This is a genomic window from Hymenobacter sp. BT559 (assembly GCF_017571525.1).
GTDB lineage: Bacteria > Bacteroidota > Bacteroidia > Cytophagales > Hymenobacteraceae > Hymenobacter > Hymenobacter ginsengisoli.
In genome coordinates this window covers 115344-172471 of sequence record NZ_JAGETY010000010.1, presented here as the reverse complement: position 1 = coordinate 172471, position 57128 = coordinate 115344, and the positions used below count along the sequence as shown (strand labels likewise).

The 57128-nt window shown below is 61.5% G+C and carries 46 protein-coding genes and 1 other RNA gene (2 of these 47 cut by a window edge); 26 read left to right on the top strand and 21 right to left on the bottom strand.

Annotation, left to right across the window (positions count from 1 at the left end; translation table 11 throughout):
- The 4 genes from J4D99_RS14890 to J4D99_RS14875 all read left to right on the top strand — a co-directional run.
- A protein-coding gene (locus J4D99_RS14890; protein WP_208132523.1) for a DUF4197 domain-containing protein crosses the window boundary here: on the top strand, positions 1-492 show its 3' portion. Its footprint begins 273 nt before the window's first position; only the last 492 of its 765 coding nucleotides appear in the window; its start codon lies beyond the left edge, outside the window; it ends in the stop codon at positions 490-492.
- A 128-nt stretch (positions 493-620) separates the two neighbouring features.
- The gene (locus J4D99_RS14885) at positions 621-1418 is read left to right on the top strand and encodes a class I SAM-dependent methyltransferase (protein WP_208132522.1); all 798 of its coding nucleotides are present in this window, start codon (positions 621-623) and stop codon (positions 1416-1418) included.
- Positions 1419-1436: 18 nt separating this feature from the next.
- Positions 1437-2324, top strand: coding sequence for a UbiA family prenyltransferase (locus J4D99_RS14880; RefSeq protein ID WP_208132521.1), 888 nt, complete (start codon positions 1437-1439; stop codon positions 2322-2324).
- A 96-nt stretch (positions 2325-2420) separates the two neighbouring features.
- Entirely contained in the window at positions 2421-3329 is a 909-nt protein-coding gene (locus J4D99_RS14875) for a DUF3667 domain-containing protein (RefSeq protein ID WP_208132520.1), read from the top strand.
- A gap of 30 nt (positions 3330-3359) precedes the next feature.
- Here J4D99_RS14875 and J4D99_RS14870 read toward each other — a convergent pair whose 3' ends face one another.
- Together J4D99_RS14870 and rho are read right to left on the bottom strand one after the other, a co-directional pair.
- Positions 3360-4079 (bottom strand): GAF domain-containing protein, encoded by a 720-nt coding sequence (locus tag J4D99_RS14870; RefSeq protein WP_208132519.1) that lies wholly within the window; start codon positions 4077-4079, stop codon positions 3360-3362.
- A gap of 89 nt (positions 4080-4168) precedes the next feature.
- Positions 4169-6433: a transcription termination factor Rho gene (rho, locus tag J4D99_RS14865; RefSeq protein ID WP_208132518.1), complete on the bottom strand. Its 2265-nt coding sequence runs from the start codon at positions 6431-6433 to the stop codon at positions 4169-4171.
- Positions 6434-6875: 442 nt separating this feature from the next.
- On the opposite strand from rho, the gene serS reads away from it, so the two are divergent.
- Positions 6876-8150 carry a serine--tRNA ligase gene (gene serS / locus J4D99_RS14860; protein ID WP_208132517.1) on the top strand — a complete coding sequence of 425 codons (1275 nt, stop codon included), beginning with the start codon at positions 6876-6878 and terminating at the stop codon, positions 8148-8150.
- Between the two features lie 100 nt (positions 8151-8250).
- Positions 8251-9141: a DUF2911 domain-containing protein gene (locus J4D99_RS14855; protein WP_208132516.1), complete on the top strand. Its 891-nt coding sequence runs from the start codon at positions 8251-8253 to the stop codon at positions 9139-9141.
- Positions 9142-9265: 124 nt separating this feature from the next.
- Here J4D99_RS14855 and J4D99_RS14850 read toward each other — a convergent pair whose 3' ends face one another.
- From J4D99_RS14850 to J4D99_RS14835, 4 genes are all read right to left on the bottom strand, one after another.
- Complete coding sequence (locus J4D99_RS14850; protein WP_208132515.1) at positions 9266-11242, bottom strand: CocE/NonD family hydrolase; 1977 nt, start codon at positions 11240-11242, stop codon at positions 9266-9268.
- Between the two features lie 117 nt (positions 11243-11359).
- Positions 11360-12736, bottom strand: a complete 1377-nt coding sequence (locus J4D99_RS14845; protein ID WP_208132514.1) for an aspartate kinase — start codon at positions 12734-12736, stop codon at positions 11360-11362.
- A gap of 285 nt (positions 12737-13021) precedes the next feature.
- Complete coding sequence (locus J4D99_RS14840) at positions 13022-15682, bottom strand: PIG-L family deacetylase (RefSeq protein WP_208132513.1); 2661 nt, start codon at positions 15680-15682, stop codon at positions 13022-13024.
- A 136-nt stretch (positions 15683-15818) separates the two neighbouring features.
- Entirely contained in the window at positions 15819-16013 is a 195-nt protein-coding gene (locus J4D99_RS14835) for a hypothetical protein (protein ID WP_208132512.1), read from the bottom strand.
- Between the two features lie 228 nt (positions 16014-16241).
- Here J4D99_RS14835 and J4D99_RS14830 point away from each other — a divergent pair, with 228 nt between their 5' ends.
- Together J4D99_RS14830 and J4D99_RS14825 are read left to right on the top strand one after the other, a co-directional pair.
- A complete protein-coding gene (locus J4D99_RS14830; RefSeq protein ID WP_208132511.1) occupies positions 16242-19238 on the top strand; it encodes a PD-(D/E)XK nuclease family protein in 2997 nt (998 codons plus the stop codon).
- 94 nt (positions 19239-19332) lie between these two features.
- Positions 19333-21123 carry a chloride channel protein gene (locus tag J4D99_RS14825; protein WP_208132510.1) on the top strand — a complete coding sequence of 597 codons (1791 nt, stop codon included), beginning with the start codon at positions 19333-19335 and terminating at the stop codon, positions 21121-21123.
- 125 nt (positions 21124-21248) lie between these two features.
- Here the strand turns inward: J4D99_RS14825 and J4D99_RS14820 are convergent, their stop codons facing one another.
- Complete coding sequence (locus J4D99_RS14820) at positions 21249-22451, bottom strand: cation:proton antiporter (protein WP_208132509.1); 1203 nt, start codon at positions 22449-22451, stop codon at positions 21249-21251.
- Between the two features lie 62 nt (positions 22452-22513).
- Between J4D99_RS14820 and J4D99_RS14815 the strand changes: the two genes are divergently transcribed.
- Both J4D99_RS14815 and J4D99_RS14810 read left to right on the top strand, forming a co-directional pair.
- The gene (locus tag J4D99_RS14815) at positions 22514-23743 is read left to right on the top strand and encodes a TIGR03862 family flavoprotein (RefSeq protein ID WP_208132508.1); all 1230 of its coding nucleotides are present in this window, start codon (positions 22514-22516) and stop codon (positions 23741-23743) included.
- A gap of 97 nt (positions 23744-23840) precedes the next feature.
- Entirely contained in the window at positions 23841-24197 is a 357-nt protein-coding gene (locus J4D99_RS14810) for a DUF3140 domain-containing protein (RefSeq protein WP_208132507.1), read from the top strand.
- 54 nt (positions 24198-24251) lie between these two features.
- On the opposite strand, the gene J4D99_RS14805 is transcribed toward J4D99_RS14810, so the two are convergent.
- Positions 24252-24509: an ATP synthase subunit B family protein gene (locus J4D99_RS14805; protein WP_208132506.1), complete on the bottom strand. Its 258-nt coding sequence runs from the start codon at positions 24507-24509 to the stop codon at positions 24252-24254.
- A gap of 208 nt (positions 24510-24717) precedes the next feature.
- On the opposite strand from J4D99_RS14805, the gene J4D99_RS14800 reads away from it, so the two are divergent.
- Entirely contained in the window at positions 24718-26220 is a 1503-nt protein-coding gene (locus tag J4D99_RS14800; protein ID WP_208132505.1) for a DNA integrity scanning protein DisA nucleotide-binding domain protein, read from the top strand.
- A 162-nt stretch (positions 26221-26382) separates the two neighbouring features.
- Positions 26383-27234 carry an N-acetylglucosamine kinase gene (locus J4D99_RS14795; RefSeq protein WP_208132504.1) on the top strand — a complete coding sequence of 284 codons (852 nt, stop codon included), beginning with the start codon at positions 26383-26385 and terminating at the stop codon, positions 27232-27234.
- A 78-nt stretch (positions 27235-27312) separates the two neighbouring features.
- Here the strand turns inward: J4D99_RS14795 and J4D99_RS14790 are convergent, their stop codons facing one another.
- Positions 27313-30195, bottom strand: a complete 2883-nt coding sequence (locus J4D99_RS14790; RefSeq protein ID WP_208132503.1) for an alpha-amylase family glycosyl hydrolase — start codon at positions 30193-30195, stop codon at positions 27313-27315.
- 261 nt (positions 30196-30456) lie between these two features.
- On the opposite strand from J4D99_RS14790, the gene J4D99_RS14785 reads away from it, so the two are divergent.
- Positions 30457-31662, top strand: a complete 1206-nt coding sequence (locus J4D99_RS14785; RefSeq protein ID WP_236018677.1) for a Smr/MutS family protein — start codon at positions 30457-30459, stop codon at positions 31660-31662.
- On the opposite strand, the gene J4D99_RS14780 is transcribed toward J4D99_RS14785, so the two are convergent.
- A complete protein-coding gene (locus tag J4D99_RS14780) occupies positions 31663-32637 on the bottom strand; it encodes a glycoside hydrolase family 43 protein (protein WP_208132502.1) in 975 nt (324 codons plus the stop codon). It abuts the gene before it with no gap.
- 194 nt (positions 32638-32831) lie between these two features.
- Between J4D99_RS14780 and J4D99_RS14775 the strand changes: the two genes are divergently transcribed.
- The 4 genes from J4D99_RS14775 to J4D99_RS14760 all read left to right on the top strand — a co-directional run bounded on the left by J4D99_RS14775 (position 32832) and on the right by J4D99_RS14760 (position 35968).
- Positions 32832-33755, top strand: a complete 924-nt coding sequence (locus tag J4D99_RS14775; RefSeq protein WP_208132501.1) for a metallophosphoesterase — start codon at positions 32832-32834, stop codon at positions 33753-33755.
- A gap of 14 nt (positions 33756-33769) precedes the next feature.
- Complete coding sequence (locus J4D99_RS14770) at positions 33770-34120, top strand: cupin domain-containing protein (protein ID WP_208132500.1); 351 nt, start codon at positions 33770-33772, stop codon at positions 34118-34120.
- An 18-nt stretch (positions 34121-34138) separates the two neighbouring features.
- An RNA gene (gene rnpB / locus J4D99_RS14765) (RNase P RNA component class A) lies at positions 34139-34633 on the top strand.
- 165 nt (positions 34634-34798) lie between these two features.
- Positions 34799-35968: a sigma-54-dependent transcriptional regulator gene (locus J4D99_RS14760; RefSeq protein ID WP_208132499.1), complete on the top strand. Its 1170-nt coding sequence runs from the start codon at positions 34799-34801 to the stop codon at positions 35966-35968.
- A gap of 73 nt (positions 35969-36041) precedes the next feature.
- Here J4D99_RS14760 and J4D99_RS14755 read toward each other — a convergent pair whose 3' ends face one another.
- Together J4D99_RS14755 and J4D99_RS14750 are read right to left on the bottom strand one after the other, a co-directional pair.
- A complete protein-coding gene (locus tag J4D99_RS14755) occupies positions 36042-36491 on the bottom strand; it encodes a hypothetical protein (protein WP_208132498.1) in 450 nt (149 codons plus the stop codon).
- Between the two features lie 42 nt (positions 36492-36533).
- A complete protein-coding gene (locus J4D99_RS14750) occupies positions 36534-37547 on the bottom strand; it encodes an acyl-CoA synthetase family protein (protein ID WP_208132497.1) in 1014 nt (337 codons plus the stop codon).
- 143 nt (positions 37548-37690) lie between these two features.
- On the opposite strand from J4D99_RS14750, the gene J4D99_RS14745 reads away from it, so the two are divergent.
- Complete coding sequence (locus tag J4D99_RS14745) at positions 37691-38269, top strand: hypothetical protein (RefSeq protein ID WP_208132496.1); 579 nt, start codon at positions 37691-37693, stop codon at positions 38267-38269.
- Between the two features lie 68 nt (positions 38270-38337).
- On the opposite strand, the gene J4D99_RS14740 is transcribed toward J4D99_RS14745, so the two are convergent.
- Positions 38338-40764 carry an alpha-ketoacid dehydrogenase subunit alpha/beta gene (locus J4D99_RS14740; RefSeq protein ID WP_208132495.1) on the bottom strand — a complete coding sequence of 809 codons (2427 nt, stop codon included), beginning with the start codon at positions 40762-40764 and terminating at the stop codon, positions 38338-38340.
- A gap of 165 nt (positions 40765-40929) precedes the next feature.
- Between J4D99_RS14740 and J4D99_RS14735 the strand changes: the two genes are divergently transcribed.
- The 5 genes from J4D99_RS14735 (at position 40930) to J4D99_RS14715 (ending at position 45085) form a co-directional block, all read left to right on the top strand.
- On the top strand, positions 40930-41700 hold the full coding sequence (locus tag J4D99_RS14735) for a DUF1573 domain-containing protein (RefSeq protein WP_208132494.1): 771 nt from the start codon (positions 40930-40932) through the stop codon (positions 41698-41700).
- 115 nt (positions 41701-41815) lie between these two features.
- The gene (locus J4D99_RS14730; protein ID WP_208132493.1) at positions 41816-42331 is read left to right on the top strand and encodes a VOC family protein; all 516 of its coding nucleotides are present in this window, start codon (positions 41816-41818) and stop codon (positions 42329-42331) included.
- Between the two features lie 76 nt (positions 42332-42407).
- Positions 42408-43535, top strand: coding sequence for an alanine dehydrogenase (ald, locus tag J4D99_RS14725; protein ID WP_208132492.1), 1128 nt, complete (start codon positions 42408-42410; stop codon positions 43533-43535).
- A gap of 200 nt (positions 43536-43735) precedes the next feature.
- Positions 43736-44110, top strand: coding sequence for an L-rhamnose mutarotase (locus J4D99_RS14720; protein ID WP_208132491.1), 375 nt, complete (start codon positions 43736-43738; stop codon positions 44108-44110).
- A 408-nt stretch (positions 44111-44518) separates the two neighbouring features.
- Positions 44519-45085 carry a DUF4833 domain-containing protein gene (locus tag J4D99_RS14715; protein WP_208132490.1) on the top strand — a complete coding sequence of 189 codons (567 nt, stop codon included), beginning with the start codon at positions 44519-44521 and terminating at the stop codon, positions 45083-45085.
- An 8-nt stretch (positions 45086-45093) separates the two neighbouring features.
- On the opposite strand, the gene J4D99_RS14710 is transcribed toward J4D99_RS14715, so the two are convergent.
- Complete coding sequence (locus J4D99_RS14710) at positions 45094-45564, bottom strand: type I restriction enzyme HsdR N-terminal domain-containing protein (protein ID WP_208132489.1); 471 nt, start codon at positions 45562-45564, stop codon at positions 45094-45096.
- 153 nt (positions 45565-45717) lie between these two features.
- On the opposite strand from J4D99_RS14710, the gene J4D99_RS14705 reads away from it, so the two are divergent.
- Positions 45718-46488 (top strand): AMP nucleosidase, encoded by a 771-nt coding sequence (locus J4D99_RS14705; RefSeq protein WP_208132488.1) that lies wholly within the window; start codon positions 45718-45720, stop codon positions 46486-46488.
- A 279-nt stretch (positions 46489-46767) separates the two neighbouring features.
- Positions 46768-48336, top strand: coding sequence for an amidohydrolase (locus J4D99_RS14700; protein WP_309509588.1), 1569 nt, complete (start codon positions 46768-46770; stop codon positions 48334-48336).
- A gap of 130 nt (positions 48337-48466) precedes the next feature.
- On the opposite strand, the gene J4D99_RS14695 is transcribed toward J4D99_RS14700, so the two are convergent.
- Together J4D99_RS14695 and J4D99_RS14690 are read right to left on the bottom strand one after the other, a co-directional pair.
- Positions 48467-48985: a DinB family protein gene (locus tag J4D99_RS14695; protein WP_208132486.1), complete on the bottom strand. Its 519-nt coding sequence runs from the start codon at positions 48983-48985 to the stop codon at positions 48467-48469.
- Between the two features lie 51 nt (positions 48986-49036).
- Positions 49037-50470 carry an MFS transporter gene (locus tag J4D99_RS14690; protein ID WP_236018676.1) on the bottom strand — a complete coding sequence of 478 codons (1434 nt, stop codon included), beginning with the start codon at positions 50468-50470 and terminating at the stop codon, positions 49037-49039.
- 182 nt (positions 50471-50652) lie between these two features.
- On the opposite strand from J4D99_RS14690, the gene J4D99_RS14685 reads away from it, so the two are divergent.
- Positions 50653-51546 (top strand): NAD(P)/FAD-dependent oxidoreductase, encoded by an 894-nt coding sequence (locus J4D99_RS14685; RefSeq protein WP_208132485.1) that lies wholly within the window; start codon positions 50653-50655, stop codon positions 51544-51546.
- An 83-nt stretch (positions 51547-51629) separates the two neighbouring features.
- On the opposite strand, the gene J4D99_RS14680 is transcribed toward J4D99_RS14685, so the two are convergent.
- The 5 genes from J4D99_RS14680 to J4D99_RS14660 all read right to left on the bottom strand — a co-directional run.
- Entirely contained in the window at positions 51630-52232 is a 603-nt protein-coding gene (locus J4D99_RS14680) for a nucleotidyltransferase family protein (RefSeq protein WP_208132484.1), read from the bottom strand.
- Between the two features lie 161 nt (positions 52233-52393).
- Positions 52394-54724 carry a xanthine dehydrogenase family protein molybdopterin-binding subunit gene (locus J4D99_RS14675; protein WP_208132483.1) on the bottom strand — a complete coding sequence of 777 codons (2331 nt, stop codon included), beginning with the start codon at positions 54722-54724 and terminating at the stop codon, positions 52394-52396.
- A 9-nt stretch (positions 54725-54733) separates the two neighbouring features.
- Positions 54734-55714, bottom strand: a complete 981-nt coding sequence (locus J4D99_RS14670; RefSeq protein WP_208132482.1) for an FAD binding domain-containing protein — start codon at positions 55712-55714, stop codon at positions 54734-54736.
- 143 nt (positions 55715-55857) lie between these two features.
- Positions 55858-56496, bottom strand: a complete 639-nt coding sequence (locus J4D99_RS14665; RefSeq protein WP_208132481.1) for a (2Fe-2S)-binding protein — start codon at positions 56494-56496, stop codon at positions 55858-55860.
- Positions 56497-56726: 230 nt separating this feature from the next.
- Positions 56727-57128, bottom strand: the 3' portion of a protein-coding gene (locus J4D99_RS14660; RefSeq protein WP_236018675.1) for a DUF983 domain-containing protein. The gene runs 9 nt beyond the window's last position; only the last 402 of its 411 coding nucleotides appear in the window; its start codon lies beyond the right edge, outside the window — the gene reads right to left on this strand; it ends in the stop codon at positions 56727-56729.

Sequence of the window (57128 nt, the reverse complement as noted above, 5' to 3'; positions counted from 1 at the left end):
TTCCCGCCCGATATGCAGCGGGCGGCTACTACGTTGCGCAGCATCGGGCTGGGCAGCCAGGTCGATAAGTTTGAGCTGTCGTTGAACCGCGGCGCCGAAGACGCCGCCAAGAGTGCCAAGCCGATTTTCATTAATGCTATCAAGCAGCTGACGTTCACGGATGTGTGGAATATTCTCACCGGCCAGAAGGATGCTGCCACGCAGTACCTCAAGCGCACCACTACCTCGCAGCTCACCACGGCCTTCATGCCCATCATGCAACAGAGCCTCGACAAAGTAGAGGCCACGCGCTACTACACCAGCCTGACCTCGGCTTATAACAAGCTGCCGCTCGTGACGCCGGTGCAAACCGACCTCAACCAGTACGCCACCGGCAAGGCCGTCGACGGGCTGTTCACGCTCATTGCGCAGGAGGAAGCCGACATTCGAGAAAACCCGGTGGCCCGCACCACCTCGCTGCTGAAGAAGGTGTTCGGCATCGGCGGGAAATAAAAAGTAGCGCGAAGCAGAAGCTTCGCGCTACTGCATTTAGTCACTTGCCTGACTGCACATGCAGTCAGGCAATCGTTTTTTAGGGGCTAGCCTCTACCCGCACGCCGTTTCTGCCGTACTTGCCAGCCGTGAAGCTGCGCCTACAAGTATTCGAGTTTGAGGACCTGCCGTGGTTTCCGGCCGTCATCCGGGCCGGAATGATGGACTATCTGCGCTTCATGATTTCGTGGCTGGGCACCTACCGGCCGGTGGCGCCGCTGCTAGCCCAGGCCCTGCGCCACACCCACCAAACGCACCTGCTGGAGCTGGGCGCCGGCGCCGGAGGCGGCACCGAAACCGTGCTGGCCGCCCTGCGCGCGCAGGGTGTGCCCGACGCTACCATCACCCTCACCGACCTCTACCCCCAGCCCGCCGCCTGGGCCGATGTGGCGCGGCGCACGGCCGGCGCTATTCAGGGCCACGCGCCGCCCGTCGATGCGCTGGCCGTGCCGGCGGGGCTAGCGGGCTTTCGGGTTATTTTTTCGGCCTTCCATCATTTTGCGCCGCCGCAGGCCGAGGCCTTGCTGCGCGATGCCGTGGCTGGCGGGCAGGGCGTAGGCGTATTTGAGGGCGCGGCTAAAAGCTGGCTCGAAATCGGGCTGGCGCTCACGGTGCTACCAGTGGCGCAGCTGCTGCTCACGCCGTTTTTTCGGCCGCTTCGGCTTAGCCGATTGGTTTTCACGTATTTGCTACCCATCATTCCGCTGGCTACTATGTGGGATGGCTCGGTATCCATTCTGCGCATGTACCCACCCGAGGCGCTGCTAGCCCTGGCCCAGCGCGCCGACCCAGCGGGAAGCTACCACTGGCAGGCCGGGCAGCTGCGCCACTGGTGGGGGCCACGCGTGACGTACCTGGTAGGCTGGCCCACTGTGCCTGCTAGCTAGCCTGCCTACCTTCGCGCCATGCTGCCGCCCGCCTACCGCCGAGCATTCGCGCTGCTCCGCCTGCCGTTCTCCTTATTTCTGATGCCCGTGTTCTGGTTCGGGCTCAGCGCGTTGCGCGAGCCCTTTAGCTGGGGCCGGGCGGCGGCCGTGTTTGCCATTCTGCATTTGCTGGTGTACCCGGCCTCCAATGGCTACAACTCGTATTACGACCGCGACGAGGGCAGTATCGGCGGGCTGAAGGTGCCACCGCCCGTCACGCCCGAGCTGCTGCACCTGGTGTGGCTGTTTGAGACGCTGGCGCTGGTGGCCTCGCTGCTGCTAAATTGGGTTTTTGCGGCAATGGTGGTGGTGTATATCCTCGTGTCGCGGGCGTACAGCTACGAGGGCATCCGGCTCAAAAAGTACCCGCTGCTGAGCACGGCGGTAGTGGTGGTGTTTCAGGGCGCCTTCACTTTTTTGATGGCGCAGGTGGGCGTGGGGGCTAGTCAGGTGCAGCTTTTCGAGCCCACCAATTTGCAGCTAGCCCTCGTGAGCACGCTCTTTTTGTGCGGCTCCTACCCACTCACCCAAATCTATCAGCACCAGGAAGATGCGCGGCGCGGTGACCGCACCCTGAGCCTGCGGCTGGGCATCCGGGGCACGTTTGTGTTTGCAGCGGGCGGGCTGCTGGCCGGCGCGCTGCTCATGGGCCTCACCTACTGGCAGCGGGGTGAGCTACGGTCCTTGCTCATTTTTTTGGTGGCTACGGGGCCGGTGGTAGCGCTGTTTTCGCGCTGGGCCTGGCTGGCCTGGCACGACCCGGCGCTGGCCAACTTTGAGTGGACTATGCGCATGAACAAGGTATCGTCGGTGTGCCTGAGCGCGGCGTTTATTGCCATGCTGGTACTTGGCAACCTCTTTGGTTGAGTTAGGCAACTTCGAGTCATCTACAGCACCAGCAGCCGGGTTCTGAGAACTGAATTGGGTTTCCTAACTTGCCAACCCTACCTACTTGGCACTGCGATGGCTGCAACCTCTACCCCCGACCTGGCTACTATACCAGGCTTTGCTGAAATGGATTTGGCCGCGGCGGCACCCAGCTGCGCCAGCTGCTATACCCAGCTAGCCGGAGCTTATTGCCATGCCTGCGGCGAAAAAACGCTGCACCGCCACGATTATGCCCTCAAGCATTTTCTCGAACATACGGTCGATACCCTTACCCACTTCGACCTGCGGGTGCTACGCGACTTGTGGTGGCAGGTGCGGCGGCCGGGCTTCCTGGCAGCCGAGTGGCTACAGGGCCGCCGGGTGCGCCACGCGCAACCAGTACAGTTATTTCTTATCACCAACCTGCTATTTTATCTGCTCGCCAGCGTGTCGCATTTCAGTCCGTTCGAAACGGGGTTGGGAAGTCACACGCATTCGCTGAATGGCTATAGCACCCTAGCCAACCGCTTGGTGCAGCACCACCTTCAGCATACGGGCACCCTAGCGGCTACTTACACCGAGCATTTCAACCAGCTAGCCCACACTTACTCTAAAAGCCTGGTTTTCTTATTTATCCCCCTGATGGTCGGGCCCCTATGGCTGTTGTTTTGGCAGCAGCGGCGCTATTTTGTCGAGTGGATAATGCTGAGCACCTACTTGTTTGCGGGCCTGTTGCTGCTCTATGCCCTAGCGGCGCTGCTTTCCCTGTCGGGGCGTTTGTGGAGCCCGCTGCTAGCTGTGCTTAACAATGATGGCATTGTGGGCCCTACCATGCTGCTACTCACCATCGCTTACGTAGCAGCTTTTTTCGGGGGAGCTTTTCCGCGCCAACCGGCGGTGCTGCGCTGGGGCAAGGCCCTACTGTATGGCTTCAGCTTTTTTATCGCGCTTGTGGTTCCCTATCGATTCGTGCTCTTTATGGTTTGCTACTGGGCAGCATCTTAACTGGTAACCTAGCTAGGCGGCGCTCCGATGTTACTGTTGCAACCGCGCAAAGGCGTTCGATACCTCATACTCAATATCCTGCACAATGAGCATGCGCTCTTCGTGAATAGACGCCTGATAAGCCTGCGCCGTAGCTGTTTCGGGCGATACTTCCCAGCGCGCTAGGGCCGTCAGGGTTTCGATGCGCTGCAGCGAAAGCTGAATGCGGGCATTGATGGCATCCCAGAGGGCGGGGGCTTGCTCGGGGGCAGCTACCAGCTCCAGGTCGAGCAAATGCATGGCAATGCCGGCCAGGCGCTGCAAAATGAGCTGCTCATTGGCGGTGAATTCGCGCGGCTTTTTGTCGAGTACGCAAAGCGAGCCTATGGGCTGGCCCCCGGCCGTTTGGAGGGGATGGCTGGCATAAAAGGCAAAATCTTTTTGGGCTTCTTCACTTATCCAGATGCATGGATTTGCCCGCAAGTTTGAAAAAACGGTCGTTGCCCCCGGCTTGTACACTGCCACAGCACAAATACTATCCTGCCGGGCTAGCCGGCTGGCTAGCTTCGGGTCGCCCACGTTGCCGGGGTAGGTTACTTCCTCGGCATCGACGAGCGAAACCTGAGCTATTGGTGCGGCAAAAAGTCTGGCAGTCAGATAGGCTATATCTTCAAATACCTCATTGTGCAGGTGCTCAAGTGCTTTGTACGGCTTTAAGGCCTGGAGGCGCTCAGCCTCTTGCTCGGCGGATATTGGAAGTGCAGCAGCCATCAGAAAATGTATAAAACAAAGAACGGGCCAAACCCCACCCGCTTGCTAAGGTAGTGTTCAGCCCGTTACTGATGAGGATTATGCCTTCGCTAGCCGTTCATAGCCAGTAGGAATTCTTCGTTATCGCGGGTGCCCTTCATGCGGTCTTTGAGGAACTCCATAGCCTCGGTAGCGCTCATATCGGTCATGAATTTGCGCAGTACCCACACGCGGCTCAACTCGTCGCGGCTCATCAGTAGGTCTTCGCGGCGGGTGCCGCTGGCCGGAATGTCGATGGCCGGGAACACGCGCTTATTAGCCAGCTTGCGGTCAAGCTGCAATTCCATGTTGCCGGTGCCTTTGAACTCTTCGAAGATTACCTCGTCCATCTTCGAGCCGGTTTCGATAAGCGCCGTGGCGATAATTGTGAGCGAGCCAGGGCCTTCGATGTTGCGGGCCGCGCCGAAGAAGCGCTTGGGTTTTTGCAGGGCTCCGGCGTCGATACCACCCGAGAGAATGCGCGAGCTGCTGGGCTGCACCGTGTTGTAGGCCCGCGCCAGGCGCGTGATAGAGTCGAGCAGAATCACGACGTCGTGGCCGCACTCGACAAGGCGACGGGCCTTGTCGAGGGCTAGCTCCGCGATTTTCACGTGGCGGTCGGCCGTCTCGTCGAAGGTCGAGCTCAGCACCTCGGCTTTCACCGAGCGGGCCATGTCCGTTACTTCCTCGGGGCGCTCATCTATTAGCAGGATAATGAGATAGACCTCGGGGTGGTTCTCCGAAATCGAATTGGCGATTTCCTGCAGCAGTACCGTTTTACCGGTTTTGGGCTGCGCCACGATAAGGCCACGCTGGCCCTTGCCGATGGGCGCAAACAGGTCGAGCACCCGGGTGCTCACCTGCGTGGGCTTGGTCGAGAGCTTGAGCTTCTCATCGGCAAACAGCGGCGTTAAGTGGCTGAACGGCACGCGGTCACGAACTTCTTCCACCGTGCGGCCATTAATGCTATCCACGTTTACCAGAGCGAAATACTTCTCGTTTTCGCGGGGCGGGCGCATGGTGCAGTTCACTGTGTCGCCGGCCTTGAGGCCAAACTGGCGCACCTGCTGCGGCGACACGTAAATGTCGTCGGGCGAGGTCAGGTAATTGTAGTAGGGCGAGCGTAGGAAGCCGTATCCGCCGTCGGGCATCAGTTCCATGGTGCCCGAGCCGGGCACTACCAGGTCGAGCTCGGGGGCGCGGGGTGGGCGCTGCTGTTGCTGCGGTTGCGGCTGGCGCTGGCCTTCGGTCGGCTGGCTAGCCCCGTTATTTTGCTGATTTTGCTGAGGGGCAGCGCCTTGCTCGCCGGCCGGCTGGCCATCGAGGCCCTGGCGCTGGCGCTCTTCGCGGCGTTGCTGGCGCTGGGCTTCGCGCTGCGCATAGCGCTCTTCGCGGCTCAGGCGGGGCTGGTCGGTGGCGCCGTTGCCATTAATCGGGCGCGGCTCGCGGGGCTGGTCGTTGTTATAGCGATTCTGATTCTGGTTGTTGCCGCCTTCACGGGGCTCTCGGTTTTCGCGAAACTCGCTGCGCGGCAGGTCGTTGCGGCCCAGGCGTTGGTTGTTATCGCGGTTTTCGCGCGGCTCGCGGCCGTCGCGGTTCTCGCGCTCGAAGCGCGGCTCGCGGCGGTCGGCGGTTGTATCGGCCGGCGTTTCGGTCGTAACGGAGGGCGTTTCGGCAGTGGCAACGCCCGGGGTCTCGGTGCTTACGCCGTCGAGGTCGGGGCTAGCCGCGTTGGCTTGGCCGGGCTCGCGGCGGGGCAGCGGGCGGCCGGCCCGGTCCACGCGCTCGCGGCGCTCGCGGCGCACCGGGGAGCTTTCGCCGGCCGAGTGCGTTTCCTGGGTAGGGTTGGTTTCGGCGGGCGGCGTGGTGGCTTCTTCAGCAGCTACCGATACGTTGGCTACGGCCTGCTCATCGGCCTCTACCCGCTCGAGGCGGGTGGGCTGCGTAATTTCTTCTTCCACAACGCTTTCAGCTGCCGGCGCAGGAGTAGCTTCGGGCGCCGCCACGTCGGTAAAGGGTTGCTCGGCCACAGCCGAAGCGGCCGGCCGGCGGCGGCCAGTACCACCGCGCGCCCCGCGGGCAGGAGCAGCCGGCGCTTCAGCTACGGCCGCTGCTGGCTCGGCAGCGGGGGCAGCGGCTTCGGGAGTTGCGGCCGGGGCCGAGGTAGCGGGCTTTTTGCCGGGTAGCTGGTCGGCGGGCATAATGGCCTGCTGGTCGAGGATTTTGTAAATCAAATCCTGTTTGCTGAGGCGTTTGAAATTGCCAACATTCAGTTGCTCAGCAATTTCCTTGAGGTCGGACAGCAGCCGGTCCTTCAGCTCATTGAGGGTATACATACTATAGGGAGGGAGGGGAAATCAGAACGGGGCTAGCGCAGTGCACGTAGGGAAAGGACCAGTTAGCTAGCCATAGGAGGCCAAACCAGCCCCGAAGGCCGGAAACCAACAACACGAAGCGCCAAAGCGCCACACATCCAACAAAGCGGCAGGCAACAAGCAGGAAATGAGTGAGGTGTGAGAAGGGCAGCCGGCAGCTCCACCAAAAGCAACCTGATTGAGCCAGCTACGCAGCGGGCTAGCCTAGTAGGCTGGCCCGGCCGGCCTCATAGGCCGGCTTGCTGCTGCAATATTAAGCCATTACGGGCAAATGGCCAATGGGTTTGGGCTAGCGACGAATGATTAATGCGGAATGACTGCTGCTGCTCAACTAAGCTCGAACGACATTAGTCGCTCCGCATTAGTCATTCGTCATTATCCAAAAACTACCTTTGCCTGCATTATGCTGCAAATTTCTGTTCTTAAAGAGCAAACCGCCCGGGTGCTGGCCGGCCTTGCCAAACGTAATTTTAAAACGGCCGAAGCCGATGTGCAGGCCGTGCTCGACCTCGACCAGCGCCGCCGCGCCCTGCAAACGCAGCACGACGCCGCCCAGGCCGAAGCCAACGAGCTAGCCCGCCAGATTGGCGGCCTGATGAAAAGCGGCGACAAAGCCGGCGCCGAGGCACTGAAAATCCGCACCGCCGAGCTCAAAACGCAGATTAAGGCCCACGCCGACGAGCTGGCCGATACCGAAAGGCAGCAGACTCAGCTGCTGTATAAAATTCCGAACGTGCCGCACGAGAGCGTGCCCGCTGGCCGCTCGGCCGAGGATAACGAGGTAGTGCGCGAGGGCGGCACCAAGCCGACGTTAGCTGCCGGCGCCCTCCCCCACTGGGAGCTGATTAAGAAGTACGATATTATTGATTTTGAGCTCGGTATCAAAATTACAGGCGCGGGCTTCCCGGTGTATAAGGGCCAGGGTGCCCGCTTGCAGCGAGCGCTGGTCAATTTCTTCCTGGACCAGGCGCGCGACGCGGGCTATACCGAAGTGCAGCCGCCCATTCTGGTGAACGAGGCTAGCGGCTACGGCACCGGCCAACTTCCTGATAAAGAAGGCCAGATGTACCACGACGCGCAGGACAACCTGTACCTGATTCCGACTTCGGAGGTGCCCATTACCAACCTCTACCGCGACGAAATTATTCCCGTGGACAAGCTGCCCGTGCGCAACACCGGCTACACGCCCTGCTTCCGGCGCGAGGCTGGCTCGTGGGGCGCCGATGTGCGCGGCCTCAACCGCCTGCATCAGTTCGATAAGGTAGAGATTGTGCAGATTACGCAGCCCGAGCACTCCTACGCCGCCCACGAAACGATGGTGGCGCATGTGGAGAAGCTGCTGCAGCTGCTGGAGCTGCCCTACCGCGTGCTGCGCCTGTGCGGTGGCGATATGGGCTTTACCTCGGCCCTCACCTACGACCTGGAAGTATGGAGCGCCGCCCAGGGCCGCTGGCTGGAAGTATCGTCGGTGAGCAATTTCGAGGCTTTCCAGGCCAACCGCCTCAAGTGCCGCTACAAGGCCGAGGGCGGTAAGACGCAGTTACTGCACACCCTCAACGGCTCGGCGCTGGCCCTGCCGCGCATCGTGGCCGCGCTGCTCGAAAACAACCAGACGCCCGAGGGCGTCCGGCTGCCCGAGGTGCTGCACAGCTACTGCGGGTTTGATATTATTGGGTAGCCGCGGCTCTACCCCCTCCCCTAGCGCAGCCCGCCGCACCCGGCGGGCTGCGCTATTTTTGGGCCGGCAAGTACATGCCGCTTTTTCCCGTTTATTTGATATGAAAAACTTTGCTGCCCACTTCGGCACCGCTGTGGTATTGACCACAACCCTGCTAGCCGCCCCCGCCGCCCAGGCGCAGATTTCGACACCGCAGGCTAGCCCCAAAAGCACTGTAACCCAGCGCGTGGGCCTTACTGATGTAACCATCACCTACTACCGGCCTAGCGCCAAGGGCCGCACCGTTTTTGGCGGCGACAAAGCAGTGTTAGCCGATGGCAAGCGCTGGCGCACCGGTGCCAATGCCACCACCAGCATCAAGTTTTCGGATGATGTGCTAGTAGAAGGTAAAAAGGTACCGGCCGGCGAATACGGCATTTATACCATCCCCACAGCCAATGAGTGGACGGTAGTGCTCAATAAAAGCCTGAAGCAAGGTGCTGATGTAGATGGCTTCAAGGACGACCAGGATGTGGCCCGCTTCACCGTTAAGCCCTACAAGCTGGCAAATAAAGTGGAGACATTCACCATCAACTTTGCCGACCTCACGCCTGCCACCGCCAACGTGGACCTGGAGTGGGAAAACACCGGCGCCAAGTTTAAAATCACCAGCGACGTAGACGCGAAGGTGATGGCCCAGATTGACGAGAAGGTTGTCAAAAACGCCAGCCCGACGGCCAATGACCTGGCCGGCGCCGCCGTGTATTACTACGACAACAACAAGGACCTAAAGCAGGCCCTAGCCTGGATTCAGAAGGCCAACGCCACCGACCCTAAGTTCTGGAACGTGAACACGGAGGCCAAAATCCGCCTGAAAATGAAGGATTACAAAGGTGCCATCGCTGCCGCCGAGCGGTCTAAAAAGCTGGCCCTAGCTGCGACGCCGCCCAACACCGACTACGTTAAACTGAACGACGAGCTGGTGGCTGAGGCGAAGAAAGGCGGCAAATAAAAACTTCTGTCATTGCGAGCGCAGCGAAGTGAAGCGCGGCAATCTTTCCTTAATCGTTGGGACAGCACCCTAGCGACAAGGAAAGATTGCCGCGCTTCACTTCGTTGCGCGCAAGGACAAATGGCTATTGAGGGGGCAGCACCTTTACGACCAGTTGAGAGGCGTGGCCAGGGTTGTGGTAGAGCTTGTGCGTCTGCGCTTTAAAGTCCGTTTCGCTCGCCTCGTAGATGTTGGGCACGTAGGTCTGTGGGTTGAGGTCGACGAGCGGAAACCAGGTGCTTTGCACCTGTACCATGAGGCGGTGGCCCTTGCGGAAGGTGTGCAGCACGTCTTGCACGGTGAAGGGCACGGCCGTTACCTCATTGGCTACAAAGGCCTTGGGCTGGCTGAAACTGTCGCGGAAGCGGCCCCGCATCACCTCCGAGCGCACCATTTGCTGGTAGCCGCCGAGGTGCACGCCGGGCGCGGTGCGCGGATTGTCGGGCGTGTCGTCGGGGTACACGTCGATGATTTTCACGACCCAGTCGGCATCGGTGCCGGTAGTGGCCACTTGCAGCAGCGCCTGAATGGGGCCGGCTAGGGTCATATCTTCCTCCAGGGGCGCGGTCTGGTAGGTGAGCACATCGGGGCGGCGGCTGGCAAAGCGCTGGTCGTCGGTCATGTACTCGCGGGTCATACTCGGGGCCGTGGCCTCGGTGTAGGGCACGGGATGGGCCGGGTCGCTCACGAACTGGTCGAACTCGAAGTTGACGTCGGCCCGGCGACGCTCGTTGGCGCCAGTGGTGGGCGGGCTGAAGCTGAGGCCGCCGGCTTGCCGGAAATACAGCGTTTTGGCCTGCGCCTGCTTGGGTGGCCAGGCGTCGAAGGTGCGCCAGCGGTTGGTACCGCCCTCAAAGACAGTAGCTTCGGGCAGGCTGGCAATGGCCGCGCCGGGCTGGACGTCTTTCAGATATGATTTGAAGAATGGCGCTTCAATATTTTGCTGATACCAGAGCGAGGGCGAGGGGCCGTAGGCCACGTTGCCCACCATTTCGCCGGGGCTGCCGCTCCAGCCGCCGTGCACCCACGGCCCCATCACGAAGCGGTTGCTAAGGCCGGGGTTTTGCTTTTCGATGGTCTGGTAGGTATTGAGGGTGCCAAACAGGTCCTCCGCATCATTAAACCCACCCACTACCAACACCGCGGCTTTGAGGCCGTGCAGGTGCGGGCGCGGGTTGCGAGCCTGCCAAAAGGCGTCGTAGTTGGGGTGCGCCACGATGTCGTTCCAGTGCTTGTACTGGCCGTGGAAATACTGCTCGTTGATATTTTTGAGCGGGCCGAGCTGCTGGTAGAAAGCGTAGCCGTCGGGCGTTTTCATCTGCGGGCCATCGGGGTAATGGGCCGTCGGCTGCGGGCGGGGCTGGCCGAAATTGTTCCAGAAGCCCATTGCGCCGGTCAGGAAATATGCGCCGTTGTGGTGGTCATCGTCCCAAAACCAGTCTGTGACCGGGGCCTGCGGGCTGCTGGCCTTCAGCGCCGGGTGGCGGCTGAGCAGGCCCACGGTGGTATAAAAGCCCGGGTACGAAATGCCTAGCTGGCCCACGCGGCCGTTGTTTTTTGGGCCTTTTTTGAGCAGGTACTCGATGGTGTCGAAGGTGTCGGTGCTTTCGTCGATGGCCGTTTTGCCGGCCTTACCGGCCAGCTGCGGGCGCACGTCCTCAAACGTGCCTTCGGAAAGGTAGCGCCCCCGCACGTCCTGGATGGCGAAGATGTAGCCCTCGCGCAGCAAAAACCCGTTAGGATTCACGCGCAGGCGGTAGTGGTCCGGCCCGTACGGCCCCGCCGAGTAGGGCGTGCGGTTCAACAGAATGGGGTAGCTCCCGCGGCCGGCATCGCGGGGCGCGTACACCACGGTGTGCAGCTTGGCCCCGTCGCGCATCGGAATGTCGTACTCCGTCTTCACGTAGTGCGCGCGGGTGTACGCGGTATCAGCCACGAACCGGGCCCGAAACTGCTCCACGCTCACGCGCTGCGTGTCGGGCGGCAACACCAGCGACTGGGCGCGGGCACCTGGGGCTAGGCCGAGCGTGAGCAGGACGGCGGCGGGAAGCATTTTTTTCATAGGATAAGCTGAATAGCCGATGGGCACCTCACAAAAGAACGTCGTACTTCACTGCCTTCCGCATGACGCTCCGAATTTTAGGGCCAGTACCGGGCGGGGCGGGCCAACGTTACGCCCCTACCCCAGCGCCTTGTTCAGGGCAATAATGGCCCCTTTGTAGTCCTCGCGCGCCAGGATAAACTGAATGTTGACCTTGCGCAGCGCAAAGCCCGCGCTGCGAATATTAATGCCCGCCTCGGCCAGTGCACGGGCAGCGTGGGCCAGCAGGCCGGGCTGGTCGATGTTGGAACCGATGAGGCAGACCAGCGAGACGTTTTCGATGGTCACTTTTTCGTACTTCTTTTCGAGCGCGGCCACCAGCTCGGGCTTCAGGTCTTTCTGCCAGATGACGAGCGAGATACTATTGGCGCTCGTGGCCTTGAAAATGTAGCTGACGCCGAAATCGAAAAACGCCTGCATGAGGTGCAAATCGAAGCCGGCGGCGCCCACCATCAGGGGGTCGTAGATGTCGATTATTACCACTTTATCGGTGCCGGTAATGACTTCGATGTGCTTCTCGGGCGACACGTAGTCGCGGGTGATGAGCGTGCCGGGGTGCTCGGGCTCGAAGGTGTTCTTGATGCGCAGGTCGATGGCGTTGATTTCCAACGGCTTCGAGGCTTTGGGGTGAATGGCCTCCATGCCTACGTCGGCGAGCTGGTCGGCCACGTCGTAGTTGGTGAAGCCGACGGGGCGGCAGTTGTCCAGGCCTACCAGGTTGGGGTCGGCCGAGCAGAGGTGGTATTCCTTGTGAATAATAGCCTCCTGCGGCCGCACGGCCACGGCTATCTTACTGAACGTCACCTCCGAATAGCCGCGGTCAAACTCGCGCATAATGCCCTCGGTGCCCTTGGTATAGCCGGTGGCCACGCAGATGGTATTGGCAAAATCGATGCCCGCAAATGCCTGCTGAATGCGCTCGTCGATGGTGAGCGGCTGCGCGTCGTCGAAGCCGCTGAGGTCGATGAGGGTGGCGTTCAAACCCTTGTTTTGCAAGATGTTGACCGAGTTGAAGGCCGAGTGCGCCTCGCCGATGCTGGCCAGGATTTCGCGGGCGGCCTGCAAGATGTTGGCGCTGTTGACATAGCCCGAGGCCAGCACATTCACGAGGCTTTCCAGGTAAGCCTGGGCCTGGTCGATGCGCTGCTGAATGAAGGCATCGGCCACGGCCAGGTCGAGGCCTAGCGGGGCGTAGTGCGTGTTTAGCTCCTTGAGCTTGGCGGCTACTTCTTGCAGCGCGGCCCGAAACTCCTGGTGCTCGGTGATGCGGTGATACACGCCGGGCGCGCCGGTTTTCTTATTCTCCAGCAGCCAGTTGGTCACGTTGGCATAGGCCGACACCACAAAAATGCGGTTGTACAATTCCTGGCCCTGGCGGCCGTGAAAGATGATGTTCTGGAGAACATCGGCGAAGGCGGTCATGGAGGTGCCGCCTATTTTTTCTACTGTAAGCATGTCTGGTGTCGCCCTCCCGGCGGGACCTCACCCCCGGCCCCTCTCCTTGGGGAGAGGGGAGCCACGGCGGCGCGGACTTTACAGAGAAGGTCTTTCTAGATATAAAAAGCGAGCCGTTCGCCCTTTGGGCAAACGGCTCGCAAGTTAGAAGGCTAGCCTAAGAAAACGAATGAATAAACGTGCCGCCGTGGCTACCTTCTCCTCAAGGTCTCGCGCATCAAGCGAACCGGGGCCGGGGGTGAGGTCCCGCCGGGAGAGTCCTCACTCGTGGTCTAAAAGTCCGCGCTACTTGCCGCCCGACTCGACCAAGTTGGCCAGAATGCGGAAGGCGCCCGGCACGCCGGCCGGCAGCTCCCGAAACAGCGACAAGCCGGTGTAGATGTAGCGCCCCTTGCCGTAGGGCGCCACCAGGATGGCGCTCTGCTTATCGGTTTCACCGGGGTCGTGGCTAGCGATAACCGGCTGATAATGAGTATCCCAAGCCGAAGGATAATACAGACCCTGCTCCTGCACCCAGCCGGTGGCAAAGTCGGCCGGCGTGAGCTTGTTGGGCGCATTCAGCACCGGCGCGCCAGGGGTCAAAAACGTGACGGGTGTGTTCTCGACCGTCACGCGGTCGGCGCTGAGGGTGAGGGGGTACGGGCCGATTTCGGGCAGCACGGTGCCGCGGTTCACCACGTACTGCACGAGCATAGTGCCGCCGTTTTCGACGTATTTGAGCAACTGGGGCTGCTGGGTTTTGAGGCGGTCGAGCACGTTGTAGGCGCGCACGCCGAGCACCACGGCGTCGTAGCGGGCTAGCCGCTCGGCGGTGAGGTCGGTGGCGGGGTCGAGCAGGCTCACGGTGTAGCCGAGTTGGCGCAGGGCCTCGGGCACCTCGTCGCCGGCACCCATGAGGTAGCCTATGTTTTTGGTGTGGCCGCGCGCCACGTTCAGCTTCACGAGCGGCGCGGTGGCCTCGGGGAACAGCGTCTGGGTCGGAATGTGCGGGTACACTATCTGCTGGATGCCGCGGCTGTATTTCTCATTGCCCACGGTGGCCACGGCGCGCAGCTCGGCCTTGCCCTCGGCCGCGCCGGCTAGCGGGCGCAGGGTGAAGTTGACGGTTTGCTCGTCGTCCTTGTTTTTGAGGGTGAAGGCGACGGTGGCGGGCTCGGCCTGCCAGCCGCTAGGCACCTGCAAGGCCAGCGACCCGGCTACCCCGGGCTGGCCGGCGCGCAGCGTTACGGGCACTTGCTTGGGCTGCTGGTCGGCAAAGACGTAGGCGCGGGCGGCGGGGATATTCACCATCACCGGCGGCACGATGGCTAGGGGTTGGTACAGCTCGCCGAGCACGGGGTCGGTGTGCTTGTATTGGACAGGAGTTTCAAATTCAAGTTCCTGTGGCTTATTAATACCGGGCACAATTATTTGAATCTGATTCCAGACACTGATGCTGCTAGGATTCTCTGGCTTACCGATTAGGCTTTGTGGAACCCAGTTGTGAACCTTGAAGCCAAACCCGTCCAGGGTATTTATACCCTTAGGGTCTATTCTATACATGCCAATCGAACTTGGCCCTGTAAGCCAATAAGGCTGCGAAATACTAGTAGTCGGTGTAACTTCAAGCTTTATCAAATTTGACTTAATCTTGCCCTTTGGCAATACATTGATACTCCTGCCAACTTCTGATTTATCTAGCTGGTAAGTCCACTGCACAGACACATCGCATGGATTGAGGGCCGCCGAATTGATAGATACTACTTGTCCAACTGCAATTGTCGGCTCGCTAGCAACTGCTTCAATGTGAAGCCCTAAACTAGCCTTAAGCAAGTCGCCTAATTGATTGCTTTTAGTCAAAAGCCAAAAATGTGCTCCTATCAATTCTGCTTGCGCTTCGTTTAGAAACTCGATGTTCGGAATCTCTCTGCTTGAATAAGTATTAAATGCTTTCTGAAGCGTCGTATTCACTGATTCTCGCACCTTCAGCAACCCCGCCACGCTGGCGCTAGGGTTGCTCGCATCATACCTCCGAATCACCTCGTCCACCATTTTGCCGATGGCCGCGCCGCCCGGCACGCGGCTCCACGTCTGGTCGATGCCTTCGAATAAATCGGTTTTGGCGGGCGTGCCTTTCACGAACTGGAAGTACTCGATGGCCTCGCCGCGCTGGGCTGCCGCGCCGAAGCCCTGACTGCGGTGCTGCGAGCGCGAGCGGGCCGCGATTTCGCCGTAGCTCTGGCCTAGCAGCGGGTTGTAGCCCCCGGCGTCGAGGGTGAGGTAGCCGTCCATCTTCTCGCCGGGCTTCACAAAGAAGCTGCCGGTGTTCCAGTACAGGCGCTTGGGCTGCCACACCTGCACGTACTTGAGCTGCTCGGGGAAGCGCTTGGGGTCGCCGGCGGCGTCGAAGGCTTCGGCGGCCAGGATGGCGCTGGCCTGGTGGTGGCCGTGGCCGGCGCGGGCATCGGGCGGGAAGCGGGTGATGAGCACATCGGGCCGCCGCTGGCGAATCACCCACACCATGTCGGCCAGCACCTGTTCCTTGTCCCAGATGGTGAAGGTTTCGGCCGAGGTCTTGCTGAAGCCGAAGTCATTGGCGCGCGAGAAATACTGGTGCGCGCCGTCGATGCGCCGCGCCGCCAGCAGTTCCTGAGTGCGAATGACGCCCAGCTGCTCACGCAATTCGGGGCCGATAAGGTCCTGGCCACCATCGCCGCGGGTGCAGCTGAAGTAGCTGGTTTCGAGCTGGCGGCCGTTGGCGAAGTAGGCTAGCAGGCGGGTATTTTCGTCGTCGGGGTGGGCGGCGATGTACATCACCGAGCCCACCACATTAAGCTTTTTGAGGCCTAGCAGAATCTCCGAGGAGGTGTAGGTTTTGGGGGCTTGAGCTCGGGCAGTGAGCAGTGAATAGTGAGCCGTGAGCAACGCCAGGCAGAGGCGGGCGGCAGCGCGTAACGAAAGAGGCATAAGTAGCAAACCAGTTCGGGCCGTGAAGTTACCGGGCGGCCGGGTCGGCGCGCATTTTCGCTAGGGCTCCAAACGCAAAAAAGCCGCCGCGCCGCGCCCTGCGCAGCCCGACGGCTTTCCTAACTAGGCAGCCTGGCTAGTACCGCGCCGTATCACTGACCGGGCGCTGGGCACCAGGGCAGGTATTGAGCGGACAGGCGGCCGGGGCTTGCAGGCTGAGGGGCAGGCAAGCGGCACAGTAGCCAGCAGCCCAACAGCCTGCGCACCCGCTGCTCATCAGCTGGGGCTCGGCCCAGGTGTTGCGCAGCGTGGAAGAAGAAACACGTTTCATAGCAAGAACTAGAAGGGGAAGGATGAGATAGCAACAGCGAGCCAGCCATACGGGAAAAGCAAGGTTGTTGCCGTCCGTCAGGGCGTGGCTAGCCCGATGACCGCTTCAAATGTCCGGTAAACGCGGCATTGCCCCTAGTATTTCATGCGAATGGCCGGGCTGGCTTATCGAATGCACCAGCCCGCTTTTTGAGTGCAGCCCGGGGCGGCGGGCGTATCTTTGGGTAGTATGCTGCCCTCCCCTACCCTGGCCGCGCCGGTGGCGGCCCCGGCGGCCACGCGCTCCTTTCTGGCCCAGGTGGCCCAGGAGCTGCTGGCCAGCCACGATGTAGACGCGCTCTCCGAGCTGGTCGTCATTGTGCCCACGCGCCGCGCGGTGGTGTATCTCAAAAACGAACTGGCCCTGGCCACGCCCGACGGCCAGGCGCTGTGGGCGCCGCGCATCGCGGCCATGGAAGACTACATGGTAGAGCGGGCGGGTGTGCAGATTGAAGAGCCTATTGCCTTGCAGCTCTTGCTGTTCGATATCTTCAAGCACATCGACCCCGACTTGCAGTTCGACCACTTTGTGGGCTGGGGCGGGCTGCTGCTGCAAGACTTTTCGACCCTCGACCAGCACCTGGCCGATACCAAGTCCATCTTCGAATACCTGGCCGAGGCCAAGGCGCTGGAGCGCTGGCAGCTCGACCCCGAGAAAAAAACCACTGGTCTCGACCGCTACTTCGGCTTCTGGGGGCAGCTGCACAAGGTGTACCTGCGGTTTAAGGCGCTGCTTAAGAAAGAGCACCTGTCTTACCCGGGGCTAGCCTACCGCCGGGCCGTGCAGGGCCTGCGCCGCGAGCTGGCCGATGTGAAGAAGCCCCTGCCGGCGCGCCACGTATTTGTGGGGCTGGGGGGCTTGAGCAAGGCTGAAGAAACGTTTATCGACCTGCTGCGCCGCGTGGGCCGGGCGGATTTGTACTTCGACGGCGACCCGTTTTACCTCGAAAAAGACTCGCCCAACCGTGCCGGCCAGGCCCTGCGCCGCTACTGGGGCAAGTGGGATTTGCCGCTCGATACTTTCACCTACCAGGACCATCTGCGCAGCCGGCCGCACCACGTGCGCCTGCTAGGGGTGGCCAATGCCAGCATGCAGGGCAAGCTGGCCGGCCAGCTGCTGGCCGAAGCCCGCCAGCGCAACCCCGACGCCACGGTGGCCGTGGTGCTGCCCGACGAAACCCTGCTGCTGCCCGTGCTGCACGGCCTGCCGCCCGCCGAGCTGGTGCCCGATTTCAACGTGACCATGGGCCTGAGCTTCCAGAGCACGGCCTTGTTCAATTTGGTCGATTTGCTGTTTGAGGTGCACCTCACGGGCATTCGCGAAGGGGAGCCGGGGCGCGACTACGGTGTGCCCAAGTACCACCACCTGGCCGTGAGCAAGCTGCTGGCGCACCCCTTTTTGCGGCGCTACCAGCAGTGGCAGGATGCGCAGCCCGATGAGCCGCAGTACCACAAGCTGCTCGATACCATTTGCCAGGAGATTGTCAAAAAGCATATGGTGCTGCTGCCGGCCACCGAGCTGCTACGGCTAGGGCACGGCCACCCGCTCATCGAGGCGCTGTTTAAGACCTGGGATAACTGCGATAATATCATCGGGGCTTGCTACACGCTGATTGACTTGCTCAAGCGCGTATATGAGCACGACCACACGGCCATCGAAGCCGAATATTTATACCTGTTTTACACGCTCATCCGGCAGCTCGACACGGCCTTCGACTGCCGCGAGCAGCGACTGAGCGTGCGCTCGTTCCGGCGCTTTTTGTACGACCAGATGCGGCGCACGCGCCTGCCTTTTGCCGGCGAGCCGCTAGCCCAGGTGCAGATAATGGGTTTGCTCGAAACCCGCGCCCTCGATTTTGACCACGTCATTATCTTGAGCTGCAACGAGAACACCCTGCCCGCGCCCAAGCGCCAGCAGTCGCTGTTTCCGTACGATGTGCTGGCCGAGTACAAGCTGCCTACCTACGCCGACGCCGAGGCCAACACAGCCTACAACTTCTGGCGGCTCTTGCAGCGCGCCGGCCGCGTAGACCTGGTGCACGTGCTGCCCGGCGCCGAGGGCGTGCGCACCGGCGAGCGCAGCCGGTTTTTACGGCAGCTCGAGTTTGATTTGGCCGCCCAAAACCCAGCCTTAGTGCTGGAAGACAAGACGGTAGAAGTGCCCGCCGGGCTAACGGTCCCGAGTGGCGATGAGCTGCTCAATGACCTCGTGCTGGCCAAAGACGACGCCATGCTGGCCGGCCTGCGCGGCGTGCTCGAGCGCGGCCTCTCGCCCTCGGCCCTCAACGAATACCTGGCCTGCACGCTTAAGTTCTATTTTTCGCGGCTAGCCCGCTTTCAGGAGAATGAGGAAGTGGAAGAGGCGCTGGGTGCCGACGGCTTTGGCACGGTGGTGCACGACGCGCTCGAGCACCTGCTCAAGCCCTTCGAGCTCTCAACCCGCGACCTCACCGCCGCCGACCTGCCCGAGCTGCTGAAAAAGGTGCCGGCCGAGGTGCAGCGCCAGCTGCGCCAGGAAGAAAAAGACCGCCAGGCGCGCTCCGACGACGGCCTCAACCATGTGCTGGGGCAGGTGGCCGTGCGCCTCATCCGCAAGTACCTGGAAAGCTTGCCGGGCCAGCCGGGCGTGCTGCCGCTGCGCATTACGGCCCAGGAAACGCCCATGGCGGCCACCGTCTTTGCCGACCTGCCGGGCCAGGCTGAGCCCCTGGCGGTGCGCATTTTCGGCCGCGCCGACCGCATCGACGCGCTGCCCGACGGCCGCCGCCGCGTAGTCGATTATAAAACGGGGCTAGTGGAGCGCCGCGAGCTGAACCTGCGCGGCACCCAAAAACCGCTTAGTACCGCCGACACCGTGGAGCGCCTGCTGGCCGAGTCGAGCAGCGGCGCCGACAAGGTGCGCCAGCTCTGGCTCTACCGCTTCATGCTCGAAAGCGACGAGTTGAACCCGGCGCCGCCCGGCTCGGAAGCGGCCATTATGAGTCTGCGCAAAATCGACGAGGGCCTGCTGTCGGCGCCGCTCGATTTTATTACTGAAGGCACTGGCGAAAGCAACTTTTTGAAGGCGAGCGCCGAGTTAATAGCGCGGCTGGCCCGGCGCATGCTCGACCCGGCCGAGCCCATCCGCAAAACCGACGACCTGGCCAAGTGCGAGTACTGCCCCTACCGCGGCATCTGCGCACGGTAAGGTTTTTGCAAGGCCGTATTAGGTAAAGAAATCGTTTGTCATTGCGAGCTTGCGAAGCAATGACAAACGATTAGGGTGTAGCGCTAGAGTAATTATGCAGAAGAGCCTCGTTCATCGCCTGCTTAACCCCTTCCTGCTGTGGCGCTTGCGCCATGTGAGCGAGCGGGTGTACGTGGTGTGGCTGGCGGGGCTGGTGGGCGTGTTGGCGGGGCTAGCGGCGGTGGCCCTCAAAACGGCCGTGCACTGGCAGCAAAACCGGCTGGCCCAGGCCGTGACGGAGCCCAACCGGGTATTTGCTCTCTCGATTTACCCAATTATCGGCATCACGCTCACGGTGCTCGTTACCAAGTACTTGCTGCACGGCAACCTGGGCCGGGGCATCGGCCCCATTATCTACAACACGGCCCGCGAAAATGCCATTGTGCCGCGCTCCAAGCTATATTCGCAGCTCATCACGGCTTTTCTCACGGTGTCGTTTGGCGGCTCGGCCGGTACCGAGGCCCCGATTTCGGTGACGGGCTCGGCCATTGGCTCCAATGCGGCCAGGGTGCTGCGGGCGGGCCGACGGCGGCGGCGTCTGCTCACGGGCTGCGGCGCGGCGGCGGGCATAGCGGCCATTTTTAATGCGCCCATCGCGGGGGTGCTGTTTGCGGTCGAGGCGATTTTGATGGAGTTGCCGGCGCAGTATTTTATTCCGCTGCTCATTTCGTCGGCCACGGCCACGGTGGTGTCGAAGGCCCTGTACGCGGGCCAGCCGTTTGCGCTCATTACCAACTCGTGGGTGGTGAATACGGTGCCGTTTTATTTGGTGCTCGGGCTGCTCACGGCGCTGCTCTCGGTGTATATGATTCGGACCTACCACTGGTTTGACCATTTCTGGGAGCGCTGGCCCGGGCTGCGCTGGCAGAAAGTGCTGCTAGGGGGCACGGCGCTGGGGGCGCTCATCTTTCTGTTTCCGCCGCTCTATGGCGAGGGCTACAGCACGGTGGTAGAGAAGCTGCTGGCCGGCAACGCCCAGGCGCTCACCGACGACAGCTTGTTTTCGGTGTATGGAGACAACAACGTGTGGCTGCTGCTCATTCTCGTTTTTTTCACGATGATGATGAAGGTGGTGGCTACCAGCATTACGGTGGGCGCGGGCGGCAACGGGGGCATGTTTGGCTCGTCGCTGGTGGCGGGGGCGCTGGGCGGCTTCCTCTTTGCCCGCTTGGTGAATATGACGGGGCTAGTGGCTATTCCGGAGGTGCATTTTGTGGTGCTGGGCATGGCCGGCGTGCTGGCGGGTGTGGTGCACGCGCCGCTCACGGCCATCTTTTTGATTGCCGAAATCACGGGCGGCTACGCGCTGTTTGTACCGCTGATGTTCGTCACGAGCTTTTCATACCTCATTACCAAGCACTTCGAGCCCTACTCGGTCTACACCCGCAAGCTCACCCTCAAGGGCGTGGACGTGTACGCCAACCGCGACCGCGACCTGCTTTCGCGCCTCGACCTGCACCGGCTGCTCGATACTGATTTTCTGGCCCTGCGGCCCAGCGCCACGCTCGGCGAGCTAGTCGATGTGTTTCGGCACGCCCACCGCAACGTGTTTCCGGTAGTAGGCAAAAGTGGTCAGCTGCGCGGCATCATCAGCCTCGACATGGTGCGCGACACGCTCTTCGACGGAGCCCACTACACCACCACCAAGCTCAGCGAATTGATGCAAAAGCCGGTGGCCATTATTCATGCCACCGACAGTGTCGAGCATTGCCTCGATGTGTTGGAGCGTACCGACAGCACCGCTCTGCCCGTGTGCGACGATGAAGGTAACTACCTGGGCTTCATTGTAAAGTCGGCTATCCTGGCCAGGTATCGGCGCGAGCTGATAGAGGAAGGGCAGGCGTAGAGACGCATCCTTGCGTCTCCTCGTTGAACGATGCCGCCGTGCAAACGCTACTGCGCTGAGTCGAGGCACGCCTGCCCTAGCCGCGCAGATGAGGAGACGCAAAGATGCGTCTCTACACGGCCACGTCAAAACTCAATGGCCTCCGTCTGCTGCTGGTGGCTGATTATCAGCCCTACCATCATGAGCAGGCTGGTGAGCAGAATGACCACAAACAGGATATTCTCGCTCACGTCGCCGAGCACGTGCTGGGCCGGAATACTATAGAAAAGCAGCACCGTGATAAGGCCTTTGGGCGCGATAAACAGCTCGGGCAGCAGGTCGGTGCGGGCCACGTAGCGCAGGTACAAGTAGCGCAGCCCGGTGAGCACGGCCACTATCAGCAGGCCCTGGCCCACCAGCTGCCAGCTGATGAGGCTAGCCAGGGTGATGGAATAGCCGAACAGCAAAAAGAAAAACGTGCGGATAAGAAACGCCGACTCGGCGGTGATATTCTTGAGCTGGTGCAGGTCGGGTGCGAGGTCTTCGGCGGTGAAGCTGCGCCAGCCGGTGCGCAGCCGCAGCCAGCCCAGCAGCAGGTCGGCATTATTAACGGCCAGGCCAAAAGCCAGTACCAGCAGCAGCGACGACAGGTGCAGCTGCTTGGCTAGGCTATAAATGAGAATCAAAAAAGCGAAAAGCAGGAAAAACTTGACGTGCTCGCGCAGGCGCCCCAACAAGAAGCTCAGCAGCACGGTGCTCGCAATGGCTACCAGAATTATCAGCACCACGCCGCGCCCAAACGTGAGCAAGCCCTGGCCCTGGTAAAAATCTTCCTGGTCAACGAAGTTGAAGAGCATGATGCCCAGGATGTCAGAAAACGTGCTTTCGTACACGATAAACTCCTGCTTTTCGCCCGTCAGGTTGGCTACGCTCGGAATAGCGATGGCGCTGCTGATAACCACCAGCGGCACGGCATTGAGCAGGCAGGTTTGCCAGCTAGCCCCTAGCCACAGGTGCAGCAGCCCGCCGATAGTCGCGGCCTGTGCCACCAGCATGAGTGCCGCCGCGAAGAACGAGCGCCGGATGAGCGGCACCTTGTCGCGGCTCAGGCGCAGGTCGAGCGCGCCTTCCAACACTATCATTATCAGGCCGATAATGCCGAATATTTCGAGCACCGTTTTGGGTACCTGCAAGCTGTAGTCGTGGTAGTCGGCCCACTGCCGCAGCCCGATGCCAGTGAGCAAAAGCAGCAGCACCGACGGCACCCGCGTAGCCCGCGAAGCCAGGTTGAAGAGGTAGGAAAGGATAACGGCCAGGCTCAGGCCAATCAGAATGCCATAAGAAGTCATGTGGCTAGGGTACGGTCGGGCTTGCGTGGCCGTTGCCGGGGCAGCCAGGGTAAATTTGGCGTGTGAAGCCTGATTCTCCTACTTCAACTGCCCCACTGGTGGCCATCATCGGGGGCGGGCCTGCCGGCCTGCTGGCCGCCCAGCGCCTGGCCGAGGCCGGCTGCCGCGTGCGTATTTTCGAGCAGAAAGCCACCGTGGGGCGCAAGTTTCTGGTGGCCGGCCACGGCGGCTTCAACCTCACCAATGGCGAAGACCCTGCCGCGTTTGCCGGGCGCTACGGCACGGCTAGCCCCTTGTTTGAGCAGCTGCTGGCCCACTTCTCCCCCACCGACCTGCGCCGCTGGGCCGCCGGGCTGGGCATTGCCACGTTTGTGGGCACCAGCGGGCGCGTCTTCCCCGAGAGCCAGCACAAGCCCGCCGACCTGCTGCGTGCCTGGCTGCGCCGCCTGGCCGAGCTGGGTGTGGAGCTAAGCACCCGCCATCGCTGGCTAGGCTTTGCCGAAAATACCGGCCTACGCTTGCTGAACGAGGCCCTGGGCGAAGAATTTATCCTGGAGCCGGCCGCTACCGTGCTAGCCCTGGGCGGCGCCAGCTGGCCCCAAACCGGCTCCGATGGCGGCTGGGTACCCCTGCTCGAAGCGGTGGGCGTGCGCTGCCATCCCTGGCAGCCCGCCAACTGTGGCGCCGAGGTGGCCTGGTCACCTTTCTTCAAGGAGAAGGTGGGCCGGGCGCCGCTCAAAAACATCGCCCTCAGCTGCGGCGGCCACACCGTGCGCGGCGAGATTATGCTCACCGACTATGGCCTGGAGGGCACGCCGGTGTACGCCCTCACGCCCCAACTGCGGGCGGCGCTGGCGGCCGGCCACTCCGCTAGCCTACTCCTGAATCTGAAGCCCGACCTGGCCCCCGCCGAGCTGGCGCGGCGCGTGGCGCAGCGGCGGCCGGACACCTCGCTGCCGGCTTTTTTGGCCAGCGCCCTTAGCCTGAAGCCGCCGGTGCCCACGCTGCTGCGCGAGCTGGCCGGCCCGGCACCCGACCTGGGGCCTAGCCTCGCGGCCTTGCCGATTCCGGTAACCGGGCTGCGCCCGCTGGCCGAGGCCATCTCATCGGCGGGCGGCGTGCCGCTGGCCGAAGTAGATGCGCGCCTGATGCTGCACCGCCGGCCCGGCACCTTCGTGGCGGGCGAAATGCTGGACTGGGAAGCCCCCACGGGCGGCTACCTGCTGCAAGGCTGCTTCAGCACCGGCGCCTGGGTAGCGACGGGCGTGCAGCAGTGGCTAGCGCAGAAATAAACAGTAGCGCGAAGCTTCTGCTTCGCGCTACTGCCGGGCAACCAAGCTGGGCAGCTTATAGTAAGCCTGTTACTCTCAAACTTAGCAATGCTTTCTTATGGCAACCGCCCACGCTTCCGATAGTAAGAACGACGACATCTATACCTCTTTTAAGCACGACGTGAACATGACGGCCGGCGAGCTAGAGAAGTGGCTCAAAACCGACGAATCGAAGTCGGTGGGCCAGGCTAGCGGCGATGGCGAAAGCATCGGCCACCACTCGGGCGAGCGCATTATCGAGATTTTACACAAGAAAAAGGCCGACCTCACGCCCGCAGACGAGGCTCACATGCACAAAGTGCACAGCTACGTGAGCCGCCACTCGGCCCAGGGCCCGCACGATAAAAAGGACATCGAAACCTCGCGCTGGCGCTACTCGCTCATGAACTGGGGCCACGACCCGCTGAAGAAGTAATGGTTAATGTCGTCAGGGATTATTGAACAATATTAACCATTGACCATTAGTAAATTAACCATTTTTTTCCACCGCTTTCTGTTCGGCTTCCTTTAAAATCTGCCGGGCCTCGCGCAGCAGCTGGCGGCCGGGGTCTAGCTCATCGCGCGCTATCAGGGCGAACAGCAGTAGGAAGGATATGATGGGCAGGAGCCAACCCAGCGCAAACCATAGCCAGAACGAGCGCCCGCGGGAGGAGGCGCAGTACCCGGTCATAATGGGGATGAACGACAGGCCCACCACCATCACAAAAAGCATGTCGACGAAGAGCATAGGCTAGGGTGCTGGATGGTAGGGAAAACGCCCGTGGCTGCAACCCGAAGTTACGATGAAGTTGCGAAAATGTAGCAGCTTTGCTGGCTGTTACGCAGCTATTAAGTGGACTTTTACGTATGGCTGGCTAGCCAGTGCTGCTTGCGGATGCGTGGGCAGCCCTTCCCGGCCCTGGCGACCATCGCCCCATCGCCCCCGACTGCCACCTATGTGGGAACACCAAAGCTTGTTTCGCGTTTCGGCTCAGCTATTTGCCGAAGGTACTTTCAATTTGCTCGACCGCAATCTGCGGCCTGAGGTTTTCTTGCTAGGCCTCGCCCAGGGCCGCGAAGAGGACGACCCGCAAAGCGTGGTGGTAGAGCCCACCAGCCTGCGCTACAGCCCAGCCGAGTTTGCAGGCATCAAGACGCTGGCTGCTTCTTTTGAGGCCAGCGACCTGAGCCCGCGCGACAATGTGTACCACCTGCACCCGCAGGACCACGACCGCATCGAAAAGCAGCACTGGTACGAACTGGTGTGCAAGGCCACCGACCAGGTACTGCAGAGCATAGTAGCCCGGCGCGGGGAGAATCGCCGCTGCTTTTGCTCTACGCCGCTCAGTCTCAATGGCTACCTGGTAGTAGTCGTGCTTCAGCTGGCCGCCGACACCTACAATTCTTACTACACGCTGCCCGGCAAGCCGGGGCCCAACCGGACCTGCTCGCTGCCCCACGCGGCGGTGCTGGAGTTTTTGCACGAATGTACCCGCGCCCTGCGCGAAGCCGACACCGCCGACAACGAGCAGCCAGTGCTCGACCGCGACTACAATGAGGTGCTGCGCGGTGCCGGCCGCCGCCTCATGCTGCGCGTGAGCCCCGGCAACGCCCACGGCCTGTACGATGCCTGCCTGGGCGTGGCCGCCCTGCGCCACGAAGGCGACGAGGGCCGCGGCACCATGCTGCTGGGCCGCCGCCAGCACGCGGCCATTGTGCCGGTGCTGACTCTCGAAACACCCGTGCCGCTGCGCGACCACCGCTCCATCCGCAAGCTGCTGGAGCTCACCGAAGGCTCGACGGGCCTGGTGTCGGATGCGGCGCACGTATTTGGGCTAGGCCACCTCGTGCCCGAAAATGCGCCGCAGTATGAGCCCCTGGCCACGGTGCACTTTACCAACCACTATGGCTGGGAATTGCGCCATGCTGGCCACACGCTTATGCGGGTGGTGAGCAACACGCCGCGCCTGCCGCAGGGCAAGGTGCAGGCCGATAATTTTGACCGCGTTATCCGGCAGGTCTTTCCCGATATTGACGATGCCGGGGTGGCTTACCTCTGGGAGCTGGCCCTGGAAGCTTCTAATCAGAGCCATGGCACCATGCTGTGCATCACGGCCGGCGCCAAGCCCGAGGCCGAGCGCCTGCGCCGCCAGTGCTTCCGGGTGGTGCCCCGGCCCATGACGCCGCCCGTGCTGCGCCAAGCCACCTCCATTGATGGCGCAGTAATGATTGAGCCAAGCGGCGTGTGCTATGCCATTGGGGTTATTCTGGACGGGCAGGCCACCGAAAAAGGCGACAGCAGCCGTGGCGCGCGCTACAACTCGGCCGTGCGCTATACCAGCTCCTCGCCCTACCCCTGCCTGGCTATTGTGGTAAGTGAAGACGGCTGGATTGACCTGTTGCCCTCGCCCCAACACGCCGCGGTGGCCCAGCCGGTAGTAAATGCGGCCGGCCACTAGCCCGGGCTTAGCCGGTGGGCGCTATTTTCGCGGCTTCGCTCCTCGCTTTGGTTGTCGGTTATCAGTTTTTGGTTTTTGGCGGTTTGAACCCAGCCAGTAAAAGTCCTGCCCTGTAGCCAAAAGTCCAAAGCCAGCACCCAACAACCAATTACCAACCCCTTTATGATACTTATTGCCGACGGCGGCTCGACCAAAACCAGCTGGTGCCAGCTCTCCGACGCGGGCCAGCGCGTGTACTTCAACACTGAAGGGTACAACCCCGACTTTGTAGACACGCAGGACATTAGTGCCTCGCTCGAAAAAAACCTGCCCGATACGCTGCCCCACGCGGCCGTGCGCGAGGTTTATTTCTACGGCGCCGGCGTGTCGAGCCCCACCAAGGCCGAGGTGGTGGCCGCCGCCCTGCGCCAGCAGTTTCCCAACGCCACCAAAGTCGAGGTTACCGAAGACCTACTGGCCGCCGCCCGCGCGCTGCTAGGCCACCAGCCGGGCTTTGCCGCCATTCTGGGCACGGGCACCAATTCGTGCATCTACGACGGCACGGATATCACGTATAACGTCGACTCGCTAGGGTTCTTCCTGGGCGATGAGGGCAGCGGCTCCTTCCTGGGCAAGCGCTTGCTGCGCGACCACCTGCGCGGCTTGCTACCCGACGGCCTGAGTGAGGCTTTGCAGGAGGAATACAGCCTGGGCTCGCGCAACGACATCCTGGACCGACTCTACAACCAGCCGCTGCCCAACCGCTTCCTGGCCAGCTTCGCCAAGTTTTGCTACGACCACAACAACGTGAGCTACTGCCGCCAGATTGTGGTAGAGGCGTTCGAAGCCTTCTTCCAAAACCTGGTATTGCATTACCCCAACTACCAGAGCCTCACCTTCAACTGCGTGGGCTCGGTGGGCTATAACTTCCGCGATGCCCTCACGCAGGTAGCCAACAGCCACGGCATGCAGGTAGGCAAAATCATTCGCTCACCCATCGACGACCTGGTGAGCTTCCACGAGCATTCGCGCTAGCCCCAGGCTTTAGCGCTTTCCACAAAAAAGCCTCCGCAGCACTGGCAGCGGAGGCTTTTTTGTGGGCTAGCCAGCGTGCTACTGCACCAGCAGGCGGGTGGCCTGGGTTAGCTCGCCGGCTTGCAGGCGCACCAGGTACACACCGGGCGCCAGGCCCTGCAGGGGCAGCACCTGCGCCTGGGCACCGGCCGCCTGGCGGGCAGGGGCTAGCTGGCGCACGGTTTGGCCGAGCACGTTTTGCACCGCGATGCTGGCCGTGGCCGCCGCGGGCAGTTGGTACTGGATGGTGGTGGTGCCGGCGGCCGGGTTGGGCGCCAGGCTTAGCTGGAAGGCGGCCGTTTGCTGGGCGGCGCGGGCAGCCAGTGGCACGGGCGTGCCCAGGGCCTTGCTCGTGTACACGGCATACTCGCCGGGCTGCAAGGTGAAGGCCAGCGTCGTGCTGGTCACGTTCAGGGTAGCGCCCGTGATGTAGTTGTACCAGGTACCCGTGCTGGGGAAGGTGATGGTGGTCGGAATCGCCTGCACGTCAAAGTTGCCATACGTCACCACGCTCAGGTCAGCACTTGAGATGCTGATGGACTTGATAGCGCCACTCAGGTTCTGGGTGTACGAGGTAAAGGAGCTGAAGACCGGCTGCTGCTTGAGCTGGGCCATGGTCTTGTAAATGGCGTAGAGGTGGCGGCGGCCGGCGTCCTGGCGGTAGTCCCACCGGATGGGCTTGGCGGCCGTGCGGCAGTTGGGGTCGATGGTCGTGCCGTCCGAGCAGGTATTGATGCTGTAATCGTAGCCAATCTCGCCAAACTGCCACACCATGCGCGGGCCGGGCTGGCTAAAGAACAGGACTGCTGCCAGCTCGTCGCGCTTGAGGCCAGTGGCGGGGTCTTTAACCGAGTAGCTGCCGTTGGTATTGCCGTAGGTCTTGTTCTTGAACTGCATCCGCTCCTCGTCGTGGCTTTCCATGTAGGCTATCGAGTTGGGCTTGCCCCAGCCGCGGCCGCCCTGGTCGCCGTAGTAGCCGTAGCTCAGGTCCCAGCCGCTGCTGTAGCCCATCGAGGCCTGGGTGTAGTTGGGGTTCATGTTGCCCCACAGCATCAGGCCATAGTCGCTTAGCACCTTGCCCTCGTCGGTGGGGTTGCTGGCGCTCACGCCGTTGGGGAAGTGCTCCAGAATGGGATACGAGCCAGGGCTAGCCGCCATCTGGGCGTTGTAGTAGTCTTCCCAAATAGCCACGCGCGTCGGGTCGTAGTTGGCGTAGGTATCGTTCGTTTTGGGCACCTGGCTGAAGCCCCCGGCCAGGTCGAAGCGGTAGCCATCGATGTGGTATTCCTGGAGCCAGAACTTGATGACATTCTTCGAGAAGTACCGGGTGTAGGCACTCTCGTGGTTCAGGTCGTTGTACACGCTGTAGGGGTGCGGCGCCGAGGTGTTAAACCACGGGTTATCGGCCGTGGGGCCGGTCGATACGTTGCCGTAGAGCTGCACCATCGGGCTCTGACCGGTGGAGTGGTTGAGCACCATATCGAGCACCACGGCAATGCCGCGGCGGTGACACTCGTCGATGAGCGCCTTCAGCGCATTTTTGGTGCCGTAGTACTTGTCGGGGGCGAAGTAAAAGCACGGGCTGTAGCCCCAGTTGTCGTTGCCGTCAAACTCATTGATGGGCATCAGCTCGATGACGTTGACCCCTAGCCGCTGAATGTAGCTAAGCGTGTCCTTGAGGGTCTGGTAGTCGTGGCGGGCCGTAAAGTCGCGCATCAGCAGCTCATACACCACCATGTTGGTGCGGGCCGGGCGCTGAAAGCTGGTGGCCGTCCAGGTATAGGCCGGCTGGTTGGTTTGCAGCACCGATACCAGGCCGGTAGTGCTGCCGGTGGGATACGGCTTGAGGTTGGGATAAGTGACGGCCGGAATGTACTTGTCGTTGTCCGGGTCCAGCACCTTCTCGCAATACGGGTCGGCCACGCGCAGCTGGCCATCTACCAGAAATTGATACGCGTATTCCTGGCCCGCCGTCAGGCCGTCTATCTGCACCCACCAGCGGCCGGTGGCCGGGTCCGAGTCTACGGTAGCAGTCTTGTTCATGAGGCCGGCCGAGGCAGCCTGCCAGTTGTTGAACTCGCCAATCACATACACAAAGCTCTTGCGGGGCGCCGTCAGGGTCAGGATAACCGAAGTGCCATTGGGCAGGTAGGTAATGCCATCGGGGTTGGCGCCCGCCGGCAACGCGGCCGTGGTCACGGCCGGCGCTACGATAATAGTCGTGGTGGCCGAAGACGTAGTTTTGCCATCATCGGCGGTGAGCACCAGCGTATTTACCCCCTGCTGGGTGATGGTTACATTGGCCGACAGCGTGGTGGCGTTGGCTTGCTGCGCCACCTGCGCGCCATTGAGCGTGAGCGTAAGCGTGGCGGCCACCGAGGCCGTGCCCGCCACAGTCACCGAGGTGCCAGCGGGCACTATGGTGTTAGAAACAGCCGGGCTGGTGAAGCTGGCCTGCACGCCGGGCGCCACCAGAATGTCGGTGCTGCCCACGCCTTTGCCCTGCGGCGAGCCGCCCGTGCCGCGAAACACCATCGCCAGCTTTTGCAGCACCTCGCCGGAAGTGGCAAAACCAGGGTAATATGTACGCGGCGTGAGCGAAATGCTATACTTGTGGTTGCCGAGCGAAGTCATCTTCTCGGCCGCCGTAGGTGCGTTGAAGTTGGTGCCCGCCACAAAGTGCCAGTTTGTGCTGCTGGTGCTTTTGTCGGTGATGAGGCCGGTCCAGATGTAAACGTCCCCGTTGTAGCTGGCTAGCCCGCCATCGCCCAGCGTGGCATCGTAGGTGATAGTGAGCGGCGTATCGGCGGTGAAATACGACGGGCTGACCGTCACCGGCGATTGGGCCCAGGCCACGGGGGCCCAGCCCACCAGCAGCAAGATAGCCAGTGCCAAACGCCCCAGGAGTTGAGGTTTTATCATAGTAAATGGGGTGGGAAAAAGAAGTACGCCGGGCCCGGGCGTCAGCGCCGCAGGCCAGTACCCGAGCTAAGATACGACATGCTACGGGCCTTTTCGGGCACTTTCACGCGTATTTCACCGGGTTGACCTGCAAACGTTTGCGCTCTTTATGGGGCCTGGCCGGGCGCTATTTTCGGCCTGCCTCAGTGCCTGGCCTACCTTTACGGCGCGCTTCGCGTACTGCCCTGGTACGCGGAGCATCCCGCAACTAGCTGAGTTTTTATGAACGTAGGAGATAGAGTACGGCTGCTCACGGGCACCGAGGAAGGCATCGTTACGCGGCTGCTCGACAGCGAGCTAGTCGAAGTAGCCATCGACAACGACTTCACCATTCCGGTGCTGCGCCGCGAGCTGGTGCTCGTTGCCGCTGAAGAAGGCCAGGCCTTCCGTCGCCCTGCCCCCGAGCCCGCCCGCCCTGCTACTGGCAGCAAGAAAAACAAGCCCACCGGCGGCCAGCCCAAGGCCCTGCGCCCCGGCAGCCCCCCGGCAGCAGCCACCGCTAGCCCCTCTGGCCGCCCGCAGCCGGCCGGCCCCAGCGCGGCCATGCCGCCGCGCCCGGCTGCCCCCACGCCCCCACCACCCGCCGCCAAAGGGCTGTACCTGGCGCTGGTGCACCAGGCCCCCGAGCTGCTCGCCCTGCACTTAGTCAATAATACCGAGGCGGAGGTGGTGTTTACCTACGGCGAAGAGCGCCAGACCAAGTACCGCGCCCTGGCTACCGGCCAGCTCAAGGCCAAGGCCGCCAGCGCCCCGCTAGCCCACCTGCACCTCAAAGATTTCGAGCAATGGCCCGCAGTAGTGTTTCAGCTGCTAAGCTTTAAGCTGAACAGCGACACGGCCTACGGCCTGCTTACCAAGCGCCAGTCGTTCAAGGCCAGCACCTTTTACACGAGCCGCCGCCCGGCGCCGGTTATCGGCAAAGAAGCTTACCTGTTTCAGCTCGACGAGCGCCCGGCGCCCGCCCTCAATCCCGAGAAGCTGGCCCAGGCCGAAGCTGCGCTGGAAGCGGCCGCTAGCCCCGCCCCGGCCCTCGATTCTAAGCAGGCCTCGGCACTACAACAGGCCCTGGCCGGCGACAAGCCCGCGCCGGTGCCCGCCGCCATTGCCCCCGCCCCGCCCAAGCCCGCGGCGGCCCTAGTGGCCCCACCCCACGAGTTTGATTTGCATATCGAAAAGCTGCGCCCTGAAGGCGCCGAGGGCCTCAGCAATACCGCCCTGCTGCGCCTGCAGCTCGATGCCTTCGAGGATGCGCTGAGCCGGGCCCTAGCCACCAACATGCATGAAATCATCTTCATCCACGGCGCCGGCAACGGCACGCTGCGCAAGGAGATTCACCGCCAGCTGAGCCGCAACAAAGACATTAAGTTTTTTGAGGAGGCCCAGAAAGAGAAGTTTGGCTACGGTGCTACGCTGGTGCGTCTGAAGTAGTTAGCGTGGCTGCGCTTGGCTAGCCCCGTAAATCCTGGGGCGCCTCCCCACCATTTTCAGGCGCAGCCATGCATACTGCGACGCTTCTAAGTCTGTTTTGTTCCAGCGGTCGGTCAAGAAAACGAACTCGCTAGGGTGGCCGGGCACGGGCAGCACAAACGTACCCTGGCCTCCAAAGGTGGAGGCAGCACCAGGCCCCACGCAGGGGTTACCGTGCTGCCTCCACTCGCCCAGGGGGGTTTTGGCTACCGCGTAGGTGGCGGCATTGGGCGCCCAGCCCGTACAGCCCGAGGTTAGCAGGTAGTAAAGGCCGCGGTATTTGAAAAGGGCCGGCGCTTCGCGCGATTGGTTGACTAATATCTGCTTTTCCTGGGTAGTAGGCGCCAGGTAGTCGTCGGTGAGCAGCACCATGTGCATGGTCGCATTGCTCTCTGAAGCAAAAATCAGGTAGGCGCGGCCGTCATCGTCTTTAAAAAGGGTGAGGTCGCGCACCATCTGGCCATTGGGCTGCACACTGCCTTGGTACTGAAAAGGACCCGTAGGGCTCGTGCTGGTAGCCACCCCGGCCTGCGAATAGCCATATGTTTCCGAATCGACGTGCAGCCACATCACAAACAACTTAGTGCGGTCGTTGTAGATAACCTTGGGCCGCTCGATGACCTTGCTCACATGCAAGTCGTGGTGCGGGTCGGTAGTGTTGGGGGCTAGCGCCACGCCTTCCTTGTGCCAGTTCAGCAGGTCGTGCGAGGAGTAGCAAGCTACCCCACCCGCCGGCACCCGGTAGCATTCCCACCCCTGCCCCGGCACCAGTTCCGTTTTGCCTGCTTTCAGCTCACCGTAGAGATAGTAGGCATTTTGATGCGCCACGATGCCGGCGCCGTGCGCGTTGATGGGCTGCCCATCCGTATCCAGCCAGGGCACTGCTTGGTGATAGAGCTTTTGCGGCGGGTGGGCCGTGGCGGGGGCTGCCTGCATGGGGTGGTGGACTAAGCTGGCAACGAAACCCATCAAGCTAATGAATACCATACCTCTACTTTTTAGTAATAGCCATCAACTTAGGCCGGCGCTATCCTATAGCATCGGCATCTGATTAAGCAGGTAATAGACAGGAAAGTTACTAGCACATCGCGTGCTTTGCTTGTCTATGTTTCCCTTCTAACCCATTTTTTATGTACGACCTCATCGGCGACATTCACGGCCATGCCGACGAACTGCGCGCCCTGCTAGCCCACCTCGGCTACCAGCCCGACGCGGCGGGCGTGCCGCGCCACCCGAGCGGCCGGCAGGTCATTTTCCTGGGCGACTACATCGACCGTGGTCCCAAAATCCGCGAAACCTTGCAGCTGGTGCGCGGCATGGTGGAGGGCGGCGCGGCGCTGGCCATTCTGGGCAACCACGAGTACAATGCCTTGGCGTTTTGGCAGTTTCATCCGAATGGCGGCCACCTGCGGCCCCATAAGCCGCAGCACATTTTGCAGCATATCGAAACTATCAAGGAGTTTCGTACGCACGAGTTGTTCGCTGAGTGGTTAGATTACCTCGAGTGGTTTATGACCCTGCCGCTGGCCCTGGAGCTGCCCGGCCTGCGCGCCGTGCACGCCTGTTGGGAGCCCGGCCAGCTAGCCTACCTACGCCAACAGCTGCCGGACCTGCGCCTGACCCGCGATTTTCTACTGCGTGCCAGCCGCCGCGGCAGCCCCGAGTTTACGGCCGCCGAAATCGTGCTCAAGGGCCGCGAGGACAAGCTGCCCGGCGGCCTCACGTTTGCCGATAAAGACGGGCACCGCCGCAGCCGCATGCGCCTGCGCTGGTGGCAAAACCCCGCCACGGCCCCTAGCTACGCCGACTACTACCTCGAAGACCTGGCCGAGCTGCGCGGGCAGCCTGTCGATTTTTCACACCTCGACCCGAGCTATTATCAGGACGAGACGCCCGTATTTTTTGGCCACTACTGGCTGCGCGGCACGCCCCAGATTTTGCAGCCCCACGCCGTGTGCCTCGACTACAGCGTAGCTAGGGGCGGCCAGCTCATCGGCTACCGCTGGGATGGCGAGCAAACCCTCAGCGCCGATAAACTGGTGTGGGTGCCCTAGCTTTTACTTTTTTTATGACACATTCCACTCCTGCTTTCCAGCCCGCCGCTAGCCTCGCTTGGGAAGAAACCGGCCCCGGCGTGCGCCGCACGTTGGTGGCATATAACGACGACCTGATGCTGGTGAAAGTCGAGTTTGAGGCCGGCGCCGTGGGCGCGCTGCACCAGCATGTGCACAGCCAGATTAGCTACGTCGAACGCGGCGAGTTTGAGGTGACCGTGGGCAACGAGGTGCGCGTGCTGCGCGCCGGCGACACTTTCTACGCTGCGCCCAACGTGCCGCACGGCGTGGTAGCCCGCCAGGCGGGCGTCCTGCTCGACTCATTTAGCCCGCTGCGGCTCGATTTTCTGCCCGCTGCCCCCTAGCGTCGTACCTTTGCCGGTGCAGTGAGCCACCCCACCGCCGCGCCCAACGCAAATGCGGGCGGGGAGGAAAGTCCGGGCTACGCAGGGCGCCCTGCTTCCTAACGGGAAGGACTGGCCAATCGGGCCAGGACAGCCAGTGCCACAGAAAATAACCGCCATTGGGCAATGGATGAATGAGTGAAGGAGTGAATGAGTAAATAGTTTGACAAAACCACCTCATTCACTCCTTTACCCATTCGCCCATTCACTCATTGGTAAGGGTGAAAAGGTGCGGTAAGAGCGCACCAGCGGCTGGGTGACCATGCCGGCTGGGTAAACCTCAGGGGTTGCAAGACCAAATAAGCAGACACGTCGCTAGCCCCTCCGGGGCCGGCGGCACCGGGCGGCCCGCCCGGGTTTGCGGGTAGGTCGCTGGAGCCCACGGGCGACCGTGGGCCTAGATAAATGGTGGGGCCACCGCCAGGGGAAACTCTGTAGGGTGGACAGAACCCGGCTTATCGGCTCATTGCGTAATTTCGGCGGCTGCTTTCGCGAGAAGGCAGCCGCTTTTTTTCATATAAAATCGTTTGTCATTGCGAGCGCAGCGCGGCAATCGCCCTAGAACGAGTCGTTCGGATGTCGTTCGGGGGCAATTGCTTCGCAGGCTCGCACTGACAATTTGATTCTACTCCTCGCCTCATGCCTCGCATTCTCATCATCGACGACGAAAAAGCTATCCGCCACACGCTCAAGGAAATCCTGGAGTTTGAGGATTACAAGGTAGACCAGGCCGAGGATGGCCCGGCGGGGCTCGACCTGCTCATTCAGCAGAAGTACGACGTGGTGCTCTGCGACGTGAAAATGCCCAAGATGGATGGCCTCGAAGTGCTGGAGCGTGCCCGCACGCTAGCCCCCGACGCGGCCTTCATTATGGTCTCGGCCCACGGCAACATCGAAACCGCCGTGGATGCCACCAAAAAAGGCGCCTTCGACTTCCTGCCCAAGCCGCCCGACCTCAACCGCCTGCTCGTGACCGTGCGTAATGCACTGGATAAGAGCAAGCTCGTGACCGAAACCAAAACCCTCAAGAAAAAGCTGGCCGTGAGCACCGGCAAGGGCTCCGAGATGATTGGCACCTCGGCCGCGCTAGGGGCCGTGCGCAAGGCGATTGAGAAGGTAGCCCCCACCGATGCGCGCGTGCTCATCACCGGCCCCAACGGCGCCGGTAAGGAAATGGTAGCGCGCCAGCTACACCAGCTCAGCCCCCGCGCCAACGGCCCCCTAGTGGAAGTGAACTGCGCGGCCATTCCTTCCGAGCTAATTGAAAGCGAGCTTTTCGGCCACGAAAAAGGCTCGTTTACCTCGGCCGTGAAACAGCGCATCGGCAAGTTTGAGCAGGCCGACGGCGGCACGCTTTTCCTGGATGAAATCGGCGATATGAGCCTCTCGGCCCAGGCCAAGGTGCTGCGCGCTTTGCAGGAAAACAAGATTACCCGCGTGGGCGGTGAGAAAGAGATTTCGGTGAACGTGCGCGTGCTGGCCGCCACCAATAAGGACCTGCTGCAGGAAATCGCCGACAAGAACTTCCGCGAGGACCTCTACCATCGCCTCTCGGTTATTCTTATCCAGGTGCCGGCCCTAAACGACCGCCGCGACGACATTCCCGACCTAGTACAGAAATTCCTGCAAGACATTGCGGCCGACTACGGCAACAAGCCCAAGAACATATCGGCTAGCGCCCTACGATACTTGCAAGGCCTCGACTGGCGCGGCAACATCCGCGAGCTGCGCAACGTGGTCGAGCGCCTCGTCATCATGAGCGACGCGACCATTGAAGAAGCTGATGCGAAGGCGTTTGCGGGGAAATAGCCAGCTAGGGCCGCTTTGCTAAACAGCCGCGCCAGCTTCGTTATGAGGCTGGCGCGGTTGTTTTATTCTCAACTCATTTCTTCATATAAGCCCGATAACTAGACTCAATATCAGTAACATCTGCTTCTATTGGTTTAGCTCGCCCATTGAACAGGATTATTCCCCAATCGAAAGGGGTAAGCGATACTGTAAAGTAGTGCCCAGTCGAACTCTTAAAAATTATGACTCCATGCGCGGGCTTTTCAATTTGTCTTACTTTGACTGAGTCTAAAAAATACAGCGAAATGCCCATGTAATACTGGTTATCAGCTACCACTGTATTGTAATCTTCTTCCGAACCTTGCTTTTTCATTAAAGCTATTTTTCTGTTATCAGGCCGCACAATCACCGCGCAACGACCTTCTAACACGGTAGCGCGCTCGCTGAGCTTTGGCGTGGCCTTAGCAGCAAGCTTCTGCGCCGACACATGATGGAAAGTTAGCATCATTACCACTGAACCTAAGGTCAGCAAGCGCATTAGCATAGTTCTTTTAAGGGCTTATTTCTTAGCAGGACACTGCCTCTTCTACACCAGCTGGCTGCACCCGCGAATATCCGAATTGTCCATGCGCCCGAGCACCTCAAACGAGCCGTCAGGGTGCATGCGTGCTAGGTCCTTCGTTTCGATGAAAGCACAGCTGTCTACGTTGGCCAGGTCGATGACGTTGATGGCGCCGTCGGGCCGGTTTTCGGCGATGGAGAAGGGGTCGGCGGGGTCGCGCAGCAGCACCCGTAGCTGCGGCGGGCTGTAGAAACGGCCGTGGCCGGGCGAGTAGGCTTGGCTCAGCAGCTCGGTCATACCATATTCAGAGTGCAGGGGCGCGGGGCCGAAGGCTGCCTGCAATTCCTGGTGCAGCTCTTCGCGAATCATCTCGCGGCGCCGGCCCTTCATGCCGCCGGTTTCGAGCACGGTCAGGTTTTGCAGCTCGGACGCGGGGCCGACCTCGGCGGCCAGGTCGAGCAGGGCGTAAGTGACGCCGAACAGCATGACGCGGCGGCCCCGCTGGGCTTTGGCCTCGGCTAGGGCCCGCAGCAGGCCGGCATGGTCGCGCAGGAAAAACGCTTCCTGGCTCTGGCCCGAGCGCTGAGCAAAATCGGCCACCATGGCCACCAGCGACGACTCGCCCTGCTCGAGGTAAGAGGGCAGTAGGGCCAGAAAAATCCAGTTGGTGAGCGGCCCGTAGGCGGCCTCGAAGATGGCGGCGGCATTGGCCCGGTACAGGGCGGGGTCGCGCACGAGGTGGCGGCTGCGCTGCGCCAGCGTGGTGCCGCTGCTCCTGAACACTTCCTGCGGCTGCCACTGGCTAGGGTCGGTGCGCACGTCGTGGGTCTTGAAGAACTCGATGGGCAGAAACGGGATGTCCACCATGCGCTGCACGCTGGCCGGGTCGCGCCCCAGGCTGGCCAGGTAGGCGTGGTAGGGCGGGCAATGCGCTGCCTGATAGCGAAACAGTTGCAAGGCCATCGCCTCGAAGGCGCTGGGGGGCAAGTGGGTGAGCGTTTGGTAATCAGTACCCAGAAAAGTGGCGCGGAAACTCATAACAGGTGGCAAGGGTTAGGCACAAAAGCGAGCCGGGCTGGCCGGCTGCTTACATTTACGCCAGCACAACAAACCAAGGGCCTGCACGTTGGAAACACGGGCCAAAATGGGCTGCGGCGGGCATTCTTTTACAGCGTTTGCGTATGATTTCGTTTCGACTAGCTTTTTCTATTGGCAGCCTGGGCCTGCTGGCCGCCAGCCTCAGCTCGTGCCTGAAGGCGCCGGAATACCCCGTTACGCCGTCCATCAGCTACAACAATATTCAGGTTATTCGCATCCCGCCCAAGCAGGCGGGCGGCCAGCCGCTCGACTCTATCCGCATGACCATCAACTACCAGGATGGCGACGGTGACCTGGGCCTGACATCGGACGAGCGCAAAAACCCGCCCTTCGACTTTCAAAAAGGCACGAATAAGTTTTATTATAACTTCTTTATCGAGCCCTTCGTGCGCAACACCGCCACTGGCCGGTACGAGTCGCTGGTGTCGAAAGGCTTGCTTACGCCCGGGGCTTACAACGGTGCGTTTCCGCACCCCACTACTACCACTGACAACACGGCCGCGCCCATTAAAGGCACTATTACCTACGCACCCCTGGCCTTTGGCCTCGGCGACATTTTTCAGCCCCGCGATAGTGTGCGCTTTGAAATCACCATTGCCGACCGCGCGCTGCACGTAAGCAACACCATCACGACGCGCAGCGTCTACATTACACCTCGCTAGGGCTTTACTAGCCAGCTACCTAACGAAAAGCGTCCCCGCTGCCAGGCAAGCAGCGGGGACGCTTTTCGTTAATAAATAGCCGGAAACTTGGCCGGGTCAGTTTCGCGCAGCAGCTCGTAGGCCGCGTCGAACACGTCTTCGGCGTTGGGCTTCGAGAAATAGTCGCCATCCGAGCCGTAGGGCGGGCGGTGGGCCTGGGCTGCGATGCAGCGCGGGGCCGAATCGAGTAGCTGGTAGGCCTGCTGGCCGTCGAGCACCTGCTGCATCATGTAGGCTGTGGCGCCGCCGGGCACGTCCTCATCGGCGAAGATGACGCGGCCGGTTTTGCGCAGGCTGTCGGCAATGAGCTGGTCGGTATCGAAGGGCAGCAGCGTCTGCACATCAATTACTTCTGCAGAAATACCCACCTCGGCTAGCTGCTTGGCGGCATCCAGGACGATGCGGCACATCGAGCCGTAGGTGACGATAGTGAGGTCTTCGCCCTGGCGCAGCACCTCGGGGCGGCCTAGCGGCAGCGTAAACTCGCCGATGTTGGCCGGCAGCTTTTCCTTGAGGCGGTAGCCGTTGAGGCACTCAATCACGATGGCCGGCTCGTCGCTGCGCAGCAGCGTATTATAAAAGCCTGCTGCCTGGGTCATGTCGCGCGGCACGCACAGATGCATGCCCCGAATGGCCCCCAGTATCATCTGAATGGGCGAGCCCGAGTGCCAGATGCCCTCCAGCCGGTGCCCACGCGTGCGCACGATGAGTGGGGCCTTCTGCCCACCCTTGGTGCGGTACTGCAGGCAGGCCACGTCGTCGCTCAGAATCTGGATGGCATAGAGCAGGTAGTCAAGGTATTGTATTTCAGTGATGGGCCGCAGGCCGCGCAGCGCGGCGCCTATCCCCTGCCCCACAATGGTGCACTCCCGGATGCCGGTATCGGTCACGCGCAGCGCGCCAAATTTCTCCTGCAAGCCGGCAAAGGCCTGGTTTACATCGCCGATGTGACCCACGTCCTCGCCGATGGCGAAGATGCGCGGGTCGCGCTCGAAGTTGGCCGTGAAGCAGGCTTGCAGCACCTCGCGGCCATCCACTAGGGGGGCGTCGGGGGCAAATTGCACGGGTACCTCCTCGATGTTGCCAATTGCCTCGTCGCTTTGGCTGAAGAGGTAGGAGTTGTAGCGGTCAGCGTTTTCAGCTTCGCACTGCTCGAGCAGGCGCTGGGCGGCGCGGCGGCCGGCGCTAGGCCTGGCGCCGCGCACCAGGCGCAGGGCTTTGCGCAGGGTCCGTACAATGTCGGCCCGAATGGGCGTCACATTGGTTTTCAGGCCATTGACCAGCTCGGCCAACCCACTTTCTTCGCCGGCCTCGGCCACCATTTTAGTGAGCACTTCGAGCGCCTCTTCGCGCTCCTGCTGAATGGGGTCGAAGAAGGCCGACCACGCCGTGGTGCGCGCCTGCTTGATGGTAGCAGCGGCCGTTTTCTCAATCTGGGCCAGCTCGTCTTCGCTGGCTAGGCCCTCGGTGAGCAGGTAGTCGCGAAACTTGGTGAGGCAGTCGTGCTGCTCTTCCCAGCTTAGGCGGGCCTTGGGCTTGTAGCGCTCGTGCGAGCCGCTGGTGCTGTGGCCCTGCGGCTGGGTCACCTCCGTGACGTGGATGAGCACCGGCACGTGCTGCGCACGGCACACGGCCGTGGCGCGCTGGTACGTATCTACGAGGCTAGGGTAGTCCCAGCCGCGCACCACAAAAATCTCGAATCCCTCCTGGCCTTCGCCTTCGCGCTGAAAGCCCGCCAGGATAGCCGATATACTCTGCTTGGTAGTCTGATACTCAGCCGGCACCGATATGCCGTAGTGGTCGTCCCACACCGACATCAGCATGGGCACCTGGAGCACGCCGGCCGCATTGATGGCCTCAAAGAACACCCCTTCCGAGGTGCTGGCGTTGCCGATGGTGCCGAAGGCTACCTCGTTGCCATTCACCGAAAAGTCGGTAAACTGGTGCAGCTCGGGGTTTTGGCGGTAGAGCTTGCTGGCGTAGGCTAGCCCCACCAGGCGCGGCATCTGGCCGCCGGTGGGCGAGATGTCGGCCGATGAGTTCTTGGTCGAAGTCTGGGGCTTGAACTTGCCATCATCGTCGAGCAGGCGGGTGCCGAAGTGGCCGTTCATGGCGCGGCCGGCGGTGCTAGGGTCGGCTTCGGGGTCGGGGTTGGCGTAGAGCTGGGCAAAATACTGCTGCCAGGTAAGCTCGCCGATGGCCACCATAAAGGTTTGGTCGCGGTAGTAGCCCGAGCGGAAATCACCGTTCTGGAAGGCCCTAGCCATGGCGAGTTGGGGTAGCTCTTTGCCGTCGCCGAAAATGCCAAATTTGGCCTTGCCCATAAATACCTCGCGGCGGCCGGCCAGCGAGGCGTGGCGGCTCTCCCAACCCAAGCGGTAGTCGTCGAGCAGCTCAGCTTTGGTAAGGGACAGGTGCACCGGGGCTTCAGCCGGGGCTAGCAGCGCGTCAGACATAAGAATAACGAATGGAATGGGGGTGGGAAGGGGAAGTGCGGGGCTGCAAATTTACGAAATAGCCCGGGGGCCGGCCGTATATTTGCCTATGGCCCCGGGTAGCCAGGGTTAAGTAATTGTTAGTCTAGCACATTCGCCTGGCTTACGCCTGGCATTCTTCTCCTTATGCGCCTCTTTTCTACGCTTGTTTTGTGCGTGCTGGCCCTGGCCGCTCGCGCCCAGGGCGTGCTCACCTTCGAGAGCACCGACCACGACTTTGGCAAGGTGCCCGAGGGCACGATGGCCACTTATGAGTTTCGCTTCAAAAACACCGGTAATCAGCCTATCGTCATTGCCAATGCACAGGCTAGCTGCGGCTGCACCACCCCCGAGTGGACCAAGGCGCCGGTAATGCCCGGCAAGTCGGGCATTATCAAGGCCGTGTATAATAGTGCCGGCCGCCCCGGCGTGTTTGCCAAGACGGTGACCGTAATGAGCAATGCCTCAGAGCCCAGCAAAGTACTCAGCCTCAAGGGCAGCGTGCTGACCAAAGAAGAGCTGCGGGCTACGCTTACGCCGGCGCAACTTGCCGCCTCGCCGCGGCTGGTGCTCGAGCGGCCGGGCTACGACTTTGGCCGTGTGGAGGCGGGCCAGCAGTCGGTGGCGCGCATTGGCGTGCGCAACACCGGGCCTAAGGACCTGGTGCTGACTACTGTTTCGTCGCCGTGCTACTGCGTGGGCTACCGCTCGGCGCCGGCACCCATCAAGCCCGGCCAGAGCGCCGTGATTGAGCTGGTATACGCGCAGCGCGCCGTTGGGCCAGCTACCGAAGTAGTCACGCTCGACTCGAATGACATGCACGGCGATACCAAGCTGACGCTCAAAGCCAATGTAGTGAAAGACCTGGCACCCACCAGCCTGGTTAAGGAAAGTAGTTCGTCGGTGCCGTTTAAGTAGGCTAGCTATTCGAAATCAACGTAAAGCTCTGCCAAACCGGCAGGGCTTTTTTCTGGCTTTATTGTTGATTAATGTAGGTACATTATTCCACGTATAACCGTTACTTCTCCCTGTCATGAATCCTACAACTTCTGCCCCTAGCGCTGCTCCTTACACGGTGCCCGCCGGCACCAGCATCGGCCACATTCACCTGCAAGTCACCGACATGCAGCGGGCGCTGGCGTTTTACCGCGACCTGCTAGGCTTTGAGGTAATGCTGAATATGGGGTCGGCGGCGTTTCTATCGGCCGACGGCTATCACCACCACATCGGGCTCAATACCTGGCACAGCCAGGGCGGCAAGCCGGCCGTGCGCGAGGGCGTAGCCGGCCTTTACCACGCCGCCATCCTGTATAAAGACCGGGCGGGGCTAGCGGCCGTGGTGAAGCGGCTGCTGCAAGCCGGCTACCCGCTGCGCGGGGCCTCCGACCACGGCGTGAGCGAGGCCATTTACCTCGACGACCCCGATGGCAACGGCCTGGAGCTATACTGGGACCGCCCGCGCGAAGAGTGGCCCACCACGCCCGATGGCAAGCTGACCATGTATACCCACCCGCTCGATGTGCAGGGTCTGCTGCGCCTGGCGAACTAAAATCCGGCTGGCAGCGTAGCCGCACCTGTATCTTTACGGCACGTTTTCTCCCTACCCACTTCCCCTCCCCTGCCCCATGATTATCGGTGTTCCGAAGGAAATTAAGAATAATGAAAATCGCGTTGGCCTGACCCCGGCCGGCGTAGCTGAGCTGCGCAAACACGGCCACTCGCTGCTGGTGCAGGCGAGCGCCGGCGAAGGCTCGGGCTTTACGGATGCTGAGTACGAGCAGGCGGGCGCTAAAATGCTGCCTACCATTGCTGAGGTATACGGCCAGGCCGAGATGATTATCAAGGTAAAGGAGCCAATTGCCGAAGAGTACCCGCTCATCAAGGAAAACCAGCTGCTGTTTACCTACTTCCACTTCGCCAGCGGCGAAGAGCTGACCCACGCCATGATTGAGCGCAAGGCCATCTGCCTCGCGTATGAGACAGTGGAGCTGCCCTCGCGCGCGCTGCCGCTGCTCATTCCGATGAGCGAGGTGGCCGGCCGCATGGCCCCGCAGGAAGGCGCCAAGTACCTGGAGAAGCCGCTGAAAGGCCGCGGCATTCTGCTAGGGGGCGTGCCCGGTGTGAAGCCCGCGCACGTGCTGGTGCTGGGTGCCGGCATCGTGGGCACGCAGGCCGCTAAGGTGGCTGCCGGCCTCGGCGCGCAGGTAACCATCATGGATATCAACCTGAACCGCCTGCGCGAGCTCGACGACTTCATGCCGAAGAATGTGGTGACACAGTACTCGAACGAGTACAACATTCGCGAGGCCATCAAAACTGCCGACCTCGTGGTGGGCGCCGTGCTGATTCCGGGTGCTAAGGCCCCGCACCTCATCACCCGCGACATGCTCAAGACCATGCGCCCCGGCACGGTGCTCGTGGACGTGGCCGTGGACCAGGGCGGCTGCATCGAAACCTGCAAGCCGACTACCCACGAAAACCCGACCTTCATCATCGACGACGTAGTGCACTACTGCGTGGCCAACATGCCCGGCGCCGTGCCCTATACCAGCACGCTGGCCCTCACTAATGCCACCCTGCCCTACGCCGTGAAGCTGGCTAACCTGGGCTGGCAGGAAGCCTGCCGCCGCGACGAGGCCCTGCGCCTCGGCCTCAACGTGGTGCACGGCGAGGTTGTCTACAAAGGCGTAGCCGAAGCCTGGAACCTGCCCCTCGTAGACGTAGAATCGGTGCTGGAAGGCGCCGCCGTATAAAGCAGTAGCGCGGACTTTGTAGTCCGCGCCACCGTGAAAGCCCGTTGGATACACATCCAGCGGGCTTTTTTGTGCAGCTTACCGAGCCACCTTGACCGGAATACACTGGCTTAGCCAACGTATCTGCTTGCAACCTGGGAAAATTCGCGGTTCTGCCCACTATTTGTTGTTACTTACCGCTTTGCTTATTTCATTTCGCCATGGCCTATTCTGAGGATGCCCGCCCCACCCCCTTCAAGCGCTACTGCAAAACCTTGAGCCTGCAGGCCGACGCTGCGCTGCTAGCCACCTACCGCCAGCGGCACGCTCCCGGCGCTGCCTGGCCCGAGATAGCACAAGGCATGCGCGAAGTCGGCATTCTAGACATGGAGATATACTTGTATGGCAATCAGGCGTTCATGATTATGGACACGGTGCCCGACTTCGACCACGACCAGGCCATGCAAGTGCTGGCCACCAAGCCCCGCCAGGCCGAGTGGGAAGCCCTGATGGCTACCTACCAGCAAACCAGCGACAGCGCCACGGCCGCCGAAAAGTGGCGCCCACTCGAGCGCATCTACAAGCTCGGTGCCTAGGCCTGCGCGTGGCCGGCCCACAGCAGCCACGCCACGGGCAAGCCTGTGCACGTAGGTGGCAGCTACACACCTCGACCGCGCCCTAGCCAATGCGTAGCAACTGGGAACCTGGCTGCCCCGGGCTGATGGGCTGGAGACTTGCTAGGGCACTTTGCGCCGCAAACCCGGCCAGCAGCCCTTCCGGCCAATAGCTGCTGCACATCGGGCCCATCGAGCGTGCGCAATAAAAGGCCTATCCGGGGGTCAATCTCCAACCCTATCCGGTTAGCTGAGTTAAAGAGCAGGATAGCGCTTAGGGTGGCGCTGGCCAAAATCCGCTGCCCCACTCGATGGCTGCATTTCTGCGCCCTCGTTCACCCACCAGCTCCAGTGTGGAGGCTGCGCGCTGGCTAATTTTTCTTAGTACCGATGTCTGTTTTTTCCTATTTGCTTACCCTGCTGTTGGCCTTGGGTGTGCCAGGCCCGCCACCGCTGCCCAAGGCTCCGGTGCAGGCCAGCCCGCCGATGCTCAGCTTTCCGGTGCCGGCCGGGGTGCCCAATCAGCTGTTCTACCTCCAGCGCGACCCGAATACGAATACGGTTATTTACCAGCTCAACGTGAACAACGCCGGTAAAGTCGATGACGATGAGCCAATAAACGTGTTCTGGCTGCGCTATGATGAGCAGGGCCAGCGCAAGGAGCTGAATTTTATTCAGCGCAAGTTCGCCTACGGCCTGAGCGCCGACAAGGTAGGCCCTGAGAAGTTCGTGCTCAAGTTTGCGGCCTATAACAAGGTGCCGTTTTACCTCATGCGCTCGGGCCTCGACCGGGCCTTTCACGTGTTCGCGGTGGTTAACAGCCGGTATATTGCACTCACCCGCGTGTATCTGCGCATCGAGGGTGGCACATTTTGGGTGCCCAACGTGCGCTACATCGAGCTTAAGGGCTGGGATGCCACGACCCACGCGCCGGTGGTTACGCGCCTGAGCGTGTAGCAGCGGGGCTAGCCAGCCGCCAGCTGGCTGGCCTCGGCATAGGTCGGAATATCGGCCAGGCGCTCGTTTACACCATGCTCAAAATCGACGCGCCAGCAGTAGTGTACCAGGCCATTGCTGAGCAGCAGCAGCGGCGCCCGCATGGTTTGGTTGTAGGTGGCGGCCTGCTGGGCCACGGCCGGCGTAATGGCTACCGTGGGGCGCTTGCACTCTACCAGCAGCAAGGGGCGGCCGGCGGGGCCTAGCGCCACAAGGTCGGTGCGCTTCTGGCGCTGGTTGTAGCGGTGGCCGCGCTCCAGGCTCAGCAGGCCGCGCGGGTAGCCCAGGTGGCGCATGAGGTAGTGCGCCACGTGCTGCCGCACCCACTCTTCGGGGGTCAGCACCACGTACTTGCGGCGCAGCTCGTCCCAGATTTCCGGGATGTTTGCTAAATTTTGCCTAATTTTGTGGTCGAAAGGCGGCAGGTCGAGCACTTGCATCACCTCCAAAGGTACGGGTTTTGGCTGTCGCATTTCGCCTGGGTTTCTTACCCGCCGCGCCGCCGTACCCTACCGGGTAGGCGGCTTTTTTAGTTTAGCCTACTTGCACCGCTGGCCATAATTCCTTACTACTCAACCATTAACGAACACCTTATGAAGACTAAAGAAGACATTGTCAACAACTGGCTGCCGCGCTACACGGGCGTGGCCCTGAACGAGTTCGGGCAGTACATCCTGCTCACTAACTTCAGCAACTACGTGTACATGTTTGCCGAGCAGTTTGGGGCCGAGGTGCGCGGCACCGACAAGCCCATGCAGTCGGCCACGGCCAATGGCATCACCATCATCAACTTCGGGATGGGCTCGCCGATGGCGGCCACGGTCATGGATTTGCTCTCGGCCATCAAGCCCAAGGCGGCACTTTTCCTGGGCAAGTGCGGGGGCCTGAAGAAAACCAAGCTCGGCGACCTGGTGCTGCCCATCGCGGCCATTCGCGGCGATGGTACCTCCGATGACTACCTGCCCAAGGAAATTCCGGCGCTGCCCTCGTTCCGCTTGCAGCGCGCTGTGTCGTCGATGATTAAGAAGCACGAGCTCGACTACTACACCGGCACCGTGTACACCACCAACCGCCGGGTGTGGGAGCACGACCAGGAGTTTAAGGACTACCTCAAGCGCGTGCGCGCCCTGGCCGTGGACATGGAAACGGCCACAATTTTCGTGTGCGGCTTCATGAATGATATTCCGCACGGCGCCCTGCTGCTGGTGAGCGATAACCCCATGACGCCCGAGGGTGTGAAAACAGCCGAGTCGGACTCGAAAGTGACCACCAATTTTGTAAAGCAGCACCTCCTGATTGGTATCGATTCGCTGCTCGAATTGAAAAATTCAGGCGAGTCGGTGAAGCACATGAAATTCGAATAGCCCGCAGACTAGCTACGCTGAACTTCGTTTCAAACGGCTTTAACGGATTACGCAGATACGCCCGCTAAAGCAGGCTGACTACACGATGAGATTTATTTTTAGATGATTGAGCTAGCCCGTTCTCTGGTGAGAACGGGCTTAGTTTTGTCTGCTATATTCTAGCCGGAACTTTGCATACCGTTTTGTACCATGCGCTTATTTTATAAACTCGGGAGTGCCCTTTCACTTGTACTATTGCTAGGGGTAGCAAGCTGTCACCCTCGGCGTGAGGCAGTTGACTTGCTGGTAACCAATGCTACCGTGTATACTGTGGACTCGGCTTTCAGCAAGGCGCAGGCTTTTGCCGTGCGCGAGGGGCGCTTTGTGGCAGTGGGCAGTACGGCCGACTTGCAGGGGCGCTACCAGGCGGCGCAGACGGTGGATGCAGGCGGGCAGTTTATCTATCCTGGGTTTTATGATGCGCACTGCCACTTCTACCGCTATGCGCTAGGGCTGCGCTCGGCCAACCTGGTGGGGGCTAGCTCGTGGGCCGAAACGGTGAGCCGCCTCACGCAGCACCGGCAGCAGCAACCCGGCGCGGCCTGGCTCACCGGCCGCGGCTGGGACCAGAACGACTGGCCCGGCCAGCGCTTCCCTACAAAAGACACGCTCGACGTGCTGTTTCCGAACGTGCCGGTGCTCATCATCCGCGTTGATGGCCACGCGGCGCTGGTCAACCAGAAAGCCCTCGACTTGGCGGGCGTCACGGCGCGCACGCCCATCAGCGGCGGCGTGATTGGGCGCGACGCGCAGGGCCGCCTCACCGGCCTGCTCGTGGATAATGCGGTGAAACTGGTAGCCGGCAAAATTCCCGAGCCCAGCGCCCCCGAGGCCGAAGCCGCCCTGCTGCAAGGCCAGCAAAACTGCCTGGCCGTGGGCCTCACCAGCCTCGCCGACGCTGGCCTCAACAAAGAGGATATCGACCGCATGGACGGCCTGCAAAAGGCCGGCAAGCTGCACCTGCGCCTCTACGCCATGCTCAACCCCACGCCCGAGAATAAGGCCTATTACCTGCCGAAAGGGCCATTTTTCAGCGATAATCTGACTATCTCGTCCTTCAAAGTATACGCCGATGGCGCGCTGGGCTCGCGGGGCGCCTCTCTGCTAGCCCCCTATACCGACCGGCCGGCCGAAAAGGGCTTCCTGCTCCAACACCCCGACTACTACCGGGCACTGGCCAAGGAGCTGGCGGCTACGAAATTTCAGATGAACACCCACGCCATCGGCGACTCCAGCAACCGGCTGCTGCTCGACATCTACGGGGCTGCGCTGGGTGGCCAGCCCGACCGGCGCTGGCGCATCGAGCACGCGCAGGTGGTGAGCAAGCAAGACATTCCAAAGTTCGGCCAGTACCACATTGTGCCCTCGGTGCAGCCCACCCACGCCACTTCGGATATGTATTGGGCTGGCGAGCGGCTAGGCCCCCAGCGCCTGCAAACGGCCTACGCCTACCAGGATTTGCTGAAGCAATACGGCCAGGTGGCGCTAGGGTCCGATTTCCCGGTCGAGGACATTAACCCGCTCTATGGCTACCACGCGGCGGTGGCCCGGCAAGATGCCAAAAACTACCCTAGCGGCGGCTTCCAGATGAACAACGCCCTCACCCGCGAGCAGGCCCTACGCGGCATGACCACCTGGGCCGCCCACGCCGCCTTCGAGGAGAAGCGCAAAGGCCAAATCAAACCCGGCATGCTGGCCGACTTCGTGGTGCTGAAAACGGACCTGCTCACTGCCCCCAAAGAGCAGCTGCGCAATGCCCCTGTGCAGCAGACGTGGATTGGCGGCAAGCAGGTGTTTGGCAGAAAATAATCATTTGTCTTGCGCGCACAACGCAGTGAAGCGCGGCAATCCTTCCTTTTCGTTTGGGCGATAACCCTAGCGTGAAGGAAAAATTGCCGCGCTTCACTTTGTTGCGCTCGCAAGGACAGAGAGACAAACTTTAAAACCCGCCCATCTCGTCGGCACTCATGCCGTAGATGCCGGGCACCGGAATATCGAGCAGGCGCAGGTACACGGTGAGCTGGCCGCGGTGGTGAATGCTGTGGTTGAGGCCCATAATGCGCAGGGCACCGCCTTTGGGCCGGTCCATGAGCACCTGCTCGCCGCGGCGCAGCTGAAAGCCTTCAGTCAGCTTCTGGTCGTCGCTTTCGCGTAGCGCCTGGCGCAGGTCTTCACTAAACTGGTCAAAGCGGGTTAGCAGCTCGGCGGTGGTGGTAGGGCTGGGCGGCGGCTTGGGAGCATTTTGGTCGAGAAAATCCCGCTGATTGGCTTCGACAAAAAGCTGCTTAAACTTCAGCAAATTGACGATGTGCGAGCCGAGCTGGCCCAGCTTCATCGACTTAGGATGCGGCTGAAAATCAAACTTGTCGTCGGGGATACGCTCAATTACTTTGCGCGTCACGGCGAGCTCGCGGTCGAGCTCTTCGAGGACATTCTGCTGAAAAGAAGAAGTGTGCATGTGAGGGTGGATAGGTAAGGAAAGAAAGTTGCCAGTTTAACTGGAGCAGTGCTAAACGGTTTGGGGGCGGCCCATTTCGGCGCCGGCCGAGGCGGGCGGCGGAGGCAGCGTGGCACTACCGGAGGTAGCCTCGTCGCGCAGCTTTTTGCCGCGCAGCGTGAGCAGGAAGCCTAGCCCGAAGATGAAGAACACGATGAGCGAAAGAATACTATTGCGCATCGAGCCGGTGAGCTGCCCAATCAGCCCAAAGGAGAGCGTGCCGATAACAATACCCAGCTTCTCCACCACGTCGAAGAAGCTAAAAAAGGCGGCCGAGTTGGGCGTATTTTCGGGAATAATCTTGGAATAGGTGCTGCGCGAGAGGCTTTGCACGGCGCCCATGGTGAGGCCGATGACGGCGGCCAGGGCAAAGAAGCTCCAGCCCTTTTGCACGTAGTAACCCGCGATGCAGATGAGCATCCAGATGAAGACGGCCCAGCTCAGGGCGCGCGTGTTGCCGATGCGCTCCGAAAGCTTGGCAAAGAGCCACGCGCCCAGAATGCCTACGATTTGCAGCAGCAAGATGGTGACAATAAGCGAGGTACTATCCAGCATCAACACCTTGTCGCCGAAGATAGTGGCCACGTACATCACCGTTTGCACGCCCATGTTGTAGGTGAAATAGGCTAGCAAAAAGCGCTTGAGGTTGGGCAGCTGCTTGAGCTGGTCCCAGACTTTGCCGAGCTCGCGGAAGCCGTTGAGCAGCCAGCCATCTTTAGAGGCGGGCGCATCGGCGGGGCGGCCGGTATCGGGCGGCAGCGTGAAAAAGGGAATTTGGGCGAAGCCCACCCACCACAGCCCCGTGAGCAGAAAGCTGAGCCGCGTAGCCGCGCCGGTGCTCATGCCAAACAACGCTACGCCCTTCGGTCCGCCCGCTATGCTAGGCCCCATAATGATGCCCAGGCAGATAACCAGCAGCAGCACCGAGCCGATGTAGCCCATCGAAAAGCCCTTGGCCGAGAGTGAGTCGAACTTCTCTTCGGAGCTGATTTCGGGCAGGTAGGAATTGTAGAACACAATGCTGCCGCTAAAGCCCACCGTGGCCGCGATGAAGATGAACGTGCTCAGCGTGAGCGTGCCCTTGGTGAAGTACGCCAGCCCCGCGCAGCTCGCCGCGCCGAGGTAGCAGAAGATTTGCAGAAACAGCTTCTTGCGCCCCGAGTAATCGGCCAGCGACGTCAAAAACGGGCTGATGAGCGCGATAATCAGGAACGACGCCGAGATGGCGTAGGTCAGCAGCGACGAGCCCGGCACCTGAAACCCTAGAAAATCAACCACATCGGTTGGGTTGATGTCTTTGGTAACGCTGCCCCAGTAAATGGGAAAAATCGAGCTGGTAATGACGAGCGGGTACACCGAGTTGGCCCAGTCGTAGAAAGTCCAGCCAGTAGTAATGCGCTTGTTGTCTTTCTCAACGGCCGGCGTGGCAGTAGCGGTAGGCTGCATAAAATTCAGAATAGCAAAGGGAGAACGGCTAGCCGAAGGTAGCAGCCGGCAAGCTAGACGGTATGATTTTACAGTGTTAAGTCATTTCTTAAAATGCAACATTGTTTCAAAATTTAATAAATCGGCTTATATTTGACCTAGCGCGCCGGCAACGCCGTTGGCCGCCCTTCTATTTCACCTCCATGCTTGACGTACTTATTCTTGGCGGCAGCTACGCGGGCCTGAGCGCGGCACTGGCCCTGGGCCGCGCCCGGCGCTCGGTTTTGGTGCTTGATGCTGGTCGCCCGCGCAACCGCTTCACGCCCCACGCCCACAACCTGCTGCTGCACGACGGCGACGCGCCGGCCGACCTGGCCGCCCGCGCCCGCCAGCAGGTAGCCGCCTACCCCACCGTGCAATTGCTCGAAGCCCAGGCAACCGCCGCCGAAAAGCGGCCGGATGGGTCGTTTGCAGTAGCCACTGCAGCCCATGGCACTTTTGTGGCGAGCAGGCTGCTGCTGGCCACGGGCCTGCGCGATGAGCTGCCACCCGTGCCAGGGTTTGCCGAGTGCTGGGGAAAGTCGGTGATTCACTGCCCGTTTTGCCACGGCTACGAGGTGGCCGACCAGCCCACCGGCATCTGGAATAATGGCCCCGAAGTGGAGCACCACGTAAAAATGCTGCTGAATTGGTCGCGCGAGCTCACCGTCTTTACCAACGGCCCCGCCACCTTCGGCCCCGACGTACACGCGCTGCTGCAAGCTCATGCCATTGGGGTGGTAGAAACGCCCGTGACCGAGCTGCTGCACACCAGCGGCCAGCTCACGGGCCTGCGCCTGGCCGATGGCCGCACCCAGCCGCTGCCCGTGCTGTATGCCCGCCTGCCGTGGCAGCAGGCCAGCGAGCTACCCCAGCAACTAGGTTGCGAAATCACGGAGCAGGTGCTCATTCGCACCGATGCCAGCTACCGCACCACGGTGCCAGGCGTGTACGCCGCCGGCGACTGCGCCGTGGCCCCGCCGCAGCTGGCCCTGGCCATAGCGGCCGGCAACCTGGCGGGCGCGAGCCTGAGCCGCGAGCTTATTATGGGAAGCTAGCGGAGCAAATAATAGCACCCGGTGCCTGGCAGCTGCTACTGAGCCGCCAGCCACCGGGTTGCTTCTAAAATCAGTGTTTCCTGCTACCCTAGTGCGGCGTATTGCGCCTCGGTATCAACATCAGTTGCGCCGCCAGGAAAGTCCACGGTGGGCAGGTGGGCATATTGCTGCAGCAGTTCGCGGGCGCCGCTAGCACCGCGCAGCGCCAGCAGCTGCGGGAAGACTTCGCGACTGAACAGCGCCGGCACGCCTTGGGTGCCCGCGTAGGCTGAGGCCACTACCGGCTGCCTAGTGGCCTGAAACTGCACAATGAGCTGGCCAATAACTTCTTCACTGAGCAGCGGCTGGTCGCAGAGCATGACGATAACTGCGTCCACTTTGGCAGCCTCGGCGGCGGTTTCGAGCTCGGCCAGGCCGGCGGCGATGCTGCCGCCCATGCCATCGGCCCAGTTGTCGTTGCGCACCACGTGGAAGGGCAGGCCCTCGATTTCGGGCAGCAGTTCGTCGTGCAGGGCGCCGGTCACGAGCACCAGCGGGCGGCAGGGGCTGGCGGCGGCTACTTCGGCGGCGCGGCGCAGCAGCGTTTGGCCTTTATAGGGAAGCAGCTGCTTGGGGCGGGCTAGCCGCGACGACGAGCCGGCGGCCAGTAGCAACAGGCCCACGGTAGCGAGGGGGTCGTTGTGCATAGGTCGATTGTTGATTACTGATTGCTTACAGAACACAAAAGAACGTCATGCTGAGCTTGTCGAAGCATCTCTACCGCATCGTTGGATTACTAACCCTAATGGCGTGGCAGAGATGCTTCGGCAAGCTCAGCATGACGTTCTTTTGTGTTCTGTAAGTAGGCTTAGCTGGCTAGCCCCGCCATCATCACTTTATCGGGCGTAAGGGGCAGGTCGCGCAGGCGCTTGCCGGTGGCGTGGTACACGGCATTGGCTACGGCGGCGGCTACGCCGACCATCGAGATTTCGCCAATGCCCTTCACGCCCATCGCGTTGATGAAGGGGTCATTTTCCTCTACAAACTCGACGGTCATGTCGGGGATGTCGGCATTCACCGGCACGTGGTAGTTGGCCAGGTCGGCGTTGGTGTAGCGCGAGAAATGCGGGTCGCGGATGGTTTCTTCCATCAGCGCCGAGCCGATGCCGAAGATGGCGCCACCGATAATCTGCGAGCGCGCCGTTTGGGCGTTCAGGATGCGGCCGGCGCCCATCACGCTCACCCACTTACTCACCCGAATGGTGCCCAGGTCCATATCGACCCGCACCTCGCAGAAGTGCGCGCCAAACGAGTGCATGGAGTGCTCGCCGGCCGTGTCGGTGTTGTTGTTGGGGCCGGCGGGGCTGCCCGAGCGGCCCGTTTCGTAGCCCGAGCCGTATTTGCCCTGGCCCATGCCTTCGACATCGGTCATTTCGGCGCGCTTCATCAGGTCGGCGAATCTCTCACCTTTGCTAGGGTCCTTTTTGAGCTGCAAGCGGCCTTTTTCGACCGTCACATCCTCGGGCTTGGCCTTGAAAAGCGGCGACTTCTTATCGACCACTGCCACCTTGATGAGCTTCTGCCACACATCCTGCGCGGCCATGTAAACCGACGACGACACCGTGCCGGCCGCCACCGAGCCACCCGAGTTGGGCGCCGTGGGCAGGTTGGTATCGCCCAGCTCGAAGCGGATTTTTTCGGGCGGCAGGCCTAGCGCATCGGCTGCCACCTGCGTGATGACGGTGTAGGTGCCGGTGCCCAGGTCGGTGGCGCCGCTCTGCACCACGGCGTGGCCGTCGGCGTAGAGGCGGGCGCGGGCCGTGCCCTGCGAGTTGTGCACCGGGTAGCTCGCCGAGGCCATGCCCATGCCCACCAGGTAGCGGCCATCGCGGGTGACGCCGGGCCGGGGGTTGCGCTTGCTCCAGCCAAAGAGCTCGGCACCCCTAGCGTAGCACTGCTTCAGGCTTTTGCTACTCCAAGGCTTGTTGGTGCTGTAGTCGTGGTCGGCGTGATTACGCAGCCGTATTTCGATGGGGTCAACGCCGATGCGGTAGGCCAAATCATCCATCGAGCACTCGATGGCAAAGGAACCCGGCGCCTCGCCCGGCGCCCGCATAAAGGTGGAGGTCATCACGTTGGCCCGCGCCAGCTGGTACGTCGCCTCAAAGTTGGGCGTGGCGTAGAGCATGTCCAGAATCTTGGAATTCGACTCTGCGTAGTTGTCCCAGGGCGAGGTAGTCGAGGTCTTCGTGTGGACTATCGACGTGATTTTGCCATCGGCCGTGGCCCCGAGCTGCACCGTCTGGGTCTGGTCTTCGCGGTGGCCCATGCTCGTAAACTGCTGCTTGCGCGTGAGCATCAGCTGCACCGGCCGGTTTACCGCTTTGGCCGCCTGAATGGTGAGAATGGTGTGCGGCCAGCACGAGCCCTTGCACCCGAAGCCGCCACCCAGGTACTTGGTAACCACCCGAATCTGCTCGCGCGGAATGCCCAGCATGGCCGTCAGGGCCGACTGCGTGCGCGTTACGCCCTGGGTCGATTCGTACACTGTGAGGCGGTCGGGCGCCTCCCAGTGGGCCGTGGTTGAGCCTGGCTCCATGGGGTTGTGGTTGTACACGGGGTGGTTGTAGGTGGCCGTGAGCTGAATGGCCGAGCTGGCTAGGGCCCCTTTCGCGTCGCCGCGGCGGGTGTGGCCGTCCTGCTTGCCATCCTGCACCTTTTGCGGGTCAAATAGCTCGGCCTTCGGGTCGAGAAAGCTGGCGATGGGTTGCGCAGCTTGGTAGGTCACCTTCACGAGCGTGGCGGCGTGCAGGGCATGGTCGAGGGTATCGGCCACCACTATTGCCACGGGCTGGGCGGCGTAAAAAATCTCGTCGCTGGTGAGGGGCAGAAAGCCCATCGGCGCGCCAATGTCTTTTTTGCCCTGTGGGTCGTTGGGCGTCTTGGCCAGCTTGGGCAGGTTTTGGTGCGTGAGCACGGCAATGACGCCCGGCTCGCGCGCAGCGGCCGACGTATCGATGCGTTGGATTTTACCCTTGGCAATGGGGCTTGTGGCCAACACCCCATAGGTGAGGCCCGGCAGCGGGAACTCGGCCGAGTATTTGGCCTTGCCGGTCACCTTTTCGCGCCCGTCTACCCGCACCAGCGGCTGGCCAACGTAGCCCCCGGGCTGGTCGAAGAATTGAGGTTCAGAATCCATAATCAGTACTTAAGCAACGACCTCTAGTAGCGCCCGCACCAGCGTACGCTGGGCCAGCTCGACCTTGAATTTATTGTGCTCGCGGGGCGAGGCATCGCGCACGGCCAGCGCCGCGGCGGCGCGGAAGTTGTCTTCCGTCGGCGCCTTGCCCACCAGGGCCTTTTCCACGGCGGGCACGCGCCAGGGCACGGTGCCCACGCCGCCCAGCGCCACCCTAGCCGAGCGGATGGTGCCGCCCTGCACATCGAGGCCCACGGCCGCCGACACCAGCGCGTAGGCGTAGCTGGCCCGGTCGCGTACCTTGAGGTAGTGCGACTTACGGGCGTGCGCTGCGGCCGGCACCGTAATGGCCGTAATAAGCTCGCCGGGCTGCAAGTGCGTTTCGATGTGCGGCGTGCTGCCGGGCAGCTTATAAAAATCGGCCAGCGGCACGGTGCGCGTGGCGCCTTTCGGGTTTTCGAGCGTCAGCTTAGCTTCGAGGGCCACCAGGGCCACGGCCAGGTCCGAGGCATGGGTAGCGATGCAGCTCGGGCTGGTGCCGAAGATGGCCAGGTTGCGGTTGTCGCCGGTTTGGGCGGGGCACCCCGAGCCGGGCACGCGCTTGTTGCACGGAAACGCTACGTCGCGGTAGTAGCCGCAACGCGTCTTTTGCAGGAGGTTGCCACCCATGCTAGCCATGTTGCGCAGCTGCGGCGAGGCCGAGGCCAGCAGCGACTGCGAAATCACGGGGTAGTTCTGCACCACCTGCGGGTGCTCGCCCACGTCGCTCATGCGCTCCAGGGCGCCGATGCGCAGGCCGCTAGCCCCGTTTTCGATGCCCAGCAGCGAGAGCCTGTTGATATCAATCAGCAGGGTATGCTGCTCGATATTGGCCTTCATGATGTCGAGCAGCGTGGTGCCCCCGCCGATGAAGGCAGCCTGCTTGTCGGCTTGCTTGGCGGCGGTAGCTTCTTTGGTCGAAGCGGCTTGAGTGTAGGCGAAGTTGTTCATAGCCAGTAGCATGGACTTTGTAGTCCGCGCACGAGCGCAGCGAGTATCAGCAGCCGCGCCGTGCAGGTTAGAAAATTGGTAGAAGTGGGCGCGGGCGTCGATACTCGCTGCGCTCGTGCGCGGACTACAGAGTCCACGCTACTTTATCCTTTGTTTGCTACTTCGCGCACGGCAGCCAGAATATTGGGATAGGCGCCGCAACGGCAGATGTTGCCGCTCATCCACTCGCGGGCCTGGTCGTCGGTAGTGGCGTGGCCTTCTTTCACGCAGGCCACGCCGCTCATAATCTGACCCGGCGTGCAGTAGCCGCACTGAAAGCCATCGTGCTTGAGGAACGCCTCCTGCATGGGGTGCAGCTCCTCGCCTTTCGCTAGCCCCTCGATGGTGGTGATTTGCTTGCCCTGCGCCATCACAGCCAGGGTGAGGCAGGAGTTGACGCGCTTGCCATCAATATGCACGGTGCAGGCCCCGCACTGGCCGTGGTCGCAGCCTTTTTTAGTGCCCGTCAGGTCGAGGTGCTCGCGCAGGGTGTCGAGCAGCGTGGTGCGCGGCTCGAGGCGCAGGTTCTTGGCTTGGCCGTTGATGTTGAGGCTAACGTTGATTTGGCCCGACAGAATGGGGCTAGCGGGGGCCAGCTTATCGGCCAGGGCTTCGGCCTGGCTGGCGATGGGCGGCGCCAGGGCCACGCCCAGCAAGCCGCCGGTTTGCTTCAGGAAGGAACGGCGCGAAGGGCCTTGCGACGCAGCATTGGCCGCGTCGGGGGTTTGGTCATCGGAGTGCATACGGGCAGCGCGTGGTAAGGCTGCTACGTAGTACGCAGAAATAGCAAGCGCTGTTATCTGATTTTTACCGATTTGGCTAGTGCCCGCTTCAGGTTCGGGCAGCGTTTTTACCTAAACTCAAACGTAGTTTTTGCTAAGCTGCTAAGGGCCTAGGCGCTACTCCTGCTACCATAAAAAAATACCCACCGGCAAGCCAGTGGGTATTTCGGTTTTGGCAGTTGAAAGGCAGGCTAGCGGGCGCGCCGCGCCGCCCAGGCTGGGTCGTAGCGCGTGCCGCCAAACAAATACAGCATAATGGCCCGCGAGTAGCGAAACACCAGCGGCGTCGAGAGCAGGGTGATGATAGCCACCGCCGCCACGTACACCCACGTATCGGGGTTGTCGAAGAGGTAATATAGCAAAATACCTACCACGGCAAACGTGCCCACCGCAAAGCCGAAGCTGATGTACATGGCGCCGAAGTAGAAGCCCGGCTCGGGCTCAAACGTCTGGCTGCACACCGGACACTCGGCCGGCATTTCAGTAAACTTGGTGAGGTTGAGCGCAGAGTGCGAAAACAGCTTGCCCTGGTGGCAGCGCGGGCAGCGCAAAGCCAGCAGCGCGAGCGAGGACGATTCAATGGGGGCAGCGGC

Bases quoted from the DNA above. Each gene is read 5' to 3' on its own strand.
- J4D99_RS14880 (WP_208132521.1), top strand. From the start codon at position 1,437: ATGCTGCCGCCCGCCTACCGCCGAGCATTCGCGCTGCTCCGCCTGCCG.
- J4D99_RS14875 (WP_208132520.1), top strand. From the start codon at position 2,421: ATGGCTGCAACCTCTACCCCCGACCTGGCTACTATACCAGGCTTTGCT.
- J4D99_RS14870 (WP_208132519.1), bottom strand. From the start codon at position 4,079: ATGGCTGCTGCACTTCCAATATCCGCCGAGCAAGAGGCTGAGCGCCTC.
- rho (WP_208132518.1), bottom strand. From the start codon at position 6,433: ATGTATACCCTCAATGAGCTGAAGGACCGGCTGCTGTCCGACCTCAAG.
- serS (WP_208132517.1), top strand. From the start codon at position 6,876: ATGCTGCAAATTTCTGTTCTTAAAGAGCAAACCGCCCGGGTGCTGGCC.
- J4D99_RS14855 (WP_208132516.1), top strand. From the start codon at position 8,251: ATGAAAAACTTTGCTGCCCACTTCGGCACCGCTGTGGTATTGACCACA.
- J4D99_RS14850 (WP_208132515.1), bottom strand. From the start codon at position 11,242: ATGAAAAAAATGCTTCCCGCCGCCGTCCTGCTCACGCTCGGCCTAGCC.
- J4D99_RS14845 (WP_208132514.1), bottom strand. From the start codon at position 12,736: ATGCTTACAGTAGAAAAAATAGGCGGCACCTCCATGACCGCCTTCGCC.
- J4D99_RS14840 (WP_208132513.1), bottom strand. From the start codon at position 15,682: ATGCCTCTTTCGTTACGCGCTGCCGCCCGCCTCTGCCTGGCGTTGCTC.
- J4D99_RS14835 (WP_208132512.1), bottom strand. From the start codon at position 16,013: ATGAAACGTGTTTCTTCTTCCACGCTGCGCAACACCTGGGCCGAGCCC.
- J4D99_RS14830 (WP_208132511.1), top strand. From the start codon at position 16,242: ATGCTGCCCTCCCCTACCCTGGCCGCGCCGGTGGCGGCCCCGGCGGCC.
- J4D99_RS14825 (WP_208132510.1), top strand. From the start codon at position 19,333: ATGCAGAAGAGCCTCGTTCATCGCCTGCTTAACCCCTTCCTGCTGTGG.
- J4D99_RS14820 (WP_208132509.1), bottom strand. From the start codon at position 22,451: ATGACTTCTTATGGCATTCTGATTGGCCTGAGCCTGGCCGTTATCCTT.
- J4D99_RS14810 (WP_208132507.1), top strand. From the start codon at position 23,841: ATGGCAACCGCCCACGCTTCCGATAGTAAGAACGACGACATCTATACC.
- J4D99_RS14805 (WP_208132506.1), bottom strand. From the start codon at position 24,509: ATGCTCTTCGTCGACATGCTTTTTGTGATGGTGGTGGGCCTGTCGTTC.
- J4D99_RS14800 (WP_208132505.1), top strand. From the start codon at position 24,718: ATGTGGGAACACCAAAGCTTGTTTCGCGTTTCGGCTCAGCTATTTGCC.
- J4D99_RS14795 (WP_208132504.1), top strand. From the start codon at position 26,383: ATGATACTTATTGCCGACGGCGGCTCGACCAAAACCAGCTGGTGCCAG.
- J4D99_RS14790 (WP_208132503.1), bottom strand. From the start codon at position 30,195: ATGATAAAACCTCAACTCCTGGGGCGTTTGGCACTGGCTATCTTGCTG.
- J4D99_RS14785 (WP_236018677.1), top strand. From the start codon at position 30,457: ATGAACGTAGGAGATAGAGTACGGCTGCTCACGGGCACCGAGGAAGGC.
- J4D99_RS14780 (WP_208132502.1), bottom strand. From the start codon at position 32,637: ATGCAGGCAGCCCCCGCCACGGCCCACCCGCCGCAAAAGCTCTATCAC.
- J4D99_RS14775 (WP_208132501.1), top strand. From the start codon at position 32,832: ATGTACGACCTCATCGGCGACATTCACGGCCATGCCGACGAACTGCGC.
- J4D99_RS14770 (WP_208132500.1), top strand. From the start codon at position 33,770: ATGACACATTCCACTCCTGCTTTCCAGCCCGCCGCTAGCCTCGCTTGG.
- J4D99_RS14760 (WP_208132499.1), top strand. From the start codon at position 34,799: ATGCCTCGCATTCTCATCATCGACGACGAAAAAGCTATCCGCCACACG.
- J4D99_RS14755 (WP_208132498.1), bottom strand. From the start codon at position 36,491: ATGCTAATGCGCTTGCTGACCTTAGGTTCAGTGGTAATGATGCTAACT.
- J4D99_RS14750 (WP_208132497.1), bottom strand. From the start codon at position 37,547: ATGAGTTTCCGCGCCACTTTTCTGGGTACTGATTACCAAACGCTCACC.
- J4D99_RS14745 (WP_208132496.1), top strand. From the start codon at position 37,691: ATGATTTCGTTTCGACTAGCTTTTTCTATTGGCAGCCTGGGCCTGCTG.
- J4D99_RS14740 (WP_208132495.1), bottom strand. From the start codon at position 40,764: ATGTCTGACGCGCTGCTAGCCCCGGCTGAAGCCCCGGTGCACCTGTCC.
- J4D99_RS14735 (WP_208132494.1), top strand. From the start codon at position 40,930: ATGCGCCTCTTTTCTACGCTTGTTTTGTGCGTGCTGGCCCTGGCCGCT.
- J4D99_RS14730 (WP_208132493.1), top strand. From the start codon at position 41,816: ATGAATCCTACAACTTCTGCCCCTAGCGCTGCTCCTTACACGGTGCCC.
- ald (WP_208132492.1), top strand. From the start codon at position 42,408: ATGATTATCGGTGTTCCGAAGGAAATTAAGAATAATGAAAATCGCGTT.
- J4D99_RS14720 (WP_208132491.1), top strand. From the start codon at position 43,736: ATGGCCTATTCTGAGGATGCCCGCCCCACCCCCTTCAAGCGCTACTGC.
- J4D99_RS14715 (WP_208132490.1), top strand. From the start codon at position 44,519: ATGTCTGTTTTTTCCTATTTGCTTACCCTGCTGTTGGCCTTGGGTGTG.
- J4D99_RS14710 (WP_208132489.1), bottom strand. From the start codon at position 45,564: ATGCAAGTGCTCGACCTGCCGCCTTTCGACCACAAAATTAGGCAAAAT.
- J4D99_RS14705 (WP_208132488.1), top strand. From the start codon at position 45,718: ATGAAGACTAAAGAAGACATTGTCAACAACTGGCTGCCGCGCTACACG.
- J4D99_RS14695 (WP_208132486.1), bottom strand. From the start codon at position 48,985: ATGCACACTTCTTCTTTTCAGCAGAATGTCCTCGAAGAGCTCGACCGC.
- J4D99_RS14690 (WP_236018676.1), bottom strand. From the start codon at position 50,470: ATGCAGCCTACCGCTACTGCCACGCCGGCCGTTGAGAAAGACAACAAG.
- J4D99_RS14685 (WP_208132485.1), top strand. From the start codon at position 50,653: ATGCTTGACGTACTTATTCTTGGCGGCAGCTACGCGGGCCTGAGCGCG.
- J4D99_RS14680 (WP_208132484.1), bottom strand. From the start codon at position 52,232: ATGCACAACGACCCCCTCGCTACCGTGGGCCTGTTGCTACTGGCCGCC.
- J4D99_RS14675 (WP_208132483.1), bottom strand. From the start codon at position 54,724: ATGGATTCTGAACCTCAATTCTTCGACCAGCCCGGGGGCTACGTTGGC.
- J4D99_RS14670 (WP_208132482.1), bottom strand. From the start codon at position 55,714: ATGAACAACTTCGCCTACACTCAAGCCGCTTCGACCAAAGAAGCTACC.
- J4D99_RS14665 (WP_208132481.1), bottom strand. From the start codon at position 56,496: ATGCACTCCGATGACCAAACCCCCGACGCGGCCAATGCTGCGTCGCAA.